The sequence below is a fragment of the Aidingimonas halophila genome (assembly GCF_900106955.1).
Lineage (GTDB): Bacteria > Pseudomonadota > Gammaproteobacteria > Pseudomonadales > Halomonadaceae > Aidingimonas > Aidingimonas halophila.
In genome coordinates, this window is the sequence record NZ_FNNI01000003.1 from 345089 (window position 1) to 400519 (window position 55431).

The 55431-nt window shown below is 58.7% G+C and carries 58 protein-coding genes and 1 pseudogene (2 of these 59 only partly in view); 29 read left to right on the top strand and 30 right to left on the bottom strand.

What is annotated here, in order from left to right; genetic code table 11:
- Nucleotides 1–587, bottom strand: partial view of an N-acyl-D-amino-acid deacylase family protein gene (locus tag BLW01_RS07570; protein ID WP_092568886.1) — the 5' portion only. The gene continues 913 nt to the left of window position 1, outside the view; only the first 587 of its 1500 coding nucleotides appear in the window; its start codon is at nt 585–587; its stop codon lies beyond the left edge, outside the window.
- A 23-nt stretch (nt 588–610) separates the two neighbouring features.
- Nucleotides 611–1474 (bottom strand): MurR/RpiR family transcriptional regulator, encoded by an 864-nt coding sequence (locus tag BLW01_RS07575; protein ID WP_092568887.1) that lies wholly within the window; start codon nt 1472–1474, stop codon nt 611–613.
- A gap of 103 nt (nt 1475–1577) precedes the next feature.
- On the opposite strand from BLW01_RS07575, the gene BLW01_RS07580 reads away from it, so the two are divergent.
- A complete protein-coding gene (locus tag BLW01_RS07580; RefSeq protein WP_092568888.1) occupies nt 1578–2792 on the top strand; it encodes an amino acid deaminase in 1215 nt (404 codons plus the stop codon).
- Between the two features lie 99 nt (nt 2793–2891).
- Here the strand turns inward: BLW01_RS07580 and serA are convergent, their stop codons facing one another.
- Complete coding sequence (serA, locus tag BLW01_RS07585; protein WP_092568889.1) at nt 2892–4142, bottom strand: phosphoglycerate dehydrogenase; 1251 nt, start codon at nt 4140–4142, stop codon at nt 2892–2894.
- Nucleotides 4143–4448: 306 nt separating this feature from the next.
- Here serA and BLW01_RS07590 point away from each other — a divergent pair, with 306 nt between their 5' ends.
- Genes BLW01_RS07590 through djlA form a run of 4 tightly spaced genes read left to right on the top strand, consistent with a single transcriptional unit; the run spans nt 4449 to nt 8330 of the window.
- Nucleotides 4449–4718, top strand: a complete 270-nt coding sequence (locus BLW01_RS07590) for an exodeoxyribonuclease VII small subunit (RefSeq protein ID WP_092568890.1) — start codon at nt 4449–4451, stop codon at nt 4716–4718.
- Nucleotides 4711–5598: a (2E,6E)-farnesyl diphosphate synthase gene (gene ispA / locus BLW01_RS07595; protein WP_092568891.1), complete on the top strand. Its 888-nt coding sequence runs from the start codon at nt 4711–4713 to the stop codon at nt 5596–5598. The genes BLW01_RS07590 and ispA overlap by 8 nt, the downstream gene beginning before the upstream one ends.
- A gap of 16 nt (nt 5599–5614) precedes the next feature.
- Entirely contained in the window at nt 5615–7546 is a 1932-nt protein-coding gene (gene dxs, locus BLW01_RS07600; protein WP_175529794.1) for a 1-deoxy-D-xylulose-5-phosphate synthase, read from the top strand.
- Between the two features lie 10 nt (nt 7547–7556).
- A complete protein-coding gene (gene djlA / locus BLW01_RS07605) occupies nt 7557–8330 on the top strand; it encodes a co-chaperone DjlA (protein WP_092568893.1) in 774 nt (257 codons plus the stop codon).
- 66 nt (nt 8331–8396) lie between these two features.
- On the opposite strand, the gene BLW01_RS07610 is transcribed toward djlA, so the two are convergent.
- Nucleotides 8397–8915, bottom strand: coding sequence for an Hcp family type VI secretion system effector (locus BLW01_RS07610; protein ID WP_092568894.1), 519 nt, complete (start codon nt 8913–8915; stop codon nt 8397–8399).
- Between the two features lie 209 nt (nt 8916–9124).
- Complete coding sequence (gene ribA / locus BLW01_RS07615; RefSeq protein WP_092568895.1) at nt 9125–9760, bottom strand: GTP cyclohydrolase II; 636 nt, start codon at nt 9758–9760, stop codon at nt 9125–9127.
- 148 nt (nt 9761–9908) lie between these two features.
- On the opposite strand from ribA, the gene hemE reads away from it, so the two are divergent.
- A complete protein-coding gene (gene hemE / locus BLW01_RS07620) occupies nt 9909–10979 on the top strand; it encodes a uroporphyrinogen decarboxylase (protein ID WP_092568896.1) in 1071 nt (356 codons plus the stop codon).
- Nucleotides 10976–11350: a VanZ family protein gene (locus BLW01_RS07625; protein ID WP_092568897.1), complete on the top strand. Its 375-nt coding sequence runs from the start codon at nt 10976–10978 to the stop codon at nt 11348–11350. Before hemE ends, BLW01_RS07625 begins: the two co-directional genes overlap by 4 nt.
- A 71-nt stretch (nt 11351–11421) precedes the next feature.
- On the opposite strand, the gene BLW01_RS07630 is transcribed toward BLW01_RS07625, so the two are convergent.
- Entirely contained in the window at nt 11422–11910 is a 489-nt protein-coding gene (locus BLW01_RS07630) for a hypothetical protein (protein ID WP_092568898.1), read from the bottom strand.
- A gap of 233 nt (nt 11911–12143) precedes the next feature.
- On the opposite strand from BLW01_RS07630, the gene BLW01_RS07635 reads away from it, so the two are divergent.
- The 3 genes from BLW01_RS07635 (at nt 12144) to BLW01_RS07645 (ending at nt 16664) form a co-directional block, all read left to right on the top strand.
- On the top strand, nt 12144–12563 hold the full coding sequence (locus BLW01_RS07635) for a host attachment protein (RefSeq protein WP_092568899.1): 420 nt from the start codon (nt 12144–12146) through the stop codon (nt 12561–12563).
- 107 nt (nt 12564–12670) lie between these two features.
- The gene (locus BLW01_RS07640; RefSeq protein WP_092568900.1) at nt 12671–14560 is read left to right on the top strand and encodes a methyl-accepting chemotaxis protein; all 1890 of its coding nucleotides are present in this window, start codon (nt 12671–12673) and stop codon (nt 14558–14560) included.
- A complete protein-coding gene (locus BLW01_RS07645) occupies nt 14550–16664 on the top strand; it encodes a methyl-accepting chemotaxis protein (protein ID WP_092568901.1) in 2115 nt (704 codons plus the stop codon). Before BLW01_RS07640 ends, BLW01_RS07645 begins: the two co-directional genes overlap by 11 nt.
- 26 nt (nt 16665–16690) lie before the next feature.
- Here BLW01_RS07645 and BLW01_RS07650 read toward each other — a convergent pair whose 3' ends face one another.
- Nucleotides 16691–17617, bottom strand: a complete 927-nt coding sequence (locus BLW01_RS07650) for a LysR family transcriptional regulator (protein WP_092568902.1) — start codon at nt 17615–17617, stop codon at nt 16691–16693.
- Between the two features lie 146 nt (nt 17618–17763).
- On the opposite strand from BLW01_RS07650, the gene BLW01_RS07655 reads away from it, so the two are divergent.
- The 6 genes from BLW01_RS07655 (at nt 17764) to gntR (ending at nt 23448) form a co-directional block, all read left to right on the top strand.
- A complete protein-coding gene (locus tag BLW01_RS07655; RefSeq protein WP_092568903.1) occupies nt 17764–18540 on the top strand; it encodes a ferredoxin--NADP reductase in 777 nt (258 codons plus the stop codon).
- A 290-nt stretch (nt 18541–18830) separates the two neighbouring features.
- Nucleotides 18831–19910, top strand: a complete 1080-nt coding sequence (locus tag BLW01_RS07660; RefSeq protein ID WP_092568904.1) for a TRAP transporter substrate-binding protein — start codon at nt 18831–18833, stop codon at nt 19908–19910.
- 87 nt (nt 19911–19997) lie between these two features.
- Nucleotides 19998–20561, top strand: a complete 564-nt coding sequence (locus BLW01_RS07665; RefSeq protein ID WP_092568905.1) for a TRAP transporter small permease — start codon at nt 19998–20000, stop codon at nt 20559–20561.
- 4 nt (nt 20562–20565) lie between these two features.
- Nucleotides 20566–21849, top strand: a complete 1284-nt coding sequence (locus BLW01_RS07670) for a TRAP transporter large permease (protein ID WP_092568906.1) — start codon at nt 20566–20568, stop codon at nt 21847–21849.
- Nucleotides 21850–21862: 13 nt separating this feature from the next.
- Nucleotides 21863–22384, top strand: coding sequence for a gluconokinase (locus BLW01_RS07675; RefSeq protein ID WP_092568907.1), 522 nt, complete (start codon nt 21863–21865; stop codon nt 22382–22384).
- A 68-nt stretch (nt 22385–22452) separates the two neighbouring features.
- Nucleotides 22453–23448: a gluconate operon transcriptional repressor GntR gene (gntR, locus tag BLW01_RS07680; protein WP_092569032.1), complete on the top strand. Its 996-nt coding sequence runs from the start codon at nt 22453–22455 to the stop codon at nt 23446–23448.
- Between the two features lie 66 nt (nt 23449–23514).
- Here gntR and glnK read toward each other — a convergent pair whose 3' ends face one another.
- The 3 genes from glnK to BLW01_RS07695 form a co-directional block, all read right to left on the bottom strand.
- Nucleotides 23515–23853: a P-II family nitrogen regulator gene (glnK, locus tag BLW01_RS07685; protein ID WP_092568908.1), complete on the bottom strand. Its 339-nt coding sequence runs from the start codon at nt 23851–23853 to the stop codon at nt 23515–23517.
- A gap of 191 nt (nt 23854–24044) precedes the next feature.
- Entirely contained in the window at nt 24045–25298 is a 1254-nt protein-coding gene (locus BLW01_RS07690; protein WP_092568909.1) for an ammonium transporter, read from the bottom strand.
- Nucleotides 25299–25408: 110 nt separating this feature from the next.
- Nucleotides 25409–25747 carry a P-II family nitrogen regulator gene (locus tag BLW01_RS07695; RefSeq protein ID WP_092568910.1) on the bottom strand — a complete coding sequence of 113 codons (339 nt, stop codon included), beginning with the start codon at nt 25745–25747 and terminating at the stop codon, nt 25409–25411.
- 292 nt (nt 25748–26039) lie between these two features.
- Between BLW01_RS07695 and BLW01_RS07700 the strand changes: the two genes are divergently transcribed.
- Both BLW01_RS07700 and BLW01_RS07705 read left to right on the top strand, forming a co-directional pair.
- On the top strand, nt 26040–26396 hold the full coding sequence (locus tag BLW01_RS07700; protein ID WP_092568911.1) for an accessory factor UbiK family protein: 357 nt from the start codon (nt 26040–26042) through the stop codon (nt 26394–26396).
- A 92-nt stretch (nt 26397–26488) separates the two neighbouring features.
- A complete protein-coding gene (locus tag BLW01_RS07705; protein WP_092568912.1) occupies nt 26489–27997 on the top strand; it encodes a YifB family Mg chelatase-like AAA ATPase in 1509 nt (502 codons plus the stop codon).
- A 21-nt stretch (nt 27998–28018) separates the two neighbouring features.
- Here BLW01_RS07705 and BLW01_RS07710 read toward each other — a convergent pair whose 3' ends face one another.
- Nucleotides 28019–28516, bottom strand: a complete 498-nt coding sequence (locus BLW01_RS07710) for a hypothetical protein (RefSeq protein ID WP_092568913.1) — start codon at nt 28514–28516, stop codon at nt 28019–28021.
- A complete protein-coding gene (locus BLW01_RS07715; RefSeq protein WP_092568914.1) occupies nt 28516–29523 on the bottom strand; it encodes an alpha/beta hydrolase in 1008 nt (335 codons plus the stop codon). The genes BLW01_RS07710 and BLW01_RS07715 overlap by 1 nt, the downstream gene beginning before the upstream one ends.
- Nucleotides 29524–29738: 215 nt before the next feature.
- On the opposite strand from BLW01_RS07715, the gene BLW01_RS07720 reads away from it, so the two are divergent.
- Both BLW01_RS07720 and BLW01_RS07725 read left to right on the top strand, forming a co-directional pair.
- Nucleotides 29739–31913 (top strand): malate synthase G, encoded by a 2175-nt coding sequence (locus BLW01_RS07720; RefSeq protein ID WP_092568915.1) that lies wholly within the window; start codon nt 29739–29741, stop codon nt 31911–31913.
- A gap of 149 nt (nt 31914–32062) precedes the next feature.
- Nucleotides 32063–32476 (top strand): PaaI family thioesterase, encoded by a 414-nt coding sequence (locus BLW01_RS07725; RefSeq protein ID WP_092568916.1) that lies wholly within the window; start codon nt 32063–32065, stop codon nt 32474–32476.
- On the opposite strand, the gene BLW01_RS07730 is transcribed toward BLW01_RS07725, so the two are convergent.
- Nucleotides 32452–32844: a DUF423 domain-containing protein gene (locus tag BLW01_RS07730; protein ID WP_092568917.1), complete on the bottom strand. Its 393-nt coding sequence runs from the start codon at nt 32842–32844 to the stop codon at nt 32452–32454. The genes BLW01_RS07725 and BLW01_RS07730 overlap by 25 nt on opposite strands.
- Nucleotides 32845–32995: 151 nt before the next feature.
- Between BLW01_RS07730 and BLW01_RS07735 the strand changes: the two genes are divergently transcribed.
- The 4 genes from BLW01_RS07735 (at nt 32996) to trmB (ending at nt 36325) form a co-directional block, all read left to right on the top strand.
- Entirely contained in the window at nt 32996–34477 is a 1482-nt protein-coding gene (locus tag BLW01_RS07735; protein WP_092568918.1) for an alanine/glycine:cation symporter family protein, read from the top strand.
- Nucleotides 34478–34544: 67 nt separating this feature from the next.
- Entirely contained in the window at nt 34545–34745 is a 201-nt protein-coding gene (thiS, locus tag BLW01_RS07740) for a sulfur carrier protein ThiS (protein WP_092568919.1), read from the top strand.
- An 18-nt stretch (nt 34746–34763) separates the two neighbouring features.
- The gene (locus BLW01_RS07745) at nt 34764–35561 is read left to right on the top strand and encodes a thiazole synthase (protein ID WP_092568920.1); all 798 of its coding nucleotides are present in this window, start codon (nt 34764–34766) and stop codon (nt 35559–35561) included.
- 38 nt (nt 35562–35599) lie between these two features.
- Complete coding sequence (gene trmB / locus BLW01_RS18685; RefSeq protein WP_092568921.1) at nt 35600–36325, top strand: tRNA (guanosine(46)-N7)-methyltransferase TrmB; 726 nt, start codon at nt 35600–35602, stop codon at nt 36323–36325.
- A gap of 10 nt (nt 36326–36335) precedes the next feature.
- Here trmB and BLW01_RS07755 read toward each other — a convergent pair.
- A pseudogene (locus BLW01_RS07755) lies at nt 36336–37193 on the bottom strand (DMT family transporter); the annotation flags it as partial.
- An 87-nt stretch (nt 37194–37280) separates the two neighbouring features.
- Here BLW01_RS07755 and BLW01_RS07760 point away from each other — a divergent pair.
- Nucleotides 37281–38189: a LysR family transcriptional regulator gene (locus tag BLW01_RS07760; RefSeq protein ID WP_092568923.1), complete on the top strand. Its 909-nt coding sequence runs from the start codon at nt 37281–37283 to the stop codon at nt 38187–38189.
- Between the two features lie 205 nt (nt 38190–38394).
- Here BLW01_RS07760 and BLW01_RS07765 read toward each other — a convergent pair whose 3' ends face one another.
- Nucleotides 38395–39309, bottom strand: a complete 915-nt coding sequence (locus tag BLW01_RS07765) for an AEC family transporter (protein ID WP_092568924.1) — start codon at nt 39307–39309, stop codon at nt 38395–38397.
- 111 nt (nt 39310–39420) lie between these two features.
- Between BLW01_RS07765 and BLW01_RS07770 the strand changes: the two genes are divergently transcribed.
- Together BLW01_RS07770 and BLW01_RS07775 are read left to right on the top strand one after the other, a co-directional pair.
- Nucleotides 39421–39930 carry a FixH family protein gene (locus tag BLW01_RS07770; protein ID WP_229806500.1) on the top strand — a complete coding sequence of 170 codons (510 nt, stop codon included), beginning with the start codon at nt 39421–39423 and terminating at the stop codon, nt 39928–39930.
- Nucleotides 39927–40535: an SCO family protein gene (locus tag BLW01_RS07775; RefSeq protein ID WP_092568925.1), complete on the top strand. Its 609-nt coding sequence runs from the start codon at nt 39927–39929 to the stop codon at nt 40533–40535. The genes BLW01_RS07770 and BLW01_RS07775 overlap by 4 nt, the downstream gene beginning before the upstream one ends.
- A 3-nt stretch (nt 40536–40538) precedes the next feature.
- Here BLW01_RS07775 and bamJ read toward each other — a convergent pair whose 3' ends face one another.
- The 6 genes from bamJ to BLW01_RS07805 form a co-directional block, all read right to left on the bottom strand.
- Nucleotides 40539–41225: a BamJ family beta-barrel-assembly machinery protein gene (gene bamJ, locus BLW01_RS07780; protein ID WP_092568926.1), complete on the bottom strand. Its 687-nt coding sequence runs from the start codon at nt 41223–41225 to the stop codon at nt 40539–40541.
- A 79-nt stretch (nt 41226–41304) separates the two neighbouring features.
- Nucleotides 41305–41742 carry a universal stress protein gene (locus tag BLW01_RS07785; protein ID WP_092568927.1) on the bottom strand — a complete coding sequence of 146 codons (438 nt, stop codon included), beginning with the start codon at nt 41740–41742 and terminating at the stop codon, nt 41305–41307.
- Between the two features lie 21 nt (nt 41743–41763).
- The gene (locus BLW01_RS07790; RefSeq protein WP_092568928.1) at nt 41764–43047 is read right to left on the bottom strand and encodes a TRAP transporter large permease; all 1284 of its coding nucleotides are present in this window, start codon (nt 43045–43047) and stop codon (nt 41764–41766) included.
- A 38-nt stretch (nt 43048–43085) separates the two neighbouring features.
- Nucleotides 43086–43664 (bottom strand): TRAP transporter small permease, encoded by a 579-nt coding sequence (locus BLW01_RS07795; RefSeq protein WP_092568929.1) that lies wholly within the window; start codon nt 43662–43664, stop codon nt 43086–43088.
- Between the two features lie 178 nt (nt 43665–43842).
- On the bottom strand, nt 43843–44859 hold the full coding sequence (locus BLW01_RS07800; protein WP_092568930.1) for a TRAP transporter substrate-binding protein: 1017 nt from the start codon (nt 44857–44859) through the stop codon (nt 43843–43845).
- Nucleotides 44860–44940: 81 nt separating this feature from the next.
- Complete coding sequence (locus BLW01_RS07805) at nt 44941–45492, bottom strand: TIGR02444 family protein (protein ID WP_175529795.1); 552 nt, start codon at nt 45490–45492, stop codon at nt 44941–44943.
- A 60-nt stretch (nt 45493–45552) separates the two neighbouring features.
- Here BLW01_RS07805 and BLW01_RS07810 point away from each other — a divergent pair, with 60 nt between their 5' ends.
- Nucleotides 45553–47478: an ABC-F family ATP-binding cassette domain-containing protein gene (locus BLW01_RS07810; RefSeq protein ID WP_092568932.1), complete on the top strand. Its 1926-nt coding sequence runs from the start codon at nt 45553–45555 to the stop codon at nt 47476–47478.
- Nucleotides 47479–47507: 29 nt separating this feature from the next.
- Here BLW01_RS07810 and dtd read toward each other — a convergent pair whose 3' ends face one another.
- The 8 genes from dtd to BLW01_RS07850 form a co-directional block, all read right to left on the bottom strand.
- A complete protein-coding gene (gene dtd / locus BLW01_RS07815; RefSeq protein ID WP_092568933.1) occupies nt 47508–47945 on the bottom strand; it encodes a D-aminoacyl-tRNA deacylase in 438 nt (145 codons plus the stop codon).
- Nucleotides 47946–48014: 69 nt separating this feature from the next.
- Nucleotides 48015–48860, bottom strand: coding sequence for a universal stress protein (locus BLW01_RS07820; protein WP_092568934.1), 846 nt, complete (start codon nt 48858–48860; stop codon nt 48015–48017).
- 99 nt (nt 48861–48959) lie between these two features.
- Nucleotides 48960–49772, bottom strand: coding sequence for a bifunctional hydroxymethylpyrimidine kinase/phosphomethylpyrimidine kinase (gene thiD, locus BLW01_RS07825; RefSeq protein ID WP_092568935.1), 813 nt, complete (start codon nt 49770–49772; stop codon nt 48960–48962).
- A 39-nt stretch (nt 49773–49811) separates the two neighbouring features.
- The gene (locus BLW01_RS07830; protein WP_229806501.1) at nt 49812–51215 is read right to left on the bottom strand and encodes a TRAP transporter large permease; all 1404 of its coding nucleotides are present in this window, start codon (nt 51213–51215) and stop codon (nt 49812–49814) included.
- Nucleotides 51208–51762 (bottom strand): TRAP transporter small permease subunit, encoded by a 555-nt coding sequence (locus BLW01_RS07835; protein ID WP_092568936.1) that lies wholly within the window; start codon nt 51760–51762, stop codon nt 51208–51210. The genes BLW01_RS07830 and BLW01_RS07835 overlap by 8 nt, the downstream gene beginning before the upstream one ends.
- Before the next feature lie 105 nt (nt 51763–51867).
- Nucleotides 51868–52680, bottom strand: coding sequence for an endonuclease/exonuclease/phosphatase family protein (locus BLW01_RS07840; protein ID WP_092568937.1), 813 nt, complete (start codon nt 52678–52680; stop codon nt 51868–51870).
- A gap of 4 nt (nt 52681–52684) precedes the next feature.
- On the bottom strand, nt 52685–53314 hold the full coding sequence (locus BLW01_RS07845) for a thiol:disulfide interchange protein DsbA/DsbL (protein WP_092568938.1): 630 nt from the start codon (nt 53312–53314) through the stop codon (nt 52685–52687).
- Between the two features lie 141 nt (nt 53315–53455).
- Nucleotides 53456–54067: a c-type cytochrome gene (locus BLW01_RS07850; RefSeq protein ID WP_092568939.1), complete on the bottom strand. Its 612-nt coding sequence runs from the start codon at nt 54065–54067 to the stop codon at nt 53456–53458.
- 276 nt (nt 54068–54343) lie between these two features.
- Between BLW01_RS07850 and yihA the strand changes: the two genes are divergently transcribed.
- On the top strand, nt 54344–54979 hold the full coding sequence (yihA, locus tag BLW01_RS07855) for a ribosome biogenesis GTP-binding protein YihA/YsxC (RefSeq protein ID WP_092568940.1): 636 nt from the start codon (nt 54344–54346) through the stop codon (nt 54977–54979).
- Here the strand turns inward: yihA and BLW01_RS07860 are convergent.
- Nucleotides 54956–55431, bottom strand: the 3' portion of a protein-coding gene (locus tag BLW01_RS07860; protein WP_092568941.1) for an HAD family hydrolase. Its footprint extends 259 nt past the window's final position; only the last 476 of its 735 coding nucleotides appear in the window; its start codon lies beyond the right edge, outside the window; the stop codon is at nt 54956–54958. The two genes, yihA and BLW01_RS07860, sit on opposite strands and share 24 nt — an antisense overlap.

Consider the following 55431-nt stretch of genomic DNA (forward strand, 5'->3'; position numbering starts at 1 on the left):
GTTGGTGCATGGAAGGCATTGCGGTAGGCCAAGCCCGAACTCATGCCCACGGCGCCCTCACCCAATGCTGTTTCCAACTGCTCGCGCATGGCGGCGATCTCGTCGTCGCTGGCGGGGCGGTCGAAGCGATCCATCACCTGGCTACGAAGACTCGTGTGCCCGATCAGGGCCGCCACGTTGACACTGGGCACCGCCGCGTCGATTGCCTGGGCGTACGCGGCAAAGGTGGGGTAACGAAAGTCTTCCGCGCGGCCGAGCAAATTCATGGGATCGGGTACGTCGTCTGTGAGCGTGACCGGGCTGGCGCTGATGCCACAGTTGCCGACCACCACCGTGGTCACGCCCTGAGAGAGCTTGGGCAGCATCTCCGGGGTGCGGATGACGTTGGTATCGTCGTGGGTATGCACGTCGATGAAGCCTGGGGTGAGTATCAGGCCCTTGGCTTCGATCACGTCGTGGGCACTGGTGTTTTCCAGTTCGCCCATGGCGACGATTCGTTCCCCCTGGATGGCGACATCGGCGGTGAAGGCATCACGCCCGCTGCCGTCGATGATTGTGGCGTGCTGTATCAGTAAATCGACGTACATGTCGACTCCTTGCGCAATATGGTTCAATCGCCCAGCGGCTGGCGATTATCGCCGCCGCGATGGGCATCGAGGGTAATCTTGAGTCGTCGCAGCTTGTCGCGGGTACGGTCGCGGTGCCGCAGCGCCAGGCCCAGCGCCAGCATGTCAATGGCGGCCATCATGGCGTAGCGCGATGATGACGGGAAATAGATGTAGTCGGTCTCGCGGGCCGCCAGCGGCAGCGTGATATGGGCGACCTTGGCCAGTGGCGAACCGGTGGCGGTAATCGCCAGTACGCGCGCGCCGTACTGGCGCGCCAGCTCGGCCGCTTCGACGATCTCCGGGGTGTAGCCGGTGATCGAGAGCGCGACGACGACATCGTCAGGCTCCAGGGTCGAGGCGACCATGCGAGGCAGGAGTGCTTGCGGATAGGCACTGATGGCGTAACCGAGCCGCACGAGCCGGAATTGCATCTCCTGTGCCATTACCGTGGAGCCACCGCCGGCACCGAAGACCAGGATCTGGCGGGCATCGTCGAGCATCGCCACCGCTCCCTCGACGTCGGCCTGTTCCATCAGTTCGCGGTTGAGCGAGAGCGTCTGCGCGGCGGTATCGTAGATGACGCTGAGGCCGTCCTCTTCGCTGGCCTCATGAATGAAACGGCGGCCGGCAGCCAGAGCCCGTGTGAGGCGCGTTTTCAAGTCGCGTACATTGCGGCAGCCCACCGCTCGCGCGAAACGCGTCACCGTGGCGTCACTTACCTCGGCGCGTTTGGCGATCTCGCCGATGCTTGCCTCGGTGACGAAGTCGATGTCGTCATGAATCAGCGAGGCAACCTTTTTTTCCGACTCGCGAAGGCTCGGCAAGCAGGCGGTGATATGCGACAGGATGTCGAATTCTTGACTCACGAGAGGTCCGTATCCGATGGCTGATGTGTGTGTTAATAACTAACATATTTTTATTTTATGTGTTAGTAAATACACTAGAAGTAGAAAACGTGAGGAAAATACGATGTCCGAACCCGCTCAATGGGAAATCGAAAAAGGTGTGCCGATCGTGCAGCCGGCGCATCTGCTGCATGACGTTCCGCTGCCGACGGCGGCGATCTTCGAGGCACCGCTGGCCTATAACCTGGCCTGGATGCAGCGTTTCGCGGACGCTCACGGCGCCAAGTTGGCCCCGCATGGCAAGACCACCATGGCACCGGCTCTGTTCAAGCGGCAGATCGAGGCGGGGGCTTGGGGCATAACGTTGGCGACGGCGGTGCAGAGTGTGGCGGCGCATGCTCACGGCATCGCGCGCGTGTTGATGGCCAATCAGTTGGTCGGGCGCCCCAACATGACGCTGGTAGCGGATGCCATCGAGCGCGGGCTCGAGTATTACTGCGTGGTGGATGACGTCGATAACGTGCGCGATCTAGGGGGGTACTTCGCCGAACGCGGCCTGACGCTCAATGTGCTGATCGAGCTGGGCATCGACGGCGGTCGTTGCGGATGTCGCAATGTCGAGCAGGTCGAGATGCTGGTCGCGGCGATCAGAGAAGAGCCCGCCCTGGCGCTGGCGGGCATCGAAGGGTACGAGGGCATGATCGCCGGCAGCAATGAAGTGGCTGCTGTGCGTGCCTACGGCGAACGGTTGGTTGAGACCGTGCGCACTTTGCATGCCAGTGGTGTGCTCCAGCGGGAGACGCCGATCGTCACCGCGTCAGGCTCCAAATGGTTCGATCTGATCGCCGAGGCATTCGACAAGGCGGAATTGCGTGAACACTACACCCCGGTGTTGCGGCCGGGATGCTACGTGGTCCACGATCACAAGCTCTATGCCGGGGCGATGAGCGATGTGAAGGCGCGCCACCCTCGACTCGAGGGTGAATTGCAGCCGGCGCTCGAGGTCTTCGCGCATGTGCAGTCACTACCCGAGCCAGGTTTGGCCATCGTCGCACTGGGTAAGCGCGATATCGGTCATGAGCCGGATCTCCCGCTCCCGCTGCGCCGTTATCCGCGGAGTGCGGAAAGATCGGTGTCGGTCGACGTCAGTGGCTGGCGGACGACGCATATCATGGACCAGCATACGTTCCTGGCGATCCCTCATAACGCTGATATCGCCGTGGGAGATGTGCTGGCCTTTGGGACGTCTCACCCCTGCCTGACCTTTGACAAGTGGCGCCGCATGTTGTGCGTCGATGAAACGCTGGAGGTGACGGAGGTGATAACGACGCACTTTTGAGTGGCGCAAGGCATGCGGCACGCAGAACGACGCGATGTCTTGAGGTCGCGACCCCTCGTATGAGGGGCCGTGCTATATCAGGGGCATTGCGCCGTGGCGTCACGCATTGAAGTTGCTCTCGGAGTAGAGCACGCGCAGCCGCAGGGTGTGATTGACCTGCTTGAGGGCTTCCAGGGCCTTGGGACCATAGGCCTTGTCGACATCGACGACCACATAGCCGACCTTCTCGTTGGTCTGAAGGTACTGGCCTGAAATGTTGATGCCGTTTTCCGACAGCACGCGGTTGATCTCGGACAGCACACCGGGGACGTTGTCGTGGATGTGCAACAGGCGGTGCTTGTCCGGATGCGCCGGCAGAGCCACTTCCGGGAAATTGACCGAGGTGATGGTCGTACCGTTGTCGGAGTAGGTAATCAGCTTCTCGGAGACTTCGACGCCGATGTTTTCCTGAGCCTCCAGGGTCGAGCCGCCGACATGGGGTGTCAGGATGACATTCTCGAGTCCACGCAGAGGACTGACGAACTCCTCGCCATTGCTCTTGGGTTCGACGGGGAAGACATCGATGGCTGCACCAAGCAGTTTGCCTTCCTTGAGCCCTTCGGCAAGGGCCTCGATATCCACCACCGTGCCGCGGGAAGCGTTGATGAGAATGCCGCCCTGCCTCATCAGAGCGATCTGCTCCTTGCCGATCATCCAGCGCGTGGAGGGGACGTCGGGGACATGCAGGCTGACGACATCGGATCGCGCGAGCAGCTCCTCCAGACTGCCGACCTGACGGGCATTGCCCATGCCCAGTTTGGTGACGACATCGTAATAGAGGACATCGAAGCCCATCGACTCGGCGAGTACCGATAATTGGGCACCGATATTGCCATAACCCACGATACCCAGAGTCTTGCCGCGCGCTTCATGTGAGTTCTTGGCGGATTTCAGCCAGCCGCCCTGGTGAGCCTGGGCACTCTTTTCGGGGATGCCGCGCAGCAACATGATCGACTCGGCCAATACCAGCTCCGCCACCGAGCGCGTGTTGGAGTAAGGGGCATTGAAAACCGGAATCCCGCGTTTCAGGGCAGCGTTCAGGTCGACCTGATTGGTACCGATACAGAAGCAACCCACGGCTGTCAGTTTCTCCGCCGCGTCGAAGACACGCTCGGTGAGCTGAGTGCGTGAACGGATTCCCAGGAAGTGGGCGTCACGGATCTTGTCGATCAGCGTCTCTTCATCCAGGGAGGTGGAGAGGTGTTCAATGTTGGTGTAGCCGGCGTTCAGGAAGTTGTCCACTGCGCTCTGGTGAATACCCTCGAGCAACAGGATCTTGATTTTGCTCTTGTCCAGGGACGTTTTGGCCATCGTTGCGTCAACCCTCTCGCGGCAAGCGCCGCGTTGATCTCTGAATCGATTGGAGTTCATGGATCCCGGTTGCTGTCTCATCAGGGACGCATTGGGCTGTCCGCGATGCCCGGGAATCGAAAACGGACTTATCCTAGCACAGTTGGCATGCTTACCGGGGGGAGTCTCCATGAAAATGCCATGAAGGGATTATGAAAAAGGCACATGATCGAATCCGGGGGCAGACGCCCCCAGGGGGATTGCGTGTATACTGGCGACTGACATGTCGGTAAGACATGCACGATGAGAGGATGAATGAGAGGCAATATGGCTGATCAGGATGCTGCACCCGACGAGTCCGTGACACCGCAGGACTTTGCCTCGACCCTCGAACGGCTCGAGACACTGGTCAATCGGCTTGAGTCAGGCGAATTGTCCCTGGAAGAGTCGCTATCCGCCTTCGAGCAGGGAGTACGCTTGACACGAGATGCTCAACGGCGACTCGATGAAGCCGAACTCAAGGTGCGTACGCTGGTCGAGCAGCCGGATGGTTCCCTGGGCGAGTCGGCCGATCAGGATCTTGGGGATAATGACTGACGTGGCATCGCTGGAACGCCGTCTGGCCGAGCATCGTACGCGCATCGAAGGCGTGCTCGAGGCTCTTTTTCATGATCGGAATGAGGTGTCGACCCGCTTGGAGGCGGCGATGCGTCATGGCGTGTTGGGTGGTGGCAAGCGCCTGCGTCCCATCCTGGTCTATGTCACGGGTAGAGCCCTGGGAGCCGCGCCTGATGCACTCGATGCACCGGCCGCCGCCGTGGAATTGATTCATGCCTATTCGCTGGTGCATGACGACCTGCCCGCCATGGATGATGACGACCTGCGCCGAGGCAATCCAACTGTCCACAAGGCCTTCGATGACGCTACGGCCATTCTGGCCGGGGATGCCTTGCAGACGCTGGCCTTTGAGGTGCTGGCGCGTTCTTCACATCCACGCTTGGGGGCGCTGGTGCGTAGCCTGACCGAGGCGTCTGGCCGTGATGGAATGGCTGCCGGTCAGGCGCTGGACCTAAATGCCGTGGGAGCCCAGCCGAGTGTCGATGCGTTGGTCGAGATGCATCGTCATAAAACCGGTGCGTTGATTCGTGCAGCCGTGCGGATGGGAGCCTTGACGGCGGTGGCCGAAACGGATGCCCGAGTCGCCGCGCTCGATCGGTATGCCGCGGCTATTGGTCTAGCATTCCAGATCCATGATGACATTCTCGATATTACCGGCGATACCGCGACGCTCGGCAAGACGTCCGGTGCCGATGCAGCCCGGGAGAAACCCACGTATCCTGCGTTACTCGGCCTCGATGCCTCACGTCGAAAAGCGAAGGGGCTGCTGGACGAAGCCCTGGAAGCGCTTGCTCCATTGGGCGAGAATGGCTCACCCTTGGCCGAACTGGCCCGATACATGATCGAGCGCGATCACTGACACGATTGATATCTTCATGAAACTGTTCGACGAAATTCCCGCCGAGCGACCGGCCACGCCTTTGCTTGACACGCTCGACACGCCGGCTGGGCTGCGCTCCATGAACCAGTCCCAATTGATGCAGGTTGCCGACGAACTGCGTGCCTACCTGCTCTATAGTGTCGGATGTAGCGGCGGGCACTTCGGTGCCGGATTGGGTGTGGTCGAGTTGACCGTGGCACTACACCACGCCCTGGATACACCCTATGACCGTCTCGTCTGGGATGTCGGTCATCAGGCCTATCCTCACAAGATTCTGACCGGACGACGCGAGGCGATGCTGAGCATCCGTCAGTATGGCGGCCTGGCGGCGTTTCCCCGCCGTGCCGAGTCGGAATACGATACCTTTGGCGTCGGCCATTCGAGCACCTCTGTGTCGGCGGCGCTGGGCATGGCGCTGGCAGCGCGTACCCGTCACGAGAAACGCCGTGTCTGTGCCGTGATCGGTGACGGTGCCATGTCGGCCGGGATGGCCTTCGAGGCACTGGCACACGCCGGTCATGTCGATGCCAATCTGCTGGTCGTCCTCAATGACAACGAGATGTCGATCTCGGAAAACGTCGGCGGCATGGCCAGTTATCTGGCCCGCATTCTTACCAGCAAGCCCTATACCCTGATGCGTGAGAACAGCAAGCGTGTCTTGTCGCATCTGCCCGGGGCGCTGGAGCTGGCCAAACGAACCGAAGAGCACATGAAGGGCATGGTCAGTCCGGCAACGCTGTTCGAGGAGATGGGATTCAATTACATCGGCCCCATCGATGGTCATGACTTGCCGGCGTTGGTGCATACATTGCGTAACATGCGGGATCTTGAGGGGCCGCAGTTTTTGCATATCAAGACCTGCAAGGGGCGTGGTTTTCAGCCGGCGGAATCCGATCCGATCGGCTACCATGCCATCACGAAGTTGGAAAAGCCGGCACCGGCGCCGCCTCCGAAAGTCGAGCCCAAGGCACCGAGTGAAGCGAAACCCGAGCCGGCCGCCAAACCGCGCAAATACTGCAATGTCTTCGGCGAGTGGATCTGTGACATGGCAGCCCGGGATGAGCGTCTGATCGGCATTACGCCGGCCATGCGTGAGGGCTCGGATCTAGTGCGGTTTTCCAAGGAGTATCCCGAGCGCTATTACGATGTCGCCATCGCCGAGCAGCATGCCGTGACGCTTGCTGCGGGACTCGCCTGCGAAGGCATGAAGCCGGTGGTGGCGATCTATTCGACCTTCCTTCAACGTGGTTATGATCAGTTGATTCATGACGTGGCGGTTCAGGGGCTCGATGTCATGTTTGCGCTGGACCGGGCAGGGGTGGTCGGCGAAGACGGCCCCACGCATCATGGGGCGCTGGACCTTTCCTTCGTACGCTGTATTCCGGGGTTGGTGGTAATGGCGCCGGCCGATGAAGCCGAGTGCCGGGCGATGTTGAGCGCCGTCTATCACCATCCCGGTCCGGCGGCCGTTCGTTATCCACGTGGTACAGGACCCGGTGTGGCAGTGCCGGAGCATCTGGAGGCCATCGATATCGGCAGGGCGCAGATCCGTCGCGAGGGGCAGCGAATCGCCCTGCTCGCTTTCGGTAGCCTGAATACGGCGGCCGCCGAGGTGGCTGAACGGCTCGATGCCTCGCACATCAACATGCGCACGGTCAAACCGCTCGATCGTGACGCCGTGCTGGCAGCGGCACGGGAGCATGACCTGCTGGTCACGCTGGAGGAAAACGTGGTGGCTGGTGGTGCAGGCAGTGGTGTCAACGAACTGTTGGCGGAAGCAGGTGAATTGTGTGCCGTACTCAATCTGGGATTGCCTGATGCATTCGTCGAGCACGGTAAACCGGCGGAGTTACTCCATGAATGTGGCCTCGATGCCGAAGGTATCGAGGCCTCCATCCGCCGACGTATCAATGCGCTGACCTCATAAGGATACTGGCATGCTGATCGCGATTCTGATTGGAGCGATGTTGGGCTACATGATCGGTCGCCTACCCGGGCTGCTGATCGGAGCCGTGCTGGGAGGGTGGATCGCACGCCGGTTCGTACGCGGTGTCGTAGTCAAACGACTCGCTCAATTGCAAACGCAATTCCTCGATTCAACCTTTGCCGTCATGGGCTGCCTGTGCAAGGCCGACGGTCAGGTGAGCGATGATGAGCTGCAGGTCGCCGAAGCGCTTTTCCAGCGGCTGCACTTGAGCTCCCAGCAGCAGGAACGGGCCCGGGCAGCTTTCGAACGTGGCAGGCGAGAGGACTTCGACCTGGACACTGAGCTGGCGACGGTACGGCGTATCGCCGGTAGCCAGCGAGCTCTGCTGCAGGTGTTCCTGCAGGTGCAACTCTCCGCCATTGCTGCCGATGGAGTATTGCATCCCGCCGAGCATGACATGTTGATGCGCATCGCGCGTGGTCTGGGCTGCTCCGAAGAGGAAATCGCGCAAATCGAGGCCATGTTGCGCGGGAGTACCAGTGAAGGCCGTCAGGCATCATCGGGGCAATCGCTACAGGATGCCTATAGCGTGCTGGGGGTCGATCCGGAATCGAGTGATGCAGAGATCAAGCGGGCCTACCGTAGGCTGATGAGTGAAAACCACCCCGATAAATTGGCAGGCAAGGGGTTGCCGGAAAGCATGCGGGAAATGGCGGAAGAGCGAACGCGTGAAATAAGCAACGCCTATGATGTCATCAAGGAAGCGCGTGCCGCTGAAGCGTAGTCAGTGCTTTTTTACCTTGAGTAGCAATCCCCTCCCCACGTGGTATGGGGAGGGGGTCAACGCTGGTTACGCTTCTTTCGGTGCGCGCCAGTCGTCGGACCCTGAGGTGCCGGCAACCGTGTGCTCCCAATCGATCTTGCGATAGGACAGTGCCACGTCCATCAATTGCGTGAACTCGGCCTTGGACGGATCCTGAGCATGCGGCATACGCAGATTGATGTCGACGATGGTGGCGTCAGTCAGGGTCGTGGTGAAGAAATGTTCCTGCTTGCCTTCCACCGAAGTGCGATACCACTTGAGTTCGACATTGGGCAGCATCTCACCGGAAGCGAGCGCGTTGTAAAGCAGGGGTACGGACTTGTTCAGGGCCACGGTGAAAATGAAAGGCTTGTGGGCCCGTTGACCGGAAGGCTGACCGGACTGGGGATCCGTGGGCACCGTGACCACGTGCTTGAATTCCTGGACCAGCATTTCGTCTTCATGGCCCTCGACGTAAATGTTGCCCACGGAATCCGGCGTGAAGGCGCCGGCCGTGATGTTGCCCTGGCTCTGGCCTTCGATGCTGATGTAACAAGGGGTTGGCATGTGTCTGCTCCTTGACGCTGTATGAGGAAAAAATGTCCTTGTGGACACCCTTGACAGGGCAGCGCGCATGCCATTTCCATGAAACGTCAATAAAAATAATAAGTTATTTACTTGGTATGCGAAATGGATCGTCAGCATAGGCAATTTTTTGCCTGAAAGCAGGCGACGAATCGCTTGCTGCGCGACGATTTGCTCAGGCAGATGAGGTATCAGCGCTTTCGCTCGATATCGATGTCGCTGGCTTGGGTAAAATCGTCCAGCGCCATCATGTGGCCGAGTTTGCCCGCCTTGGTGGAGAGGTATTGTTCGTTATGGGCATTGAGGCCGGTCGTGATGGGGAGCCGCTCGGCGATCGCAACACCGTCACGGGTCAATGCCTCTACCTTGCGCGGATTATTGGTCATCAGCTTGAGCGATGCGACGCCGAGATGTTCCAGCATCGGTACACAGAGGTCGTAGCGGCGCATGTCGGCCTCGAATCCCAAACGTTCGTTCGCTTCGACCGTATCGGCGCCTTCATCCTGGAGATGATAGGCGCGAATCTTGTTGAGCAGCCCGATACCCCGACCTTCCTGACGCAGATAGAGCAGTACGCCACGCCCTTCGTCGGCAATCCGCTTGAGGGCTTCCTGCAGTTGATAGCCACAATCGCAACGCATCGAGAACAGAGCGTCGCCGGTCAGGCATTCGGAATGTACGCGGCCGAGTACCGGCTGACCATCGGTGACATCTCCCAGCGTCAGAGCGATATGATCCTTGCCGGTGGCCTCGTCCTCGAAGCCGTGCATGGTGAAGGTGGCCCAGGGAGTGGGGAGCCGGGAAGCGGCGATGAATCGAATCGTCACGTGTTGACCTCAGCATAGCCGGACCGGCATACGTTGCCGGTTTCAAGGGGGCCTCCATTCTAGCAGGATCATGATGATGGCTCACGACCCGCGCCGAGGTTGATACGATTGGGTACAATATGAACACATTCGCAATCGAGAGCCCCTGATGGAACTCCGCAACGATAGATTGCTGCGAGCCCTGGCCGGCCAGCCAGTCGACCGGACCCCTGTCTGGATGATGCGTCAGGCGGGACGTTACCTCCCCGAATATCGTGCCACTCGGGAGCGTGCCGGTAGTTTCATGGACTTGTGCCGTGATGCCGATATGGCTTGTGAAGTCACCTTGCAGCCGCTGGAACGCTATCCACTTGATGGTGCCATTCTGTTTTCGGATATTCTGACCATTCCCGATGCCATGGGGCTGGGGCTGTATTTCGAAACCGGCGAAGGGCCGAAGTTCCGCAAGCCGGTACGTACCGCCGAAGCCGTATCGGCACTTGAGTTACCGGATGTAGAGCATGACCTGGACTATGTGATGAATGCCCTGCGCACCATTCGGACTGAATTGAATGGACGCGTGCCGTTGATCGGCTTTTCCGGTAGTCCCTGGACGTTGGCGACATACATGGTGGAGGGTGCGTCGAGCAAGGATTTTCGCCACGTCAAATCGATGCTTTATGGCAATCCCGATGCCATGCATCAGTTGCTCGACCTGCTGGCGCAGGCGGTGACCGATTATCTCAACGCGCAGATTCGTGCTGGTGCACAGGTCGTGCAGATCTTTGATACCTGGGGAGGCACGCTGACGACGCCGGCCTATCTGGAGTTTTCGCTCCGCTACATGGAACAGATCGTTGCCGGCCTGATCCGCGAACAAGAAGGGCGCCGGGTACCCGTCATCCTGTTTACCAAGAACGGCGGCCAATGGCTGGAACACATCGCCGACAGCGGTGCCGATGCGGTTGGGCTGGACTGGACGACGGAGCTGTCCGATGCACGTCGACGTATCGGTCATCAGGTTGCCCTGCAAGGGAACCTCGATCCCAATGTGTTGTTTGCTTCGCCAGCTGCGATTCGCGCCGAAGTGGCGCGTATTCTCGATAGCTTCGGTGAGGGGAGTGGCCATGTGTTCAACCTCGGGCACGGTATCAGTCAGTTCACCGACCCTACGCATGTCGACGCACTGATGGAGGCTTTGCACGAACTGAGTCCAACGTACCATCCAGTGTCGACATGATACGGGGATGGCTTGCACGCTGGCATGGCCGGCGCCGGTTGTGGGCGGTACTGGCATTGGCTGCCGCTGCCGTGATCGCGTTTGGCAGCCTGACGCCCGGGAAGGAAATGCCCGACACACTGCCTTGGGACAAGCTCAATCATTTCATCGGCTATGCCGGCCTGGCCGGCTTGTCGGGGCTGGCCGGGTGGCCGTTGCGCTGGGCGTTTGTGGTAGTGAGCTTGTATGGCATCGCTATCGAATTCGCCCAGCTTTGGGTGCCGGGGCGTCTGGGTGGTGACTGGCTGGATATCAGCGCGAATGTGCTGGGGGCCGCCAGTGCAACGGGACTCCTGCATCTAATACGCCGGAAGTGGTTGTGCCGACAATGACGGATCTCTGCCACGGACCAGGCGCGCTGACCTGAGCGTTGAATGATACTCGTCTATTGTCGGCTCGACCTCTACAAGCGCGGCTCATGGCGAGGCGTCGTCGATGACTCCTCACCAGCGACAATGTCGAGTGTCGGCTCTCCCCGCTGTTGTCGCGCGGATGACGAGGCGGGTCTGGCGTTGCCCAGCACCGTGTCCTCGCTGTCGACTGCGCGGGCGCTACTGGTCCATGCCATGTCGTCATCATGGATGGCCGGACGACGCTCGAAGGAGCGCGTAACGACGGCGTTGGGGGCAAAGCCGGCTCGCAATCCGGCCAGGTGATGAGGAAGAAGCCACAGTTCAGCCAGTAGCCTGACGCCGATCATGGCGAGCACTAGTATGCCTCCCCCCATGGCCAGGGCCGGCCAGGCGGTATGCCAGTCACTGCCATTCAGCCAGGGTGTGCGAGGTACCAGCCAGGCACTACCGGCAACCAGTAGCCCGAGCTGAACGATCAGATGGCAGCCGAGCAGCGTACGTCGCGCCAGTGGCCGACGCGGGAATAAAAACTGACGCATGATGTTACCTCCCGGTAGAGCGGTATCGACGGCTATGGTCGGTTGCGCCGGCATCCCTGCCGGTGACTGCATGCTACCCCAGAATGGCAATGGCTGCAGGTGTCGATATATGCCGACATGGCATCCCGTTCACTGCAGACGGTTTGACCGATGTGACTGTGCTTGCCAATCTCCAGAAGTGAGACATGTGCTGATTCAAGCTGGCAACGCAACGCTTCATGGAGAAAACGCTGATGACGACCTATATAGTGGTAGCGGATGCCGCCCGGGCCCGGATTTTCACGCGTGATGGTCTGAAGCTGACGGAACAGGATAGTCTGGTACATGCCGAGGGGCGCATGCATGAGGGCGACCTGATCACCGATGGGCGCGGTGATATGCACGAATCGACGGCGACATCGTCGGGTGGCGAGGAAGTGGCTCTGCACCACCATGCCGAACTGTTTGCCAAGCAAGTCGCCGAGCGCTTGTACCGAGCCCGTGTCGATAACAAGATGGCCAACTTGATTCTCGTGGCACCTCCTCAGTTCCTTGGTCTGATCCGGGATAAGCTCGATGCTGTCACCAGCAAGCTGATCCTGCACACCTTGTCGAAGGATCTCTCCAAGGCAGCGCTGGAGACCATTCAGAACGCCGTCAGAGAACTACGCTGACTCGTTTCATTTGACCCTCAAGCCTGGGCTGCCTCGGCCGATAGAAAGGGCACATCCGTGTGGTATCGACGCGGAAAACCCCCTTTCCTGTCAACGAGTGTGGCCCAATGTTGTCTTCTCTGAAGAACCGAATCCTGACTACCTGTGTGGTGATCATCGCGCTGGCATTGGCGATAAGCGGTCTGGCCAGCTATCTCACCGTCAAATCGCATAACGATGAGCAAGTGGCGGGCAATCTGAACGCCATCGCCCAAGGCAATGCTCAGGCGATCAATCAATGGTTTACCTCTAATACCACCATGCTGACATCAGTCGAAGAGGCTGTGCAGGATGACGACCCCATGGCGTCGTTGAAGCAACTAGCTCGGGCTGGCGACTTCATGTTGGCGTATGTCGGCTATCCGGAAGACGGTAGCACCGTGTTTTCGGATGAGTGGGAACCGCCGGAGGATTATGATCCGCGCGAACGCCCCTGGTATCAGCAGGCTGTCGATGCCGGAGAAGCGATCGTCACGAAACCCTACACGGATGCGAATACCGGACAACTCGTGGTGTCGTTCGCCCACCCTGTGTATGACGGTGATGAATTGGCTGCCGTGGTGGGAGCGGATGTCGTCATCGATGACATTGTCGCTGACATAGCCGAAATCGAACCGACGCCTTCGAGCTTTGCATTTCTCGTTGCTGATGACGGTACGCTGGTCGCCCATCCCGATGCGGATCTGAACCTGGAAAGCGCCACGGAACTGTCCGAGTCATTGGACGCGCCGTATCTGGCGGCCATGAGGCAGGCCGAGTCTCCGCGCTCGCTGTCTCTGCAAGGTACGGACAAGTTACTACGCAGTGCGCCAGTTCATGGTACCGACTGGCAGTTGGTGGTGGCGCTGGATGAAAAAGAGGCGACGGCCGGACTCCGAGCCATGCTGGGGACCTCGACCATCACGTTTGTCCTGGTGGCCTTAGGGGCGGCGCTGGTACTGGGCATCGTGCTCAAGATGGCGTTTCGTCGTCTGCAGAACGTACGCAATGCCATGATCGACATTTCCAGTGGCGACGGGGATCTCACCCAGCGTCTGCCTGAAGATGGCAAGGACGAGGTGTCTCAGATCGCTGCCGCTTTCAACCGTTTCGTCGCCAAGATGGAAGAGGTGTTGATTGGTATCCGTGACAGCAGCGAATCGGTCCGTGTGGCGGCGACCGAGATTGCCAGTGGCGGCCAGGATCTGTCACGGCGCACCGACGATGCGGCATCGAGCCTGCAGGAGACCTCGGCGTCCATGGAAGAGATCACCAGCACGGTGGAGAACACCGCAAGCTCGTCGCGTGAAGCCAATGACCTATCGCAGTCGGCTTCGGATGTCGCAGCGCGTGGTGGCGAAGTGGTCGACCGAGCGGTAGAGACCATGGATGAGGTTACGGCCTCGTCGCGGCAGATCGCCGACATCATCCAGACCATGGACAACATCGCCTTCCAGACCAATCTGCTGGCACTGAATGCCTCGGTGGAGGCGGCGCGTGCCGGTGAGCAGGGGCGCGGTTTCGCCGTGGTCGCCGGTGAGGTGCGTCAGCTGGCCAACCGCAGTGCCGAGGCGGCCAGCGAGATTCGCGGCTTGATCGACACCTCGGTATCACGTACCGAAGAAGGGGCGAAGCTGGTGCGTTCGGCCGGTGAGACGATGAAGGAGATCGTCGAGAGCATCAATCGGGTGACCGGTGTGCTGGGCGAGATTTCCTCGGCGGCGGGTGAACAGAGCGACGGTATCGGCCAGGTCAACGTGGCGGTGGCGGAGCTGGATCGGATGACCCAGCAGAATGCGGCGCTGGTCGAGGAATCGACCACGGCGGCCGAGCAACTCAAGGCGCAATCGGATCGTCTGGCTGAGGCAGTGGGCGCCTTTACCTTGTCGGCGTCATCTTCAGGAACACCCCGTCGCACCAACACGCTGCCTTCAACCCAGCAAACCACCCATCAAGAGTCGAGTGAACATGCAATTTAAGTCCCTGCGCTGGTTTGTCGTGGTCATGGCGGGTGCTTGTCTGCTATTGGTGGCAACGACCTTGGTGGTGTATGCCGTGTTCGTCACCGATCGCACCCAGCATACGGTAGCGTCACACACCGAGGAGCTCCTTGAAGGAGTCATCGATGAGCGTTTGACAGCATTGGTCTCGGATCAGGCCGGGCGTATTCAGCGTGAGTTGGAACAGGCGCTGTTGCTGGCTGAACAATTGGCCGATACCAATGCCCTGATGGGGGATCGGGATGGCGAGTCACAGTTCTCGTTGAGTCGTGGCGAGCTCTCCTATTTGGTGCGCAACACCGTGGAACAGAACCCCTCTTTGCTGGATGCCTTCATTGGTTGGGAACCGAACGCGTTCGGTGACGATGAGGCCTTCGAAGGGAGAGAGGCGCAGGGCTATGATGACTCTGGCCGCTTCATGCCCTGGTGGTACCGTGATGAGAACGGCGATATCGACGTGCTGCCATTGGGCGAGACCATGGAGAGTGAAGAGGTCCAACCCGGGGGCATGCGAGAAGGTGAATACTATCTCTGCCCACGGGAAACCAAGGCTCCCTGTGTCATTGACCCGGCTCCATACGACTACGGCGGTGAGACGTTGCTGGTGACTTCCTTCAATGTCCCGGTCATGGTCAATGATGAGTTCAAGGGTGTCGCTGGCGTCGATCTGTCACTCGACTTCATTCAGGAGCGGCTGGCGGCGGCGAACCAGGAGTTGTACGACGGTGCCGGCGAAATGGCCCTGGTCGCCTCGGAGGGCGGCCTCGTTGCGCACACAGGGAATGACGAGGCTCTGGGTGCGTCTGCTGATGAGGTGCTGGATGCATCGTCGTTGAGCCGTCTCCAAGAGGCCCGACAGAGTGGTGAGCCGGTCAGTATCAACGAAGCGGGTGTGCTCGAACGTTACCGCGCTTTCTCGATAGGCGATACTCAGCAGCGTTGGGTGCTGATGGTAACGCTACCGGAGCAGGCCGCACTGGCGGAGCTGGCCACGTTGCAGACACGACTCGATGAACAGCGCCGCACGGATATTCTCGGCATGATTGGTGTCGGCTTGCTGGTGACGATAGTGGGGTTGATCGCCATCTGGGGGGTTGGTTCGCGTATCGCCAAGCCTTTGCGCCTACTGGCGGGTCGCATGAGGGACATCGCCAGTGGCGATGGCGACTTGACGCAGCGCCTGCCTGTCAGAGGACGTGATGAAACGGCCGAGTTGGCGACTCAGTTCAATGCTTTCGCCGACAAGATCAATGACGTGCTGCTGGATGTCCGTGACAGCAGCGAATCGGTCCGTGTGGCGGCGACCGAGATTGCCAGTGGCGGCCAGGATCTGTCACGGCGCACCGACGATGCGGCATCGAGCCTGCAGGAGACCTCGGCGTCCATGGAAGAGATCACCAGCACGGTGGAGAACACCGCAAGCTCGTCGCGTGAAGCCAATGACCTATCGCAGTCGGCTTCGGATGTCGCAGCGCGTGGTGGCGAAGTGGTCGACCGAGCGGTAGAGACCATGGATGAGGTTACGGCCTCGTCGCGGCAGATCGCCGACATCATCCAGACCATGGACAACATCGCCTTCCAGACCAATCTGCTGGCACTGAATGCCTCGGTGGAGGCGGCGCGTGCCGGTGAGCAGGGGCGCGGTTTCGCCGTGGTCGCCGGTGAGGTGCGTCAGCTGGCCAACCGCAGTGCCGAGGCGGCCAGCGAGATTCGCGGCTTGATCGACACCTCGGTATCACGTACCGAAGAAGGGGCGAAGCTGGTGCGTTCGGCCGGTGAGACGATGAAGGAGATCGTCGAGAGCATCAATCGGGTGACCGGTGTGCTGGGCGAGATTTCCTCGGCGGCGGGTGAACAGAGCGACGGTATCGGCCAGGTCAACGTGGCGGTGGCGGAGCTGGATCGGATGACCCAGCAGAATGCGGCGCTGGTCGAGGAATCGACCACGGCGGCCGAACAACTCAAGGCGCAGTCCGACCATCTTGCCACGATCATAGCGGGTTTCACCCTTGCCGAGCGTGATACGAGGGATACGTCACGACAAGAAGCGCTTCCGGACACACGCTTGCCTGAACGCGTGTGAGTGCGGCTGATGCCGGACCGAGGGGATCATGGCACGTAGGGCAGCTCGATCTGGTCGCTACGTTCGATTCCCTCGGTCATTTGACGGCATAGACGCAGGAACTCGCGCATGCCCGTGGTGAGATACTTGTGGCGATGCCAGATAAAGCTGAACTGGCGCCGCAGATCGAGCTCCGGCGTCTCCAGCGGCATCAAACTGCCACGTCGAAAGGCATCACGTACCGCCAGCCGCGAGACGCAACCGATACCGATCCCGGACTCGACGGCTCGCTTGATGCCTTCCGTATGTTCCAATTCGAGCAGGATATTGAAACGACCGCGGCGATGGCGCATGGCATGTTCCAGGGTCAATCGGGTACCGGACCCCTTCTCCCGCATGATCCAGTCTTCCCGTAACAGGCGGTCCATATCGAGTGGACCCGCATTGGCAATGGGATGCTCGGGTGAGCAGAAAACCACCAATTCATCTTCAACCCAAGGTTGAAGTACGACATTCTCTTCCTGGCAATTGCCCTCGATTAGCCCCACATCCAGTTCATGCTGAACCACGCCCTCGATGATCAACTGAGTATTACGAACCTGAAGACGGACGCGGCTTTCCGGATACTGTTGCAGAAAATCGCTGATCAACAGCGTGGCCAGGTAGTTGCCGATGGTGAGTGTCGCCCCCACGTCCAGCGAACCGATCCCGCGTTGGCCGCGGAGCAGTTCCTCGATCTCTTCACCACGGTCCAGTAGGGCGACCGCCTTAGGTAATAACTGGAAGCCCAGTGCGTTGAGTTTCAAACGTTTACCGATGCGGTCGAGAAGCTGGCAGTCGAATTGACGCTCCAGTTCGGCCAGGGCCGTGCTGGCAGCCGACTGCGATAAGGCGAGCGCTCGAGCAGCACGGGAGACACTCTCGTATTGGGCAACGGCCACGAAAACCTCTAATTGTCGGAAGGTATAGCGCATGGTATCGGGCTTCAGAAAATGTATATCTATAGTATAGATAAGTGTTATCCATATAATCCATTTAACAGATATTTCTTAACGGCTTAGAATTGTCAAAAAGTTGAAGCTGCCGTATTTATTCGGTTCTGGAATATAAGGAGTCGGTTGTGAGTAAGTTTGCCCTGGAAGAAGTGCTGAGTGTCCATCACTGGAATGACACGCTGTTCAGCTTCCGCACGACGCGCGAGCGCAGTCTGCGTTTCAAGAATGGGCAGTTCGTGATGATCGGTCTCGAGGTAGAAGGCAAGCCTTTGGTACGAGCCTACTCCGTTGCAAGCCCCAATTACGAGGATCATCTGGAGTTTTTCAGCATCAAGGTTCCTGATGGGCCACTGACCTCACGGCTCCAGCATTTGAAGGTGGGCGATCAGGTCATGGTGAGCCGTAAGCCGACCGGCACCCTGGTGACAGACGATTTGTTGCCCGGGCGGAACCTGTTCATGCTGTCCACCGGTACTGGGTTGGCGCCTTTCCTGAGCTTGATTCAGGACCCGGAAGTGTACGAGCGTTTTGAAAAGGTGGTGTTGATCCATGGGGTTCGCACGGTAAGTGAACTGGCGTACGCCGATTTTATCCAGGACGACCTGCCGGCTCACGAGTATCTGGGTGACGAAATCCGCGAGAAGCTGGTGTATTACCCCACCGTGACCCGTGAGGAATTTCACACCCAGGGCCGGCTGACGGACCATATTCGCAGCGGCAAACTGTTCGAGGATACCGGCGTCCCGGTCATGGACCCCAAGCAAGACCGTGCCATGATCTGCGGTAGTCCGGCCATGCTCGATGAGTCCAGCGCCTTGCTTGATGATCTGGGCTTCAACATTTCGCCACGCATGGGGGAACCCGGTGATTATGTGATCGAGCGCGCTTTCGTCGAAAAATAGTCATGCCTGATATCGACTCCCGGAGATCTGCCGAACGCCGCCCTCGCCATTCATGTTGGCGAGGGCGGTTCCATTTCGGGGGCAGTGCCAGCAGTGATACGAAAGTCTCTTATACTAACGTATATATTTTGTCAATGGGATTTTGATTGACGCGGGTAACGTCTGAGCCTAATCTTTCCTGTGGCTGTTACCGGTAACATCGGTAGCAATCCGCAAGTTAATCAACAATATATTAGCAACCCCCAATAGTTGCCATCGACAATGAACAACGACCACGGGAGATAACCGCCATGTCTGCAATCTGGCGTACTTCGCTCACACTCGCTGGTGCCGCTTCGCTCACGATGGGTGTCGCCCAGGCCCAGGAGCCCGATCTTTCCGAGCCCCCTGAAATCGACGGTGAAGTCATCACTGAAGATCTGGGGAGTCATACATTGAGGCTGGGAATCGGTCTGGCGGAAAGTTCACCGCAGTACCTCTCCAGTCAGTACTTCGCCGATATTCTCGATGAACGTACCGAAGGTCGAATTTCCGTCGAGATCTTCCCCAACAGCCAGTTGGGCGATGACGTGCAAATGATGGAAATGCTGCAGACGGGGTCGCTGGATATGACCTATCCGTCGACTTCACCGGCCACCACCTATGTACCTGAACTGGCGGTTTTCGATCTGCCGTTCCTGTTCCCGACTCGCGAATCGGCCGTTGAGGTCATGAATAGCGATGTTGCTCAGGACATGCTGGACTCCTTCGAGGAGTCAGACATCAAGGCGCTGGCTTTTTCCGAGAACGGTTATCGTCAGTTGACCAATAGCGTACGTCCAGTCGAGTCACCTGAAGATGTCGCGGGTATCGATGTTGGTGGTCTGACGATCCGGACCATGGAAAACGACGTGCAGCTGTCGATTTGGGAAGCCCTGGGCGCCAACCCGACACCGATGGCGTTCGGCGAGGTCTTCTCGGCCATGGAGCAGGGAGTTATCGATGGTCAGGAAAACCCATGGAGCACCATCCTGACGTCCAACTTCTACGAAGTTCAGGACTATGGCTCCGAGACTCGGCACGTCTATACGCCCTTCATCCTGATGATGTCCATGCAGACTTGGGACCAGCTCGATCCTCAGTACCAGGAACTGGTACAGGAGGCGGCACGCAAGTCCGCGGAGTATGAGATTCAGCTGGCTACCGAGTATGATGACTGGTCACGCGAGCAGCTCGAAGAGCGCGGCATGGAAATCACCCGCCTGAATGATGAACAGGTTGCTGAATTCCAGGAAGCCGTGGAAGAAGTCTATGACGAGTGGGCGCCGGAGATCGGTGAAGATGTCGTAGAAGAGGTGCAGAGCATCGTTGCCGACGTTCAGGATGAATAACACCTGACCACTCTCTTCACACTTCACATCATGTCGTTGTTCGGGCAAGGGGGACGAGCCTCTTGCCCGAGATTGAATGGAGCCTCTATGGAGTCGAGCGATAAAGCGGTCGCTGAAGTGGCATCGCATGAAGATCCCAGGCGCGGTCCTCTGGAACTGGATATCGAAGGCAAGCGTGGGCCGGCACCTTTCCGCTACCTGACGATCATCATGGAGCATGTGATCGCTGCCATTCTGGTCGCGCTGATTGTGTCCGTCTCCAGTAATGTCGTTGCAAGATCGTTACTCAATAACTCGTTGCCCTGGGCTGATGAACTGGCCCGAATGCTTTTCATCTGGTTGATTTTTATCGGCGCGGCAGCGGCTTTCGCGCGCTATGAGCATGTCGCCGTCGATTTCATCGTGCAGAAGGCATCCCGCCGTGTGGCGTATACCATGTATTTCACCCAACACGTGATCATTACGGTCTTGATGGGATTCGTTCTTTATGGCGGAGGATTGATCCTGAGCCGGTCAACCGGGACTACCGCTATTCTTGGTGTGCCGTGGAATCTGATTAATGTTTCGATGCTTGTATGTGCTCTGTTCATCGCTGCACTGGCCATATGGCGTGCCTGGCAGAGTCTGAGCCTGATCCGTCGGAGGACCTGACAGCATGTTGTGGATTTTCCTTGGCATTCTCATTGCGTCGATCGTCCTGGGGCTGCCCATTGCCTTCGGGTTGGGTGTGGCCGCTGTGGTCATGGCGGTGCTTTCCGATATTACGTTATCGATTCTGGTTGAACAGTCGATTCGCGGTGTCAACAGTTTCCCTTTGTTGGCGATTCCCTTTTTCATCCTGGTCGGTGAAGTCATGAGTGCCGGTGGGATTGCTCGCCGCCTGATGGATCTGGCCGGCGCTCTGGTCGGTTTTATTCGCGGTGGACTCGGCCAGGTCGCCATAACCGGCTCGATGTTCTTCGGTGGCATCAGTGGTTCGGCGGTGGCCGATACTGCAGCGACGGGTGCCATGATGATTCCCTCGATGAAGCAGCAGGGCTATTCGGCATCGCATGCGACGGCGATCAATACCGTTTCTTCGGTCATCGGCATCATCATACCGCCGTCGATTCCTTTGATTCTCTACGGTATCGTCACCGAAACCTCGATCAGCCGACTCTTCATCGCGGGTATCGTCCCTGGCTTGTTGATCGGCGTGGCGCTGATGATCACGACCTTCATCATGTCCAGCATCGAGCATAGCGGTCAGACACGGCGCTTTCGTTGGGACGTTCTATGGCAGGCATTTCGGTCGGCGGCGCTGGCTCTGGTACTGCCCATCATCGTCATTGGTGGCATCATTACCGGCATCTTCACGGCAACGGAAGCGGCCGTGGCGGCGTTGCTCTATTCGCTGTTCATTTCCGTCGTGATTTACCGCGAGATTCATCCGCGTGAATTGTGGGGGATGTGTATTCGCACGGCGCGCCTGACGGGCATGGTGCTGCTATTGCTGGCGTTCGCCACTGTCATTGCCTGGTTCCTGACCATCAACATGGTGCCGCAGACGCTGGTGACCCAGGTGCAGGCATTGACGCAGGATCCATTCACCCTGTTGCTGATCGTTGCTGCGTTGTTGCTGGTGGTCGGGCTCGTGATGGACCTGACACCTGCCATGGTGATCATGGCGCCGATGCTGACACCGATCGTCGAAGCCGTCGGTGTTGATCCGGTCTATTTCGGCGTGCTGATGGCGTTCATTCTCGGGGTGGGTCTGTTGACGCCGCCGGTCGGAACCTGCCTGTACGTCGGTTGTGGTGTGGGGCGTGTATCCATGGAAGCTCTGGTACGGGCAATGCTGCCCTACTATGCCGCTTTGCTGGTGGTATTGGTTATTCTCATCGCCTTCCCGGATATCGTGACGTGGTTGCCTAACCTGGCTCAGGTCAGGGGTAGCTGATCAAGGAGGAAGTTTGGATACAACCACGCATCGTATTCTGGTCATGGGGGTCTCCGGTTCAGGCAAGACGCATATCGGAAAAATGCTGGCGTCCAGGCTGGAGGCGGAATTCATCGATGGCGACGATTATCATTCATCATCCAGTATCGCCAAGATGTCCCGTGGTCAGCCACTCAACGACGATGATCGACAAGAGTGGCTGGAGACGCTGGCCGGCCTGTTTGCCTCCTACCGTGAGCGCGGAGTCTCGGTCGTGATCGGTTGCTCGGCCTTGAAGCATCGCTACCGAGATATCCTGAGAACCGGGGATCCGTCGCTGGCGATCCTGTATTTGCGGGGAAGTCGCGACGTATTGTTGGAACGTCTGGGACAACGGTCGTCCCATTTCTTCAAGGGAAGCCGCATGCTCGATAGCCAGCTCGGTGATCTGGAACCGCCAGACGAGAGCGAGGCGCATGGGCTGGATATCGCACTACCGCCACAGCGGATCGTATCTGACTTTCTCCAATGGCTTATCGCTGCCCCGCGACCCTAACGAGTCGATAATGCGGTATGCCGGATGGCGTTACCTATAGACGCGACAGAAATCGTGGACCCGTCACCGTGAAAAAGAAACGTCCGACATTACAGGATATCGCTGACCGGGTCGGTGCGACGAAAATGACGGTCAGCCGATGTTTGCGTGACCCTTCCACGGTATCGGAAGGCTTACGTGAGCGGATATTTGCGGTCGCGGAGCAGATCGGTTACATCCCCAACCGGGCGCCTGATCTGTTATCCAAGGCGACCAGCCGATCGATAGGGCTGTTGGTCCCTTCACTGACCAATCAGGTATTCGCCGACGTCATCGTCGGCATCGAAACCGTGACCGAGCCGGCCGGTTACCATCTCATGTTGTCTCACTATGGTTATAGCGAGCAGTTGGAAGAGCGGAGTCTGGCGTCGCTGCTTTCCTATAATGTCGATGGCGTGATCCTGTCTGACCGTCGGCATACCCAGCGAAGTCGACGCATGCTCGAAACGGCGGGGATACCGGCGATCGAAATCATGGATACCTGCCTGCCTCCATTGTACCAGGCTGTCGGATTCGACAATGTCCAGGCTGCACACGACATGGTGGCGGAAATGATTCGTCGGGGACGGCGACATATACTCTATCTGGCAGTCAGGTTGGATGAACGTACACGTCAGCGTGAGGAGGGATATCGAGCCGCGATGGAGGCGCAGGGATTGACCCCGATCACGCTTCAAAGTACGCGACGATCTTCATACAGTGTCGGTGCTGAGCTGATGGCGCAGATACTGGCGGAATACCCGCAGGCTGATGGTATCTTTTGTACCAACGATGACGTGGCTGTCGGCGCGTATTTCGAATGCTTGCGCCGCCATGTGCTCGTGCCGGAACGCATGGCGATCGCTGGATTTCACGGACACGATGTCGGGCAGGTGATGGCACCGCGGCTGGCGAGTGTCGTCACGCCCCGGGAGGCGATCGGTTCGCGTGCGGCGGAAGAGTTGTTATCCCGGATTCGCGGGCAGCCAGTGAAAGAGGCAACGATCGATCTGGCTTATTGCATCGAAGTCGGAGGGACGCTCTGAGCACGTCCCTCTCCATGATGACAAGATACTGCTACGCTCCGGAAATGACCGCCGGCGGCCGCGTATCTAGACGGCATCCTTGTCGGTTTCGCCGGTGCGAATCCGGATAACCTGCTCAAGAGGGGAGATGAATATCTTGCCATCACCAATCTTTCCGGTATTGGCAACCTGAGTGATGGCATCTATGACCTGATGGGTCATGTCGTCATCCACGGCGACTTCGAGTTTCACCTTGGGTAGGAAGTCGACCACGTACTCGGCGCCACGATACAGCTCGGTATGCCCTTTCTGACGTCCAAAACCTTTGACTTCCGTGACCGTGATCCCTTGTACACCGATTTCGGAAAGTGATTCGCGGACATCATCCAATTTGAATGGCTTGATGATGGCTGTCACCAATTTCATGGTTGTCTCCTTGCGTTCGAAGGGTGAAGGCGGTGCCGCCGCATGCTGTCTAGTGTCACTCCCGACATTATGGAATATCCCACGTCATGATGGGACAGTAACTTACCAGCATACACCGTGGTGGCAGGGAAGAAAAAAAGGCCCCCAAACGGGGGCCAGGGGAGCACGCCAGCTCACTCGGTATATCGCCGTTATTTCTTGGTGGCGACGTTGAACTCGGGGTAGGCCTCCAGGCCACATTCGGCCAGGTCGACCCCTTCATATTCTTCCTCTTCGCTGACCCGGATACCCATGATGGCCTTGATGATCAACCAGACGACCAGGCTGGCAAGGAATACCCAGGCAAAGATGCCGATGATGCCGAGAAGCTGAGCACCGAACGAGGCATCACCATTGGACATGGGGACGACCAGAACGCCCCAGATACCTACCACGCCGTGGGCAGAAATGGCACCGACCGGGTCGTCGATCTTGAGCTTGTCCAGGACGACGATGGAGGCCACGACCAGCAGGCCACCTACGGCACCGATGATGGCAGCACCCAGTGCGGTGGGCGCCAGCGGTTCGGCGGTGATGGCTACCAGGCCGGCGATGGCGCCGTTGAGTGCCATGGTCAGGTCCGCCTTGCGGAACCACAGCTTGGCCAGGATCAGTGCGGCAATCACGCCACCGGCGGCCGCGGCATTGGTGTTGACGAAGACCTGGGCCACGTTGTTGGCAGAGGCGCCGTCAGAAAGCTTCAATTCCGAGCCGCCGTTGAAGCCGAACCAGCCCATCCACAGGATGAAGGTACCCAGCGTGGCCAGCGGCATGTTGGCGCCAGGGATGGCGTAGATGCTGCCATCTTTACCGTACTTGCCCTTGCGCGGCCCCAGGACCAGGACACCGGCGAGAGCCGCGGCGGCACCTGCCATATGCACGATACCGGAGCCGGCATAGTCGGAATAACCGGCTGCAGCCAGCCAACCGCCGCCCCAGGTCCAGTAGCCGGAGATCGGATAGATGACTCCGGTCATGATCACGGCAAAGGCGAGGAACGCCCACAGTTTCATCCGTTCGGCCACCGCCCCGGAAACGATCGACATTGCCGTGGCGACGAATACGACCTGGAAGAAGAAGTCAGAACGCAGTGAATAGTAGGGCGCATCATCATTACCACTGGTGATGGCGTCCACGGAGTTTTCGGTACCGATCAAGAAGCCCAGATTGGGCAGGAAGCCTCCACCGCTGCTGGAATACATCAGGTAATAGCCGAGCAGCAGGTACATGGTGCAGGCAATGGCGAACAGGGCAATGTTCTTGGTCAGAATCTCTGCCGTGTTCTTGGATCGGACCAGGCCTGCCTCGAGCATGGCGAAGCCGGCGGCCATCCACATGACCAGCACACCGCAAATCAAGAAATAAAAGGTATCGAGCGCGTATGTCAGCTCTGTCAGTTCGGACATTGAAATCTCTCCTGAGCCAGCGTCTATTCTCGGTATCCGCTTTGGCATTGAGGTTTGCAATCAGCCGTTGCAAACAGTTCCCGCGTTACTAGGGCATGGCGACATCGTGCTCAAACGGCATCGGCGCCACGTTCGCCGGTACGAATGCGAATGACATCTTCCAGAGGCGTGACGAATAGCTTGCCGTCGCCGATCTTGCCACTGTTGGCGGCAGTACGGATGGCATCCAATACGGTTTCGACGCGGTCGTCATCGACGGCGACCTCGACCTTGACCTTTGGCAGGAAGTCGACGACATACTCGGCGCCGCGATAGAGCTCGGTATGCCCTTTCTGTCGACCGAACCCCTTGACTTCGGTAACGGTGATCCCCTGTACGCCGTTGTCAGCGAGCGCTTCGCGGACATCGTCGAGCTTGAACGGTTTGATGATGGCGGTGATGAGTTTCATCCCGGACCCTCTTCGCAATTGAATGACTCGTGGCGTGCGTTAACGGCTTGCGCCTATGAAGCAGATTGCGTAAAGCGTGCCAGAAGCTAATCTTTTTTTATTTTTCAATTGCTTATGTAATGATATTTAGTGCTTTGCACCAGAAGGGATGCAGGGGAGAGCTGTGTATGCACTACAAGAGTGCGGTCGGTGCGCGGCAATGATCCCTTTTGGGGCAAGGGGAAAGGTGTGCGCGGCGCGGGGTTATTGCGTATTCTGTGCGAATAATGGCGTAAATGAGAGGGAGCCCATCATGACTCATAGCGATCCCATCAGCCGCTTGGCTCAGCAGATCGGGGAGCGGCTGCAAGGGGCTTCCCATGCCCCGGAAGAGATACAACGTAATGTGCAGAGCATGCTGCGTGGCGCCGTCGACCGATTGGAACTGGTATCGCGCGAGGATTTCGATATCCTGATGGATGTACTTCAACGCACACGCTCACGTGTCGAAACCCTGGAAAAGCAGGTTGCCGATCTGGAAGCGCGCCTGGATGGCGGTGAGCTCCCCGATCATGGGGCTCGTTCTGAACGGGACTCATTTGAAGAGGCCCCGGAAGAGGACGCGGGTGCCGGTGAAGTCTCGGCGGGCGGTGACGACACGACTTCCTGAACATATCGATAGCTTCGGGGTGACATCGACGAATTGAATCGTCATGGCTCACCCTGGATAACCAACCAGCCAAGTCAAGCGAGGGAACGCCAATGACGCTGGCGATTGTCAATACCCGGGCCAGCCTCGGCCTGGACGCCCCCGAAGTTCTGGTCGAGGTTCACCTGGCCAATGGGTTGCCCGGTCTGACCTTGGTCGGTCTGCCGGAAACCGCCGTCAAGGAAAGCCGGGAGCGGGTCCGCAGCGCCCTGGTCAATACGGGGTTCGATTTTCCCAATACCCGTCGCATCACCTTGAACCTGGCGCCTGCCGATCTGCCCAAGGAGGGCGGGCGTTTCGACCTGCCCATTGCCCTGGGCATTCTGGTGGCTTCCGGACAGGTCCCTGCCGAGGCGCTTGAACGATTGGAGTGCATCGGCGAGCTGGCGTTGGATGGCAAGTTGCGCTCCGTGCCCGGTGTGTTGCCCGTTGCCCTGGCTGCCAAGCAGGCAAGACGCCGTCTCATCGTCCCCAGGGCCAATGCCGATGAAGCGGCGCTGGCAGGTGATCTTGAGGTATTGCCTGCCGATCATCTGCTGGATGTCGTTTCACATCTGCTGGGACAGACGCGTATTCCGGCCCACCGTCGCGATGATCTGATCGTATTGCCGGATAGTAACAACGATCTGCAGGACGTGCGGGGGCAGCATCAGGCACGCCGTGCATTGGAAGTGGCAGCCGCTGGCGGTCATAACCTGCTTTTCGCCGGACCGCCCGGTACCGGCAAGACCATGTTGGCCAGCCGGTTGCCGAGCATTCTGCCACCCCTGATCGAGGACGAGGCGCTGGAGGTGGCCGCGATCCGTTCTGTGTGCGGTCTGCCCATCGATGAGCAGTGGGGCCAGCGGCCGTTTCGCGCTCCACACCACACGGCGAGTGCCGTGGCTCTGGTGGGTGGTGGCTCGAAACCCCGACCGGGCGAAATTTCGCTGGCCCATCAGGGGGTATTGTTTCTCGATGAGCTGCCGGAATTCAGTCGCAGCGTCCTCGAGGTGATGCGCGAACCGATGGAGTCGGGGGCGATATCTATCTCCCGGGCCAGTCATCAACGTCGCTATCCCGCACGCTTCCAGCTGGTGGCCGCAATGAATCCCTGTCCTTGCGGTCATCTGGGGGATCCGCGTCAGCGCTGTCAATGTACGGCGGCACAGATCCAGCGCTACCAGGCGCGATTATCGGGGCCGTTACTCGACCGTATCGATCTGCAGGTGGAAGTACCGGCACTTCCCCCTGACCAACTGACATCGACACACACGGCGGAGAACTCCGCGATCGTACGCCAACGTGTCGTCGATGCCCGCCGGCGTCAGGCCCGTCGCAGCACGCTGAATGCGCATCTTCCCGGGCGGGAACTGGAAGACGCCTGTCAGTTGGGGGCCACCGAGCGCACCTGGTTGGCCGATGTGCTGGAGCGCCTCAATCTCTCGGCAAGAGCGTATCATCGCGTATTACGCGTTGCCCTGACATTGGCGGATCTGGCGGGTGAAGAGCGGCCCGCCAAATCGCATCTCATGGAAGCGGTCGGTTATCGGCAACTGGATCGATTGCTCAAGTCAGGATGACAGTCGGCTGGCCTCCAGTGGTTACAGTGCTGTCGCATCGAAGGCGCCACTGAATTCACGTGACCATCGGGGGTCGCTTTCACCGGGGCGTTTGAGTTCGACCGTCAGACGGTACGGCAGCAATTCACGATCGGACAGTTTCAATGGCGGCCCATCAGCTTCGAGACGGCTTGCCAGCAACCATTGATTGTCAGGCAGCTCTGTCTCCGCCATGAGGGGCTGCCAGTTGAGTACTTGTGGGCCCTCCGACCGACCCAACAGAGCGCGAGTCAGTGTCTCGGTGAAGCGTTCCGTATCCAGACTCAGGGTGTTGTCGATGTCGGGCTCGGCGAGCAGCAGTACGATATCCTGGGTAGGACGCGACCAGACCGGGTCTTCAAGTACCGCCTCGGAGGCGCGTTCGCTCAAGCCGAGCAACGCCTGTCGCAGGTCGGTCGGCTGATCGGGACTCGTGGCGCAAGCCGACAGCCAGATCGACAGCAATCCGGCCAGACCCCATGGACGATATCGGCAAGACATCAGGTTACGATCCGAATTGTGTGATGTGGCGTTGAGGGCGTGGCTTCGATATCACCGAGATAGGTCTCGAGCTCATCGAAGAGCGCGCGCCGGATGGGAGCGGCTTCGTTGACCAGATGATGACGCGCTTCCGGGTGCCGGTGGAGGCGTGCATTGGGGAATTTGCGCTGTAGAACCTCGAGGTTCCATTGCCAGTCGACAGTAACATCCTGCTCTCCCTGCAGAATCAGTATGGGTAAAGAATGGGGTGACAGTGCCAGCAGGCGCGGCATCCAGCGTCGCATGGCACTGATCCAGGTGACATCCAGGTGGCTGGGCTGCAAGGGGTCGCCCTGGCGGAGGAATGTGGCAAAATCGGTGTCGGTCGAGTTGGCGCGGAACTTGCGGGGCAGCGTTCTGATGAATGGGCTGGCCAACCAGTGTAGCCAGCTCGATTGCGACCATCCCCAGGGGCGCACCAGTGGAGCCAATAGTGCCAAGCCGGACCAGCGGCTCGCATCTCCTTGGCTCAAGGTGTCGGTGGCCAAGATGGCGGCGCCAGTACTCTGGCCGATGCCGACCCAGGGCGTTGGCGCGAGATTACGTAGCTCGAGATGCGACTGCAGCGTCGCCAGGCAGTCGCCGTAGACAGCGAAATCCTTGATCGAAGCACGTGGGCCGCTGGACAGGCCATGGCCGGGTAGGTCCCAGAGAACGACCTGCCACCCTCGCGACAGCAGCAATTCCAGCAAATGGCGATACAAGCCGAGATGATCGAAGTAACCGTGCACCACGAAGGCCGTACCGCGGGGAGCGGGTGGCTGCCACACCTGGGTCCAGAGCCGAAACTCCCCGGCGTCGACGAAGCCGACATGGAGGCCGATCTCCTCTGCTAGAAGAGGGGCCAACTGGTAATGCACGAGGTAACGATCGAGCGACCTGACTAGCGTATCGTGGCCCGGCGCCATTTGTCCGAGTCCCGCCGATGTGATGTCCCCCAGCGATGTCAATTCCGTGAAATCGGTCATGCCTGTCTCCTATGCTTCCATGCTAACTTCCGGCGACATGTCAGACCAGATTCTATGCGCTGGAACTCAACTTTTAGTCGACTCATGAAGACCTTGGTGACATTTTTGGGTAGCATATGGAAGCGTTTTCCACAAATAGTGTTACCGATAGAAACACCATAACGATTCATTGACTGGCCTCTCATAGGCCGGTGACAGCGCATCAGGAGATTCCCATGACCGATCGTGTCACCCGCCACCGCCTTCAGGTGGCTTCAGAACTGGACCGTTTTCTCAACGAGAAAGTCCTGCCGGAAACCGGTATTGACGCCGACGCTTTCTGGGCGGGGGTGGATACCCTTTTTCATGATTTGACCCCAAAGAACCGTGAACTGCTCGCTGAGCGTGAGCGTCTTCAGGACGAACTGGATGCTTGGCATCGTGATCATCCCGGTCCGGTCAAGGACATGGCAGCCTATCGCGCCTTCCTCGAGCGTATCGGCTATCTGGTCAAGGCGCCGGACGAGGTCCGTGCCACGACGACCCATGTCGACGAGGAAATCGCCGTTCAGGCCGGCCCACAACTGGTCGTTCCGGTCAGTAATGCCCGTTATGCCCTGAATGCCGCGAACGCGCGCTGGGGTAGCCTGTATGATGCGCTCTACGGTACCGATGTCATCAGTGAGGAGGCGGGTGCCGAGAAGGGGGCCAGCTACAATCCGAAGCGCGGAGAGAAGGTCATTGCCTATGCTCGCGGGGTTCTGGATCAGGCCGCGCCGCTGGCCGATGGCTCCCATCACGACAGTGCCAGTTACTCGCTTCGTGATGGGCGTCTGGTGGTGACATTGGAAAGTGGCCAGGAAACCGGCTTGAAGTCCCCCGGCCAGTTGGTGGGCTACCTGGGCGATACTGATAGACCGACCTCGATCGTGCTGGTCAATCATGGATTGCACCTGGAAATCCAGTTCGATGAGACCCATCCGATCGGCAAGACGGATCCGGCACGTATCAAGGATGTCGTGATGGAAGCCGCCGTTACCACCATCATGGATTGCGAAGACTCGGTCGCGGCGGTGGATGCCGAAGACAAGGTGGGTGTCTATCGTAATTGGCTGGGATTGATGCGTGGGGATCTGGAAGAGCAGGTCGACAAAGGTGGCAAGACCGTTACACGCCGCTTGCATCCCGATCGCCAGTACGTCAGCCCTGATGGAGGTCAGTTGACCTTGCCGGGCCGCTCGCTGATGTTCGTGCGCAACGTCGGCCATTTGATGACCACCCCGGCGGTTCTTGATGCCGATGGCAATGAACTGCCTGAGGGTATCCTGGATGCGGTCGTCACCTCGCTGATTGCACTTCACGATCTCGGCAAGAAAGACGGCGAGGCATGCAACTCTCGCAGTGGCTCGATGTATATCGTCAAGCCGAAAATGCATGGTCCCAGGGAGGTCGCCTTTTCCAACGAACTGTTCTCACGGGTCGAGGATCTCCTGGGCATGGCCCGCGATACTCTCAAGATGGGGATCATGGATGAGGAACGGCGCACGACGGTCAATCTCAAGGCGTGCATCAACGAAGCCTCCTCCCGGGTGGTTTTCATCAATACCGGTTTCCTGGACCGTACCGGTGATGAGATGCACACCGCCATGGAAGCGGGACCGATGATTCGCAAGGGTGACATGAAAAGCGCCACCTGGATCGGCGCCTACGAACGCAACAATGTGCAGATCGGTCTTGCCTGCGGCTTGAGAGGCCGTGCCCAGATCGGCAAAGGCATGTGGGCAATGCCGGATCTGATGGCCAGCATGATCGAGCAGAAAGTCGGCCATCCCAAAGCCGGTGCCAATACCGCCTGGGTTCCTTCGCCGACGGCGGCGACGTTGCATGCCCTGCATTATCATCAGGTCGATGTGGACGCCGTACAGCGTGAACTGGAGCGCCAGGGGAAACCCGATCTGCTCGATGAGTTACTGACAGTACCTGTCGCGGAAAATCCTGAGTGGAGTGACGACGAGATCCAGCAGGAACTCGACAACAACTGCCAGGGAATTCTGGGCTACGTGGTGCGCTGGGTCGAGCACGGTATCGGTTGCTCCAAGGTCCCGGACATTCATGATGTGGCGTTGATGGAAGACCGGGCAACGTTACGCATCGCCAGCCAGTTACTGGCCAATTGGCTGCATCATGGGGTGGTGACGCCCGAACGGGTGCGCGAGACGCTGGAACGTATGGCCAAGGTGGTTGATGGGCAAAATGCTCATGATCCCGACTATACCCCCATGAGCCAGGACTTCGAAGCGTCCACGGCGTTCAAGGCCGCCAGCGACCTGATCTTCAAGGGACGGGTCCAACCGGCCGGTTATACTGAACCCCTGCTGCATCACTGGCGCGCTGTCCACAAGTCGAAGTAAGCGCGGTTTCGAGCGATAGGCACGACAATACGCCTCGACCGGAATGGGTCGGGGCGTATTTCGTTGATTTGCCGACTGTCGGTGGCGTTCGGCATGGTCTATCTTGAGTCGCAATACCGCAGGTTCGGACCCGTTGCCAGGAGTGATGCATGACCGTGATGACCGCTGCCGCCATCGAGGAGTTTCTCGACGAGGTCTTTCCCCATCGGCAAGGCACCATCGAAGGTGTCGATGACATGCGGGCAACCATGAGCCTGGCAATCGAGGATGAGCATCTGCGTCCCGGCGCCTGCGTTTCCGGACCGACATTGGTGGGACTGGCGGACGTCTGCCTCTATGTGGCGATTCTGGCACAGATCGGTCCCGAGCCCATGGCGGTGACCACGGATCTCAATTGTCACTTCCTGCATCGTGCCCGCGGCGATCGAGACCTGATTGCCAATGCGTATCTGGTCAAGCTCGGCGAGCGGCTGGCAGTGGGCGAAGTGGAACTGTACTCGGCCGGCGATGACACGCCGGTTGCGCTGGTGACGGCGACCTATAGCCTGCCTGATGGAGACTGAGCCTGCCAGGCACTCCAGCCCAGAGACAACCAACCTGCCATCAGTAATCCCCCTCCGAATGGTGTCACGGGGCCCAGCAGGGAAAGCTGAGCCAGGACCAGGCCATATATCGAGCCGGAAAAGCACACCGTACCTGCGGCCCATAACCCAAGTGTGAGCCCCTGTCCGCCGAGTGGCATGCTCTGACGCCAGGCCAGAACGCCCAAGGCGGCCAGAGTGTGCCAGGCTTGGTAGCGCACGGCGGTTTCGAAACTGTCGAGCATCTCGGGCGCCAACCGCTGCTCGAGTCCGTGAGCGCCGAAAGCACCGGCAACGACGGTGAGAAAACCGCTCAGGGCGACAACGAGCCAAGCAGCACGATACGACATGAATGAGAACTCCTGACTGACTATGCTGTGGGGATAGGCTGGGTCGACAGGATGCATGCGCACCACATTGCCGTTACCATGCTCGGCTTTCGGCACTGCCGCCCCAGCTTGTCATGTAGGCGTATCAAAACAATTCAGGGAGAAGAATGCCATGGAGCCACTAGTCTCGTTCGTCGAACCACTGCGTGACGGCTTGTACGCTGTCATGAACCCGGTCAGTGATTTCATCTGGAGCTATATCCTCGTTTATCTGCTGCTTGGCGCGGGCCTGGTGTTCACGATCATGACCCGGGGCATGCAGTTTCGGCTATTTGGTCACATGGCTCGCGTGACCGTGACGGCACGAGGCGCCGGCGAAGGTATCAGTGGTTTCCAGGCCTTTGCGACGTCCATGGCGGCGCGTGTGGGTACCGGCAATCTGGCAGGCGTCGCGTTGGCGTTATGGATCGGAGGCCCTGGCGCCATTTTCTGGATGTGGATCACGGCCCTGGTCGGCTTCGCCACGGCCTTCATTGAATCGACCCTGGCTCAGGTCTATAAGCATCGCAACGAGGATGGCGTGTTTCGTGGCGGACCGGCCTACTACATCGAACGCTGCCTGGGTTGGCGTTGGCTCGGTGCGCTGTTTGCCGTCTTCCTGATCATCGCGTACGGGTTGGCGTTCAATGTTGCGCAATCCAATACCATCGCTCAGGGCATGAATGGCGCATTCGATATCCCTAAGTGGGCGACCGGCTTGGTGATCGCCTTCCTGGCAGGGTTGGTGATTTATGGGGGGCTCAAGTCGGTGGCGCGCACGGCTGAAAAGATCGTGCCGGTCATGGCCATTGCCTATCTGCTGGTCTCGCTGTGGATCCTGGTGACCAATATTACCGCCGTCCCCGAGATGCTATCGTTGATCGTGATGAGCGCCTTCGGTTTCGGGCCCGCGATGGGCGGTGCGGCAGGCTATGCCATCAAGGCGGCGATGGAAAATGGTATCAAGCGCGGATTGTTCTCCAATGAGGCCGGCATGGGCTCCACGCCCAATGCGGCGGCTCAGGCGACCGTCAAGCACCCGGCGGCTCAGGGGTTGGTACAGTCGTTCGGGGTGTTCGTCGACACCTTGGTCATCTGTAGCTGCACGGCAGTCGTGATTCTGCTGTCAGGCGTTTATGAACGGTTGCTGTCGACAGCGCAGGGAGAGAGCATCGAAGGGATTCAGCTCACCCAGGATGCAATGGTCGATCACCTGGGTGGATTCGGCGAAATATTCATCGCCTTGGCTATCCTGTTCTTCGCCTTCACGTCGATTCTGGCCAACTTTTCATTTTCGGCGGTCAACATCGAGTACTTGTTTCGTCGTCACGCACGGCAAGCCGTGTCGGGTCTGAAGGTGAGCATCCTCGCGATGGTGTTGATCGGTTCGGTCGCGGAACTCGAGTTCGTCTGGAACTTTGCGGATCTGGCCATGGGGCTGATGGCAACAACCAACCTGTTCGCCATCCTGATCATGGCGCCGATCGCGATCACCGTACTCAAGGATTATGAGCGTCAACGTCGGAAGGGAGTCTACGAACCGGTATTCCAGCCGTCTGTGCTCAAGCGCCCCGAACTGGTCGATGACGATGTTTGGCCCGCAAAGGATGCCTGACCCCCGCATTTGGCGTTAAAATGATGGTCGGTGCCAGATCATGATGAGGATCTATCCGGAGGCTGCCATGCAGATTCAACTCAATGGTGAGACAACCTCGCTCGATGGCAATCCCACGATTCGTGATCTTGTCGAGTCGTTGGATCTGACCCGGCGACGTATTGCCGTCGAGGTCAACGAAGAGATCGTGCCGCGCAGCCAGCACAGTGCCAAGGCACTGGCCGACGGCGACCGTGTGGAAATCGTCCATGCCATTGGCGGCGGTTGACAGTTCAAAGGAGCCACCATGTCCGTTCAAGATGTCGATCGCCCCTTGATGATCGGAAATCGTAGTTTCCAGTCACGCCTGCTGGTAGGAACCGGTAAGTATCGTGACTACGATGAAACTGCGGCCGCGATCGAAGCCAGTGAGGCTGAAATCGTGACGTTTGCCGTACGACGCACCACTCTGGGTCAGAGCGCCGATGGGCCCGGTCTGCTCGATATCATTTCGCCCGAACGTTACACCCTGCTTCCCAATACCGCCGGCTGTTATACCGCCAAGGATGCCGTGCGTACCTGTCATCTGGCACGTGAACTGCTGGACGGTCATAACCTGGTCAAACTCGAAGTGCTCGGTGATTCCGAGACGTTGTATCCCAATGTGGTGGAAACACTGAAGGCCGCCGATGAGCTGTTGAGCCACGGGTTCGAAGTCATGGTCTATACCAGTGACGATCCCATTGTTGCCAAGGAGCTGGAACGACGTGGCTGTGCCGCCGTGATGCCGCTCGGCTCGTTGATCGGTTCCGGCCATGGCTTGCAGAACCCTTACAATTTGCGCTTGATCGCCGAACAGGCTGAAGTGCCTGTGCTGGTGGACGCTGGCATCGGCACGGCGTCGGATGCCGCCATGGCAATGGAACTGGGCTATGATGCCGTGCTGGTGAATTCGGCGATCGCCCATGCCCGACAACCCGTACTGATGGGGCAGGCCATGAAACAGGCCGTGACAGCCGGGCGTAACGCGTATCTGGCGGGGCGTATGCCACGTCGTCAGTCGGCTGATCCCTCTTCTCCGTTCGCCGGTCGTATCAACGACTGATCCTTCCGGTTTCTTGACAACACTGAGTTGCACACCGCATGACCGATATCTCCAATGACAGTACCGAGACAGCGTCGCCACGCCATCGACGTGGCATCAAGAGCTATGTGTTGCGGGCGGGCCGAATGACCGCAGCCCAGACACGGGGGCTCGACGAAGTCTGGCCTCGTCTCGGATTAACGTTGGAGGGGGAGAGGCCGGATCTGGACCGCGTATTCGGCCGTCAGGCTCCCCGTGTCGTCGAGATCGGCTTCGGTATGGGAGGGTCGCTGATCGAGCAGGCCGAATCCCATCCCGAGCTGGATTTTCTGGGGGTTGAGGTTCATGCACCGGGTGTCGGTAAACTGCTAGACGAAGCGGACAAGCGTGGGCTGACCAATGTTCGAGTCTATCGCGATGATGCGGTTCGCGTGCTGGAGGAGGGAATTGCACCTGAGACCATCGACGCACTGCAGTTGTTCTTCCCCGACCCCTGGCCGAAAAAGAAACACCACAAACGCAGAATCGTGCAACCGGCATTCATCGAACTGGTCCGAACCCGACTCAAACCCGGCGGCATTCTGCACATGGCGACTGACTGGGAAAACTATGCCGAGCACATGGCGGAAGTCATGCAGAACGCCTCGGGCTATCGCAATGTGGCGGACAAGGAGACGTTTCCTTTTGTGCCGCGTCCCGCGTTTCGCCCATTGACCAAGTTCGAGGCGCGTGGCGAGCGTCTCGGGCATGATGTCTGGGATCTGATTTACGCGCGTTGCGAATAGCCAGACCGACACCGACAATGGCGATTCCCATACCGGCGATCCCCTGCCCGCCAGGCATTTCACCGAACAAGGTTGCTGCCCAAACCAATGTCACCGGAGGTGTCAGATAGACCAGTGTCGATGTCAGGGTGACACCCAGACGACGCAGGCTGGTGACGAAGAAACCGTAGCCTCCCAGGCTCGATAGTACGATCAACCAGACGACGGCGGTCAGCGTCACGCCATCCAGTGACGGCGTGGTCAATCGACCGCCTCCCGCAATCAGGGTCGCCACCGTGAAAATGATCGTCGTGGCCCCCAGTTGACTGGCCAGGGTCCAGTCCAGTGGCAGCGACGTGGGGCGTCGGGCCGACAGCAAACTTCCCAGGGTCACGGAGACGACTGACGCCAGTGGCAATGCATAGGCCCACAAGGGTGTCTGGGTACCATTCCCGATATCATCAATGACACAGAACGTCACGCCGATCGTGGCGATTGCCATGCCGAGCCAGCCCTGTCGGGAAAGCCGCTCCCCCAGCCAGGGGCCTGCCAGAGCCGCAGCCAATAAAGGCTGAAGGGCAGCGATGAGTGCGGTGATGCCGGCACTGACACCGAACTCGATGGCCAACGTCACGCCCAATAGATAACCGCCCATCGTCAAGCTGCCAATCACGGCCTCATGAGCAATGTCCTGTGTCGATGCGGAGCGGCCACGTAGCCAGCACCAGGTGGTCACCAGTATGCAGGCCAGCAAGAAACGCCAGGCAAAAAGCCCCAATACCGGCATCGGCGATTCCATTGCCAGACGCGCACCGACGAATCCACTGCTCCAGCACACGACGAAACCTGCGGCGATAAGATATTGACCTGGGGACAGTCGATGAATCATGGCCTCGCTCCTGTTACTGATGGCGAGGCGATTGTGAATCGGTTACTGTTTTCAATGAATCGATATTTTTTGCATAGAGAGTCAAATATGGTTGAAGTCTCATCGGCAGCACTGGATATCGAGTTATTGCGCAGTTTTCAGGCAGTGGCCCAACAGGGGTCATTGGCCGGTGCGGCGACGCAACGCCACCGCACCGTGAGCGCCCTGAGCATGCAGATCAAGCGTTTGGAGAGGGTGCTGGATACTCGTTTGATGGTTCGTGGTGCGCGTGGGGTGAGTCTGACGCCGGCGGGTGAATCGTTGCTGCGGGAGGTCCGCGCACTATTACGCCAGCATGATGCGCTGATGGCCCGTTTCACGGGCCGGGGATTGAGTGGCAGGGTCCTTTTCGGTATGCCTGAAGACTATGCCAGTGCCATGGTGGGAGAGGTGCTGCCGGAATTCCTGGCGCAGCATCCCGATGTCTTGCTGGAGACGGTGACGGCGCCCAGCGGTGAGCTGGCACGATTGATCGAGGCGGGCGAGTTGGCGATGGCGATCATGCTGGACCGGCCGCACCGGTTGCAGGGTGGCGAGCCGTTGTGGAAAACGTCTCCCGTCTGGGTGGCAGGCCGTGAAGTGCGTATGAACGAGGTGGCTGACCAAGCGCTCCTCCTTGCCCTGCATACCGAGCAATGTCCATATCGTGCGCTCGCCCTGGAAGCCCTGGAGCGTTGTCAGCGTGCCTGGTATCCCGTTTTTACCAGTTCCAGCATTCACGCCGTGGAAACGGCAGTGGCATCCGGATTGGCCATTAGCGTACTCGATCGGGAACGGGTATCCACGGCCATGCGTATCCTGGGAGAGGCGGAAGGTCTACCGCCCTTGTCGAGCTGTGAAGCTGGGTTGTATTTCTCGAAACGCATCAATCGCGATTCCCGACAGGCGGTCGACGCCCTGGCAACCATGTTGCGGGACCGCTTGATAAAGCGGGGTCCTTGGCATGGTGACCGATAAAAAAACGGCGACTCGATGGAGCCGCCGTCAAGACCGTGACTAGCTTGATGAGGAGAAACCATAGCAGGGAACCTGACATTCTCTGTATGGCTTGCGGCGTTAGCTAAACGCCACGGTTGTTAAGATAATCATTCTCATTTGATTCGTCAAGCGTAACGAGAATTTTTTTTATTCAGATTTTATTCTCGATATCGTCCGTATGGTTTCATCCCGTCAACAGCAGCCAGATGGGCAGCGTGATCATGGCCAATAATGTCTGGCCGGTGATAAGCGCAGCCATCAAATCGGCATCACCACCAAGCTGGCGCGCGAGGATATAAGCCGACGTGGCAGTGGGAAGCGCGGCGAAAAGCAATGCCACGTCGCGGCTGACGGGGTCCAGTCGTAGCAGGAAGGTCAGGCCAAGCACCAGGGCGGGGGTCAGCACCAGTTTGATGAGGTTGGCGGTCCAGACACCGCGGTCCTGTCGCATCAGCGAGTGTGGTCTCAGCGCGACACCGACGGCCACCAAGCCCAGCGGCAAGGCAGCATCGCCAAGCAGATCGATGGCCCGGCCACTCCAGCCGGGGAGGCCAGTACCGGTCAGATTCAGGACAATTCCCAGTACACAGGCAAGAATCAATGGGTTGCGAATCAGCGCCAGCAGACTGCGCCCCAGGCCGGCGCGGCCGAGGGTGCCTGCGGCGATGAAGCTGGCGACACATAGGATATTGACGACGGGTACCATCAGTGCCACGGCGACGGCGGCAACGGTGGCGCCACTGCTGCCATGTATGGCCGCCGCACCGGCGACTCCGACATAGGTATTGAATCGCAGTGCGCCCTGGAAGACGGAAGTGAACGTTGCACCATCGAGCCCTAGCCAGTGTTGGCTTCGCCAAAGCAGGAGCGCGAATCCGATCATGACGCCGAGCAAGGCAATGGCAAGACGTCCGAGCGGCACATCGTCGACATTCGCGGTTGCCAGCGTCGAGACCAGCATGGCGGGAAACAGCAGGTAGTAGATGACACCTTCCATTCGCGGCCAGAAATCGCCACCTGGCCAACGTCGCCAGCCGAGTACCGCACCCAGTAGAATCAGCAGGAAAAGTGGGCCTAGCGCATCGTCGACGCCGGTCATGGAATCTCCTTGGTGTGAGTGTGTTGTCGGTTATCGGGTCGACCATCGTATTTTCGTCATTGCTGATAAGCTTATCGTCAAATGCTGTCATAAAGGAGGGGGTTCCCTGCCATGTCTCATTCCTTGCGAACGACGGACGATGACGCGCCCAGGTCGCCGCTGTTGAACTGGTTGATTGTCGTGACTCTGGTGACCGTGGTCGTCGCCGCTTGGTATCTTGTCGATTATTATATGCGGGGTAGCAGCGAACACATGACCTGGTATCCGCCCAAGACCCCTTGCAATCTGCATCAGGGAGCTTGTCGAGCGGCGCTGGGATTGCACGCCGAGATGACGTTCCGTATTGATGAGACAATCGAGATCTCGTCCCCTATGCCGATGACCGTGGAATTGGAGGGGGTGGAGGCAAGCGCCGTGACGGTGGAATTCGTCGGTCGGGACATGGCGGTTGGAGTCCACCGTGTTGAACTGGAAGAGCATGGCGATGGCGTGTTTCGCGGTGAGGGGCGGTTGCATGCGGGGACCGAGCATGTCGTACCCTGGCGTGCCCAGGTGATCGTCGAGACCGATGACGGGCAAAAAGGTAGCTGGTTCGATTTCGATATAACGAGGAAAACATGATTCAACGACGCCGCAAGAGTGTGTTGATCGTCCTGGCCATCGTGTTGATTGCCGTAGCTGCCGGGGGGTGGGGGTATCAACAATACCTTGCCGACGATGGTGAGCCGGAAGGTGGAGGTTTCACGCTGCCTTCGACCCGTGGTGAGTTCTCGCTGTCCGATATGGAAGAGGGCGAGATCGGAGTGATGTTCTTCGGTTTCACGAATTGCCCCGATGTCTGTCCGATGTCGCTATCGGTGATTCGACAGGCGTTACAGCGTCTGGAGGCGGACAGAGCCGACCGTATCGTACCCATCTTGGTCACTGTGGATCCGGAGCGCGATACGCTGGAACGTCTGGACGAGTACATCAGTGCGTTCGGTGATCGCTTTATCGGTGTTCGTCCCGGTGGCGAGGCGGAGTTGAACGACCTCGCCGATCGCTATGGTGTTTCCTGGCGGAAAGTCGACGTTCAGGATTCCGAGATGGAGTATACGGTCGACCATACAGCCTCGCTATTTCTGGTCGACCGCAATGGTGAGATACTCAGTGAGGTACTGTATTCTCCGGCCGCCAATCGCCTGATTGACACATTGGAAGAAGAGTTTGACGCGCAGGAGATCTGATGATCACTCCTCGATATCAAGCAGCTCGATCTTGAATGTCAGGGTTTCGTTGGGACCAATGGGGCCTTGCCCCTGAGCTCCATAGCCGAGCTCGGCAGGTATATAAACCATCCAGGTATCGCCGACGCTCATCATCTGAAGGGCTTCCTGCCACCCTTCGATGACCTGGTCGACACGAAAGCTGACCGGTTCATCGCGTTCATACGAGCTGTCGAATACCGTGCCATCCAGCAGTTTGCCTTCATAGTGGACTTCCACGGTGTCGTCAGCGGTAGGGCTGGCCCCGTCGCCTGATTCCATGACGCGATACTGCAAGCCGGACTCCGTGACCTCGACACCCTCTTTCTCGGCATTGTCCGCGAGAAAACGCTGGCCCTCTTCCTGGTTGGCCTGGGCCGCCTGATTGGCTTCGGACTGACGCTCGGCCATGGCCTCCTCCTGAAAACGGCTGAGCGTTGTGGCCATTTCCTCTTCACTCATGGCGAGAGCATTCTCGGCATAGACGTCCTCGATCGCCTGGGTGAATGCATCGATGTCGAGTTCATCGATATCCTGCAGGAGACTCTGTCCCAAGGTGACCCCCAGGCTATAACTGAGTTTTTCCTCGTCGCTTTGTAAGGCATCGGCGTTGGCCAGGGGCATCATGCCCAATGATGTGACAAGGCATACGGTGAAAGTGGGTGTTTTCATTCAAGCCCCTTTGGGTAATTTGGCATCGGACCTCGAACTCTAGCAGCGAGTCTTGCCTCGTGCACCGGTAATGTGGACGTCATACCACCAACGTGGGGCATTTCGCCGTCGAGGTGACCCGTTGTGACACACTGCCCAATAACGCCGCTTTATCCCCATTGGTGCCCTGTGACCCGATAACGATCAGGTCGACGCCACGTTTTTTGGCAAATCGAACGATCGTGCTGGAAGGGCGGCCACCCTTGACGAAAGCGCGAACCGAGGGGGAGCCCAACTCGATAGCGCGTGACTTGGCCTGTACGGCGATTTCGGTGGCGTAATCCTTGAGCGCATCATCCGGGATATCCAACTGGGCGGGTCGCACCATGGATAGCGATGCCTCCAGAAGGCTGTGATGCTTGAACACGCACAGGATGTAGAGTTCGGCGCCACAGAGCTTCTGTAATTCGACTGCCTTGTCCAGGGCAGCCAGGGCCCCTTTCGAGCCATCCACCGGCACCAGAATCTTATGAAACATGGCATCCTCCCTAAGAGCGGATCAGGCGTAGGCAAGATCGCGCAGGAACAAGGCAATCTGCGGGAACGTGATCAGCAGCGCAGCGGCCAGCACCAGCAACAAGACGAACGGGGGGGTACCACGAATGACTTCCATGTAGGGACGTTTGAAGATGGCGATGGCCGTGAAAATATCACATCCGAATGGGGGCGTGGCGGAGCCGATTGCTACCTGCAAGGTGATCAGGATGCCCACGAGCACAGGGTCCAGGCCGGTGGCTTCAATCGCAGGCGTAAAGATTGGTGTGAGTACGAGGATGACGACGATCGGGTCGACGAACATACAGGCAATGAAGAAAGCGATCGACAGGATGATCAACACGCCTGTCGGCCCGGCTTGATTGACCCCCACGGCTTCCAGGATGGCCTGCGGAATCTGGGCAAACGAAATGATCCACGAGAAGCCATTGCCGGCGGCGACGAGGATGAAGACCACTGCCGTGATGAGCCCGGTGGACTTGGCGATAGCGTAGATATCGGGGGCACTCAGGGAGCGGAAGACACCGAACTCCAGTATCAACGCATACATGACACAGGCGGCGGCTGCCTCGGTCGGGCTGAATATGCCGCCATAGATACCACCGACGATCAGGACGGGAAAGCCCAATGGCCATAAGGCCTGGCGTATGGCCGACAGGCGCTCGCCCCAACTGGATTTGGGTTCTGTCGGTACCTTGGCGAAGATGGCATAAATGACGCAATAAATCGAAAAGAGCAGAAGGATCAAAAGCCCCGGGCCGATACCGGCAATGAAAAGCTCGCCGATGGACGTGCCCGAGACGACGCCGTAAATGATCATGCCGATACTCGGCGGAATCAGAAAGGCGATATCACTGGAGTTGATGATCAATGCCAGTGTGAAGGGGTCCGAGTAGCCTGCCTTGAGTAGCCGAGGGCGAAGCGCGGAGCCCACCGCGACCACGGTCGCCTGGGTGGAGCCCGAGACGGCCCCGAAGAGTGTGCAGGAAGTGGCGGTACTGACCGCCAGACCGCCCTTGATGTGGCCGATAAACGCCATGACCATGTTGATCAGGCGTGACGCCGACTGGCCACGAGTCATGATGTCCGCCGCCAGTATGAACATGGGCACGGCAATCAACGAGGTCGGTCGAATACCGGCCATCATCTGTTGGACGAGGGTCCCCATGTTGTCGAACCCATTGAATGTCATGTAGAAGCCGATCGCCGCTGCGGTGATCAGCGGGATCATCATGGGGAAGCCCAGTAGGAGCAGGCCGATCATGGTGCCGATGATGATGGTGGTCATTCCGTGTGTCCTCTAAACCAGCCGCAGAGTTATCGGGGTTACACTTCCTTTTCGGTGTCCTTGTAACCATCCACGATTTCCGTGGATAGATAGACGTCACGGGATCTCATGTTCTTGATGGCCGTGAGGAGATACTGAATGCCGGTTACCAGGAAACCGATGGGGACCCAAAGGTAGATCAGAAAGATGGGGATGCTTAATGCCGGGAGCACCCGTCCCTTGCCATAGAGGTCGATCACGTAAAGTATCGAGTAATAACACAGGAAAAACATGATGACCGACGTGAACAATGTAATGACGATCATCAGTGCCCGACGTCCGCCTGTAGGGAGCATGTCGTAGAATGCCGACATGCGGATATGGCGGCCATGCCGAGCGGCATAGCCGATACCGGCAAACGTGATCAGAACGATCAGGATCCGGTTGATCTCCTCTGAAAAATAAATGCTGGAGCCCAGGATGAAGCGGCTGAGCACGTTGGCCATGGTATTGGTAGCCATCAATAGCACACCGGCTGCCAGCATGACGGACTCGATGCGACTGATGACAGTATCTATGGTGCCCAGAAAGCCGGGCAGGCTCGAGCGATAGTGTTTTTCCGAGTCATCTTCGGACATGGAGTGAGTCTCCTCGCGGTCATGACTTGCCGGTTGTATAAGGTAAAGGCTAATGGAAACCTGTCGACCGCCGTGGATGAATCGTCAACGTTTGTTGTACGTTCGAGCGAATGCGCCATGCAAAAAGGGGCAGTCAGTGCGACTGCCCCTTTGAGTCACGGCATTCAAACGATGACGATCAGTCTTCGGTGACCGCTTCCAGATCTGCCTTGAACTGTTCGAGCAGTTCCTCGCCTTTCTCGCCAGTCATCTCGAGGAACTCATCCTCGACTTGCGGCGCCCGTTCGCGGAAGGCTTCGATCTGCTCTTCATCCAGGCGCGTAACGGTGACTTCGTCGGAGTCTTCCTTGATCTTTTCCAGTGACTCTTCAGCCAGCCCTTGGATATGCTCGATAGTATGGTCATAGGCCGCATCGGTGGCGTCCTGAACCAGCTCCTTGTCTTCGTCGGACAAGCCTTCGTAGAAATCCTGGTTGGCCATCATGGCCGTCGTGAACCAGCCATGGCCGGTATACAGCAGGTGGGGTGAGACTTCGTAGAGCTCACCGGATTCGATCCAGAAGATGGGGTTCTCCTGGCCATCGATCGTGCCGGTCTGCAGCCCACCGTACACTTCGCCCCACGGCAGCGGTGTCGGCGTCGCGCCGAAGGCCCTGTACGTTTCCGCTAGCAATGGGTTGGTCATGGTACGGATCTTCTTGCCTTCAAGCTCTTCCGGAGAGCTGACTTGCTCATCCAGCGTGATCACCATCTCCCCTTCCGGATACATGCTCAGCAACTCGAGCCCTTGTTCGGCGTAGAGCTCGGGGAACATCTCGTTGATGGCCTTGCTCTCATCGAAGAACTCGATCACGGTCTCTTCATCGGTGGGAAGCAGGTAGGGGATGAAGAAGATCTGTGCTTCGGGGATCAATGAGCCGGTAAAGCCGGGCGACTGGTTGACGAACTGGAGAATGCCGTTTTGCGTTTGCTCCATGATGTCATCGGATTCGCCGAGTTCGCCGAAGCGGTATACCGTCACGGTGTGATCGGAGTTCTCCTCGACATACTCTTTGAAGGCATAGGCGAAGACGTCCTGAACATCGCCTTCATACTCCTCGTGGGCGTATTTCCATTCGGCAGCATTGGCCGCAGCGGACAAGCCGCACATCAATGCGCCCACACTGGCGAAGGTAAGCAGTTTTTGGCCTTTCATTGTTGTCTTCCCCTTAATTGTGTTGCGAGAACGTTCAGTCGCATCCGGCGACTGAAATACAGGAAAATCAGTACCCTTTACTCAATTGAGGCTAGCGCGGGATGGGGGGAGGGTCAAGACAGTGCTGGTCATTGACAATGTCATGAGTGCTTCTTCCAGTGACCTGGAGAGGCATTCCTTGGGGTGTGGCAACCATTGCGCCAGACGCCGGGATAGTGGCGGATCCTCTTGATGCAGAAGGCGTGTGCCGCCCCCATGTTCGGCAAGGTCCTGTAGAAGAAGCAGGGCTTCGCGTTCAGCAAGCAGTTCAGCATGCTTGAGCGCCTGTCTCAATTCCGCACGTGATGCCTGATTTTTCGTGGCCTCCTTGAGAGTACGGCGCCGATGCCGTAACGGGTGCGTCATATCTGCTTGCCACTGGCGGACTGCGGCCAGATGTCCCTCGATATCCTCCGTCGTGGTCAAGCCATGGCGGTTCAACCAGCATAGCCACAGTAATTCGCAGACATCGGTACCGCCCTCGTCCTGCAGAACCAGACAGCTTGCCTCGACGCCGTCGGAAGAATATAGCGCCAAGGCATATTCCCACAGAGGATGGGTCCGCAGTGACCGGGAGATTGCGGTAGAATTCACGAATTGTCGCCCCTTCGTCGACCCGACGGCGGTACTATACGCGCTAGATATGGAGTTGGCATGATCGCACTGCGCCATCTATCCCTGCAACGCGGCACGCTCAAGCTGTTCGAGAATGCCGAGCTGACCCTGCACGATGGCCACAAGGCGGGAATCGTCGGTCCCAATGGTGCAGGCAAGTCGAGTCTGTTCCAGTTACTCCTCGGTGAATTGGCGCCCGACAAGGGCGAGGTCGAGATGTCCGGGGGGCAGCGGATTGCCCATATGGACCAGGAGGTCGGGGTCCTGGACCGTGCCATCGTCGACTATGTCCTCGATGGCGATCACGAATTGCGTGAAACCGAGCGCGCGCTGGAGCAATCCCGGACGGAGGATGATGTCCATCGCGAGGCGCACCTGCATGGGCGGATCGAAGCGCTTGATGGGTACAGTGCCCGTGCCAGAGCGTCACAGCTGTTGGTGGGGCTTGGTTTTGAGCAAGCCGATCTCGAACGACCCTTGGCCGATTTCTCCGGTGGCTGGCGCATGCGTGTCAATCTGGCGCGAACGCTGTTCATGCCCTCCGACCTGTTATTGCTTGACGAACCGACCAACCACCTCGATCTCGATGCCCTGCTATGGCTGGAACAGTGGCTGATCCGCTATCCAGGAACCTTGCTGCTGATTTCTCACGATCGCGATTTCCTTGATGCAGTGTGTGACCACATCGTGCATTTCGATCATGGCCAACTGGTGACGTATCGCGGCAATTACACCCTTTTCGAACATACGCGCGCCGAAAAATTGGCTCAGCAGCAAGCAGAAGCGGCCAAGCAGCAGGCCCGTCGTGAAGAGATCGAGCGTTTCGTGGCGCGGTTTCGCTACAAAGCAACCAAGGCACGACAGGCGCAGAGTCGGTTGAAGATGCTGGAGCGCATGGAGACCATCGCCGTTGCGCATGTCGATTCCCCGTTTCACTTCTCCCTGCCGGCGGCGGACAAGACCTCCAATCCTTTGCTGGTGCTGGATGAGGCCAATCTTGGCTACCGCAGTGAAACAGGCGTCCATGTGCAGTTGGAGCAAGTCCGGCTCAGCCTTATGCCTGGCCAGCGCATTGGACTGCTGGGACCGAACGGGGCGGGCAAGTCGACCCTGATCAAGTCGTTGACGGGGGAGTTGCCTTTGCTGTCCGGCCAGCGCATCCCGGGTGAGAATCTGGTGATTGGCTATTTTGCCCAACACCAGATCGAAGGGCTGGACCTCTCCGCGACTCCCTTCCTGCATGTACAGCGACTCTCGCCTGGCGAGAGCGACCAGTCGATCCGCAATTTTCTGGGCGGATTCGGTTTTCACGGCGATGATGTATTCGGTGAGGTCGGCCGGTTTTCGGGCGGGGAAAAAGCCCGCTTGGCACTGGCGCTGGTGGCTTGGCAGAAGCCCAACCTGTTGCTGTTGGATGAGCCGACCAACCATCTGGACCTGGAGATGCGTGAGGCGTTGACGGAAGCATTGGCCAGTTTCGAGGGAACGGTCATCGTCGTGTCCCACGATCGACATCTCCTGCGTGCGACGGTCGACGAATTCTGGCGTGTCGCCGACCACCGGGTCACACCGTTCGATGGCGATCTCGAGGATTACCGTATCTGGCTCAAGGCCCGGCTGGAGGCAACTCGCCGCGAGACGCGTGATGAAAAACGTGAGGCGGCGCCACCGCGTGTCGACCGCAAGGCTGAGCGCCGTGCTGCTGCTGAACGTCGCGATAGGCTCCGTCCTCTGAAGCGCGAGCGTGACCGAATTGAAAAGCGCATGTCCGATATCGAGGCGTCGCTTGGTGAAGTGGAAGCCCAGTTGGCGGATGCCGAACTTTACACTGATAGTGCGCGCAAGGAAGAGCTCACCGAGGCACTGACACGTCAGGGGGAGCTCCAGAGTCAGCTCGATACTCTGGAACAGCAGTGGTTGGCCGCCGAAGAAGAGCTGGAACAGCTGGAACGGACATTGAGGTAAGGCAGATCGTCCATACAGCGCGTTTGCCGCTAGGTTTCCAGAAGAAACGTCACCGGCCCGTCATTGACCAGCGAGACCTGCATATCGGCGCCGTATTCACCAAACGCAACATTCGGCCATGCCTCCATGGCGAGTGCCGACAGATAAGTGAATAGTCGCTCACCGGCATCGGGCGGTGCGGCGCTGGAAAAACTGGGGCGCAATCCTTTCCGTGTATCAGCGGCCAGGGTGAATTGTGAAACCAGTAACAGACCGCCTTCCACCTGCTGGAGGTTCCGGTTCATCCGGCCTGCGTCGTCACTGAAGATCCGGTAGTGAAGCAGCCTGTGCAGCAGCCTCTCGGCATGCGATTCGTCATCTGCTTTCTCGACGCCGATCAGTGCCAATATTCCATGATCAATGGCTCCGACGGTGTCGCCGTGGACCTCGACGCTGGCCCGTTCGACGCGCTGGATCAATGCCTTCATCGCTTATCCATCTACCATGACAGGAAAAAATGGCAGCGTAACACGCTGGATGGGATAGGGGAGGGGCATCTACCAGGCGCGACACACCATGATGTCGCAGTGAGGTTCGGAAAGCAGCTGTTCGGTCAACTGGCTCTGGCGTCCCTTCTGTCCGCGGCAGCCGAGGGCCAGCAGATCGGGCGGCTGCTGACGCAGACGACCCATCAGGACGTCGAGTGGATCACCCTGCTCGAGTTCGAGCTCCAGTTCAGGGACGGCGTCCAGTTCGGCCATCAGCCGTTCGATTTCGTTTTCCAGCTGCATTCGCAGGCGTTCCACCTGTCGGTCCCGCCAGCGGGCATAATCGCTGTCGGAGCCGAGCTCGCGTTCACCGGGCAGATCCCAGGCGTGCAGTAATGTCAACCGGGCATCGGGAAAGCGCTTGAGCGTCTCACGCAATGTGTGACGGCAGGTCAGGGAAAAATCGATGGGCACGAGAATGTCATTCCAGTCCTGTGTCGCCAGATGACTGACCGAGAGAACCGGGCATGGTGCGCCACGCAATACCCTGGCCAAGGTGGTGCCGGCGACCAGGTCGGGTTGTCCCCGCTTGCGGTGGGCGCCGAGAACGATCATATCGGCATCACGTTCGTGAGCCTCGCGAATGATCTCGGCATAGGGAGCGCCAGCGACGGTCTGAGTCAAGCAAGGCGGGGCGGGAAGCGCATAGTCCTCACGGATATCTGTCATCAATGACTGCATTTCCTCGACGACCGCTTGCTCAAGATCCCGTAATGCCAGCTTGGGAAGATGGGGATCGAGAACATGGATGATATCCAGGCGCAGCCCGTTCTCATGCGCGAGCCGAATCGCGCGTGCATAGGCAGAACGGTTTTCTTCCGACAGATCGCAGGCGAACAACAGGGTGCGGGTCATGATGATTTCTCTCCCTTCAACACGGAGCCGCTGAGACCACCAAGCACTGTTCAGCATGGTGCCAGTTGGCGAGACCCGCAAGTCTGCATAGACGTGCAATTACCACCATGCATGGAAATGATGCACGGGCCCGTGCCCTTTGCCGATATGGAGGCGTTCACTGGCTTGCAGTGCATCGCAGAGCCAGCGTTTGGCGGCCTCGACGGCCGAGGGAAGATCGTTTCCGCGCGCCAGATAGGCGGTAATGGCCGAGGAGAGCGAGCATCCGGTACCGTGGAGATTATTGGTCGGAACCCGAGGCATATCCAGCCACTGTTGCGGAGTATTTCCCCCCAACAGGTCCGGGCAGCGGTCCTCCTGCAGGTGGCCTCCCTTGAGCAGCACGTTCTCGGCACCCAGACGGATCAACTGAGGCAGAAGTGCCTCCATGGCCTGGCGATCCCGTGGCGTGTCGCTTTCCAGAAGCACGGCTGCCTCAGGGAGATTGGGGGTGATGAGGTCGGCCAGCGGGACCAGAAGTTCCCGCACCGCCTGAATGCCTACATCATCGACCAGCACGTCGCCACTTTTCGCGACCATGACAGGATCCAGCACGATCCAGCGCGGCCGTCGTTTCTCGAGTGTTTCGCGGATCGTCACGGCAACCTCACGGCTGGCTACCATACCGATCTTGACGCCAGCAAGCGGTACGTCTTCCATCAAGGTGTCGAGCTGGGCGGCGATGAAATCGGTGGGAATGGGGTGAACGCCAGTGACACCGCATGTATTCTGCGCCGTGAGGGCCGTGATGACACTTGTGCCATACGTCCCCAGGGCGGAAAAGGTCTTGAGGTCGGCCTGAATGCCGGCACCGCCGCTCGGATCAGAGCCGGCGATGGTCAGTACATTGGCGATTGCTTGGGATGATGTCATCTTGATCCTTGCGCGATATCGGCACTGATGTGTCGTGGTCTATAGTATCGAAGGGAGCCAGGTGGCGAGCTGTGGAAAGCCGGCCAAGGCGCCGAGCATGGCCAGTTGCAGCACGATGAAGGGGATCACGCCGCGGTAAATGGCCGATGTGGGAATATGGTCCGGCGTGACCCCACGAAGATAGAAAAGAGCAAACCCAAATGGCGGCGTCAGAAATGAGGTTTGTAGATTGACGGCGATCATGATGCCCAGCCAGACGGGATCCAGCCCCATGGCCAGCAACGCCGGGCCGATGATGGGCACCACGACAAAGGTGATCTCGATAAAATCGAGGATGAAGCCGAGTAAAAAGATCACCACCATGGTGATCAAGGTGGCGCCCAGCACGCCGCCAGGCATGGCATCGAACAACTCGGAAACCAGTTCTTCACCGCCGTAAGCGCGGAAAACCAGGGAAAACAACGTGGCGCCGATCAGGATGAGGAATACCATACTGGTAACACGCGCTGTGCTATGCAAGACGTCGCGAAACGTGGCCAGGTCGAGCTGGCGTTTGACCAATGCCAGCACCAGCGCACCGAAAGCCCCTACTGAAGAGGCTTCGGTCGGTGTGGCCAGCCCCCCGAGAATCGAGCCCAGCACCGCTATGATCAATATTACCGGTGGCAACAACCCCTTGAACAGCAATGGCCAAAGCCGACCCGTATGGCCGAGGTCACGCATCAACGTTTCCCGGTCACTCAATGGGGCGAGAGCCGGTCGTCGCCAGGCAACGATCAGTAGATAGATGGCATAAAGAACCACCAGGAGTAAGCCGGGAACAAGGGCGCCCATGAACAGGTCACCGACAGATACCGTTTCCGGGCTGAAAATCCCCATCGCCAATTGCGCTTCCTGATACGCATTGGAGAGGACATCACCGAGAAGAATCAGTGCAATCGATGGAGGAATGATCTGGCCCAGGGTGCCCGTCGCACAGATAGTCCCCGTCGCCAGCGCGGGGTCGTAACCCCGTTTCATCATGGTGGGTAGCGACAGCAGTCCCATGGTCACGACCGTGGCACCGACAATGCCTGTGGAGGCGGCCATGAGCATACCGACCAGCGTGACGGCAATCCCGAGCCCGCCGCGAAGATTGCCGAACAGCAGCGTCATGGCATCGAGCAGGGTCTCTGCTACCCGCGACTTCTCGAGTAGCACTCCCATTAGGATGAATAGCGGTACGGCCAGGAGCGTCTGGTTGGTCATGATCCCGTAGAGCCGGTTGGGCATCGCGGCCATTAAGCTCGGCTCAAAAGGCACGCCGATATTCAGGCTTTCAAGCCCGAGACCCAAGCCGGCGAATGCCAGCGCCGTGCCGGCCAGCGACAGTGCCACGGGGTAACCAAGCATCAAAACGGCGCAGACGGTGGCGAAAAGAATCAAGGGCATGAATTCAAGCACTGTTGTGGTTCTCCTTGTCCGTATCGATGCTTGGCATGCGGCCGCGCAGCATCATGACCTGACGTATCATCTGGGCGATGCCCTGGAGTGACAGCAGCACGACCATGACCAGAATCAGGCTTTTCAGAAGGAAAACAACGGGAATGCCGCTATCAGGCGAGCGTTCCAGAATGGCCCAGCTCTTGGCGACATAGCCCAGGCTCGAGGCGGCGATGAAGATCAGTACCGGAAACAGGAGTAGCAGTGTGCCCAACAGGTCGATCCAGGCGCGCCCTCGCATGGACAGACGCCGATAGAAGATGTCCACCCGTACATGACCGTCATGCTTGAGGGTGTAGCTTGCAGCCAGCATGAAGACGACAGCATGCAGAAACATGACGGACTCTTGAGCAACGATACTGTTGATATTGAAGGCGTAGCGCAGTATGACGATGGCGAACTGCACCAGCATCATGATCAACAGCAGCCAGGATACGGCGCGTCCCAAGCACTCGGTGAACGTGTCCAGCCGGGACAGCAGGGCAGAGTGTCGCATCGTGCGTTCCATGACGTGATTCAATGTCTTATTGGGGTAATAGGGTGCGCATCATCGCCGATCACGAAACGTTCGTCATCCCTTTGCAGGGAAATCGATCCAGTAGAGGCGATCGGCTCAGAACGCGTGAGAGGTGGCCAGCCAAGGGTGACAAGCTTCGGGGAGACGGATGTTGACGGCGATGGGGAGATGGTCGGAAAACAGTTGGTCCAGGACCTGGATGTCATCGGCCACCAGGGATTCCGAGAGCAGGATGTGGTCCAGTGCGCGTCGGGGTTGCCAGGAAGGGTAGCTTAATGCCGGGCGAACCGGATGCAGTGGCAGCGATGCACAGAAACGCGGGTGAGCATGCAGTTGCTCGGGCGTGCAGTTGAGGTCGCCCATGACCACGACATGTTTCAGCGGTTGAATGATTTCGCTGAGATAATCGAGCTGGCGAATGCGGCCCTTGTGGCTAAGCGCCAAGTGAGCGACGAACAGGTGCAAGGCCTCATCGCCATCACCATACCGCGCATGGATGGCCCCGCGGCCGGGGAGCGTGCCTGGCAGGCTGTGCTCCTCCACGCGTGTGGGGCGTAACCGGGACAGGAGTCCGTTGCTATGTTGGGCCACCCGGCCGAGGTTGCGGTTGAGTTGTTGGAAGTGGTGAGGAAAGCCCGCCCGTCTTGCCAGATAATCCACCTGGTTGACGTTGCCGGAGCGAAAGCTGCCGCCATCGACTTCCTGCAACCCGACGATATCGAATGGTTCGAGCACCTCGCTGACCAGATCGAGTCGACCGAGCCGTCTTGGATGAGGCAGGAGGTGCTGCCAGCTACGGGTGACATAGTGATGGTAGGCCGAGGTCTGGATGCCGACTTGCAGATTGAACGTTAGCAGGCGCAGATGGTCGTGCGAACGCGACGGTACGGCGGCCTCGGCCCGGGTCATGTGTCTACTCGCTCCGTTCCTCACGAACCTTGTCGACCAGCTCACCGGCAATCTCGGGCATGGCGTCCAGCCCTCCGGCGCTGGAGGGAGTGATGACGTAGCGACCATCGATGACCAGCGCAGGTACACCCGTCAGTTCATAGGCGCGCATACGGGCATGAGCGCGGTTGACCTGACTTTTGACATCGAACGAGTTCAATGCATTACGGGCGTCTTCCTCGCTGACTCCGTAATCGCTGAAGAAGTCAGCAAGATCATCTTCACTGGTCAGTGAGCGCCCCTCTTCATGAATGGCCGTAAAGAAGTCATCGTGCAAGTCATCGAGAATGCCCAACTCCCGGGCGGCGTAAAAGGCGGCCGCGTGTTGGTTCCAGTCGCCTCCCATCGTGGCCGGCGTGCGTGTGAACACGACATCGTCGGGTTGCTCAGCGACCCACTCGTTGAGCGGCTCTTCGAGGTTGTAACAATGTGGGCAGCCGTACCAGAAGGCTTCCGTTACCTCGATCTGGTCATCGTCGACCGATGTTTCGACGGCTTCGTCGAGCTCGGTATAATCCTCTCCCTCAACCAGATCGGCAGTTACCGGGGAGGACAAGCTGATTCCCATCAAGGCAATCATCAATGGCTTGAACATGCAGAACTCTCCTTGAAAACACTAAACGACCGTCTGCCCACACCTATTGTCTGCCGTAAACCAAGCGAAGACAGGTAGCACTCCGCCCCTTTGAGCCTGTAAATCGCCTCGGGTTCCCCAACCAAGCGGTAGTGGATGAGGTCAATGCAAGCCGAACAGATAGTTGGCGACAGCCTCCATGTCCTCTTCACTCATTTTGGAAGCAATATCCCTCATGATGCCGTTGTCGTCGTTGCTACGTTCACCCGAGGCAAAGTCTTGTAGCGTCGAGACCGTATAGCCGGGCTGCTGACCGGATAGCGCCGGATAGCCGGCACTATTGATGCCGTCCCCGGTGGGGCCATGACAAGCCGTGCAGGCAGGTAGACCTTGTGAGGCATCGCCGGCACGATACAGCTCTTCGCCGCGTTCGAGCAATTCAGCATCGTCCTTCGCCTCGCCAATATTGGGCTCCATCTCGGCATAATAGGCGGCGACGTCCCAGGCATCCTGTTCGGAATAGTCGTCGACCTGTCCGGCCATCTCGGGAACTTCGCGTTCACCATCCCGGATATCAAGAATCTGCTCGGCCACGTAGGCGGTTTTTTGGCCAGCCAAGCTGGGAAAGTCACCGGATGAGCTGATGCCATTCTCTCCATGGCAGGAGGCACATTCCTGTGCCAGTTCCTCGCCGTTGGAAGGGTCTCCCTCTTGGGCATGGGCGACGCCCAGGGCGCTAAGGGTAATTGCCAGGCTTGCCAGTAACTGTCTCATCGCTAGTCCATTGTGCTGTTGGTTGTTAGATATTGTCGTGATGGCCTCTCGCGGTATCGGTTCCACCTGCTTGGCCGGTAGCTGTCGTGCTTGCTGCGGGAGTCGAGTCACCGCAAAGGGGGTGATACACTTTGCGTTTCCCCGTCAACTGCTTGTGCACCAACAAGCGGATTCGAATGTGGCGATTATAACGAATCCGCTCGGTAACGCGAAGTCAAGCCCGGCGGTGCCGTTTGTGCCTGCTCCTGTGAGCTTTTCCAGATAGCGAGTTGTCCCATGTCACGCCTCAATTATCAAACCGCCGCCTTTCTCACCAGCGCACCCACGCTGGCGCAGTGTCCCCCCGATACAGGCGTTGAAGTGGCTTTCGCCGGCCGCTCCAATGCCGGTAAGTCCAGTGCCATCAACGCCTTGACGGGACAGAAAGCGTTGGCACGTACATCGAAGACCCCGGGACGCACGCAATTGATCAATTTTTTCACCCTGCAGAACGAAAGCGATCAGCGGTTGGTGGACCTACCCGGGTATGGCTATGCCAAAGTGCCGGAGGCGGTCAAACAGGAATGGCAGCACCACTTGGCTGACTATTTGCACCGCCGCACATCGCTACAGGGGCTGATGCTCATCATGGACGTACGACACCCCTTAAGTGAATTCGACCAAATGATGTTGGGGTGGGCTGATGACCGAGACATGCCGGTCCATATTCTTTTGACCAAGGCGGACAAACTCAAGAGCGGCGCCGCCAAGCAAGCCCTGCAACAGGTACGTGATCGTTTGCGAGAATGGGAGGATCTGGTCAGTCTGCAGCTGTTTTCGGCACTCAAGCGTCAGGGGATCGATCAGGCGCGTCAGCAGCTCGATGAGTGGCTGCACGATCGCGTGCCGTCATGCAGCGAGCCGAGCCAATAATCCAGGTAGCTCATTGACATGGGCCAGGCGGTGGACCCTTGCAGGCAACGAATCTGTCGTACTGCCCAGGGGGGCGATCCAGGCCACTTGCATGCCCAGCTGATGCGCCGGCAGTACATCCTCCTTCCAGGAATCGCCGATGTGCATGGCCGTGTCGGGCGTGCTGCCGAGCCGGTCCAGAGCAAACAGGAAGGGGGCTGGTTCCGGTTTGGGCATGTGCATTTCTCCCGCCGAAACGATGATGTCGAAGTGAGCGTCGAGCGAAAGGCGTTTCAGGTCGGCATTACCATTAGTGATCGCCCCTAAGCGATAACGTTGAGTGAGCGTTTTCAGTAGCGACTCCACGCCTTCAAACGGGCGCAACTGATGTCGTAGCTCCAGTAGCCGTTCGATGGCAGCGTCGCTCCAGTGGCGAGCGTCCTGGGACGAAAGCCCGTAATCGATGAGGCTGT

Bases quoted from the DNA above. Each gene is read 5' to 3' on its own strand.
- BLW01_RS07580 (WP_092568888.1), top strand. From the start codon at position 1,578: ATGTCCGAACCCGCTCAATGGGAAATCGAAAAAGGTGTGCCGATCGTG.
- serA (WP_092568889.1), bottom strand. From the start codon at position 4,142: ATGGCCAAAACGTCCCTGGACAAGAGCAAAATCAAGATCCTGTTGCTC.
- BLW01_RS07590 (WP_092568890.1), top strand. From the start codon at position 4,449: ATGGCTGATCAGGATGCTGCACCCGACGAGTCCGTGACACCGCAGGAC.
- ispA (WP_092568891.1), top strand. From the start codon at position 4,711: ATGACTGACGTGGCATCGCTGGAACGCCGTCTGGCCGAGCATCGTACG.
- dxs (WP_175529794.1), top strand. From the start codon at position 5,615: ATGAAACTGTTCGACGAAATTCCCGCCGAGCGACCGGCCACGCCTTTG.
- djlA (WP_092568893.1), top strand. From the start codon at position 7,557: ATGCTGATCGCGATTCTGATTGGAGCGATGTTGGGCTACATGATCGGT.
- BLW01_RS07610 (WP_092568894.1), bottom strand. From the start codon at position 8,915: ATGCCAACCCCTTGTTACATCAGCATCGAAGGCCAGAGCCAGGGCAAC.
- hemE (WP_092568896.1), top strand. From the start codon at position 9,909: ATGGAACTCCGCAACGATAGATTGCTGCGAGCCCTGGCCGGCCAGCCA.
- BLW01_RS07625 (WP_092568897.1), top strand. From the start codon at position 10,976: ATGATACGGGGATGGCTTGCACGCTGGCATGGCCGGCGCCGGTTGTGG.
- BLW01_RS07630 (WP_092568898.1), bottom strand. From the start codon at position 11,910: ATGCGTCAGTTTTTATTCCCGCGTCGGCCACTGGCGCGACGTACGCTG.
- BLW01_RS07635 (WP_092568899.1), top strand. From the start codon at position 12,144: ATGACGACCTATATAGTGGTAGCGGATGCCGCCCGGGCCCGGATTTTC.
- BLW01_RS07640 (WP_092568900.1), top strand. From the start codon at position 12,671: ATGTTGTCTTCTCTGAAGAACCGAATCCTGACTACCTGTGTGGTGATC.
- BLW01_RS07645 (WP_092568901.1), top strand. From the start codon at position 14,550: ATGCAATTTAAGTCCCTGCGCTGGTTTGTCGTGGTCATGGCGGGTGCT.
- BLW01_RS07650 (WP_092568902.1), bottom strand. From the start codon at position 17,617: ATGCGCTATACCTTCCGACAATTAGAGGTTTTCGTGGCCGTTGCCCAA.
- BLW01_RS07660 (WP_092568904.1), top strand. From the start codon at position 18,831: ATGTCTGCAATCTGGCGTACTTCGCTCACACTCGCTGGTGCCGCTTCG.
- BLW01_RS07665 (WP_092568905.1), top strand. From the start codon at position 19,998: ATGGAGTCGAGCGATAAAGCGGTCGCTGAAGTGGCATCGCATGAAGAT.
- BLW01_RS07670 (WP_092568906.1), top strand. From the start codon at position 20,566: ATGTTGTGGATTTTCCTTGGCATTCTCATTGCGTCGATCGTCCTGGGG.
- glnK (WP_092568908.1), bottom strand. From the start codon at position 23,853: ATGAAATTGGTGACAGCCATCATCAAGCCATTCAAATTGGATGATGTC.
- BLW01_RS07690 (WP_092568909.1), bottom strand. From the start codon at position 25,298: ATGTCCGAACTGACAGAGCTGACATACGCGCTCGATACCTTTTATTTC.
- BLW01_RS07695 (WP_092568910.1), bottom strand. From the start codon at position 25,747: ATGAAACTCATCACCGCCATCATCAAACCGTTCAAGCTCGACGATGTC.
- BLW01_RS07700 (WP_092568911.1), top strand. From the start codon at position 26,040: ATGACTCATAGCGATCCCATCAGCCGCTTGGCTCAGCAGATCGGGGAG.
- BLW01_RS07705 (WP_092568912.1), top strand. From the start codon at position 26,489: ATGACGCTGGCGATTGTCAATACCCGGGCCAGCCTCGGCCTGGACGCC.
- BLW01_RS07710 (WP_092568913.1), bottom strand. From the start codon at position 28,516: ATGTCTTGCCGATATCGTCCATGGGGTCTGGCCGGATTGCTGTCGATC.
- BLW01_RS07715 (WP_092568914.1), bottom strand. From the start codon at position 29,523: ATGACCGATTTCACGGAATTGACATCGCTGGGGGACATCACATCGGCG.
- BLW01_RS07720 (WP_092568915.1), top strand. From the start codon at position 29,739: ATGACCGATCGTGTCACCCGCCACCGCCTTCAGGTGGCTTCAGAACTG.
- BLW01_RS07725 (WP_092568916.1), top strand. From the start codon at position 32,063: ATGACCGTGATGACCGCTGCCGCCATCGAGGAGTTTCTCGACGAGGTC.
- BLW01_RS07730 (WP_092568917.1), bottom strand. From the start codon at position 32,844: ATGTCGTATCGTGCTGCTTGGCTCGTTGTCGCCCTGAGCGGTTTTCTC.
- BLW01_RS07735 (WP_092568918.1), top strand. From the start codon at position 32,996: ATGGAGCCACTAGTCTCGTTCGTCGAACCACTGCGTGACGGCTTGTAC.
- thiS (WP_092568919.1), top strand. From the start codon at position 34,545: ATGCAGATTCAACTCAATGGTGAGACAACCTCGCTCGATGGCAATCCC.
- BLW01_RS07745 (WP_092568920.1), top strand. From the start codon at position 34,764: ATGTCCGTTCAAGATGTCGATCGCCCCTTGATGATCGGAAATCGTAGT.
- trmB (WP_092568921.1), top strand. From the start codon at position 35,600: ATGACCGATATCTCCAATGACAGTACCGAGACAGCGTCGCCACGCCAT.
- BLW01_RS07760 (WP_092568923.1), top strand. From the start codon at position 37,281: ATGGTTGAAGTCTCATCGGCAGCACTGGATATCGAGTTATTGCGCAGT.
- BLW01_RS07765 (WP_092568924.1), bottom strand. From the start codon at position 39,309: ATGACCGGCGTCGACGATGCGCTAGGCCCACTTTTCCTGCTGATTCTA.
- BLW01_RS07770 (WP_229806500.1), top strand. From the start codon at position 39,421: ATGTCTCATTCCTTGCGAACGACGGACGATGACGCGCCCAGGTCGCCG.
- BLW01_RS07775 (WP_092568925.1), top strand. From the start codon at position 39,927: ATGATTCAACGACGCCGCAAGAGTGTGTTGATCGTCCTGGCCATCGTG.
- bamJ (WP_092568926.1), bottom strand. From the start codon at position 41,225: ATGAAAACACCCACTTTCACCGTATGCCTTGTCACATCATTGGGCATG.
- BLW01_RS07785 (WP_092568927.1), bottom strand. From the start codon at position 41,742: ATGTTTCATAAGATTCTGGTGCCGGTGGATGGCTCGAAAGGGGCCCTG.
- BLW01_RS07790 (WP_092568928.1), bottom strand. From the start codon at position 43,047: ATGACCACCATCATCATCGGCACCATGATCGGCCTGCTCCTACTGGGC.
- BLW01_RS07795 (WP_092568929.1), bottom strand. From the start codon at position 43,664: ATGTCCGAAGATGACTCGGAAAAACACTATCGCTCGAGCCTGCCCGGC.
- BLW01_RS07800 (WP_092568930.1), bottom strand. From the start codon at position 44,859: ATGAAAGGCCAAAAACTGCTTACCTTCGCCAGTGTGGGCGCATTGATG.
- BLW01_RS07810 (WP_092568932.1), top strand. From the start codon at position 45,553: ATGATCGCACTGCGCCATCTATCCCTGCAACGCGGCACGCTCAAGCTG.
- dtd (WP_092568933.1), bottom strand. From the start codon at position 47,945: ATGAAGGCATTGATCCAGCGCGTCGAACGGGCCAGCGTCGAGGTCCAC.
- BLW01_RS07820 (WP_092568934.1), bottom strand. From the start codon at position 48,860: ATGACCCGCACCCTGTTGTTCGCCTGCGATCTGTCGGAAGAAAACCGT.
- thiD (WP_092568935.1), bottom strand. From the start codon at position 49,772: ATGACATCATCCCAAGCAATCGCCAATGTACTGACCATCGCCGGCTCT.
- BLW01_RS07835 (WP_092568936.1), bottom strand. From the start codon at position 51,762: ATGGAACGCACGATGCGACACTCTGCCCTGCTGTCCCGGCTGGACACG.
- BLW01_RS07840 (WP_092568937.1), bottom strand. From the start codon at position 52,680: ATGACCCGGGCCGAGGCCGCCGTACCGTCGCGTTCGCACGACCATCTG.
- BLW01_RS07845 (WP_092568938.1), bottom strand. From the start codon at position 53,314: ATGTTCAAGCCATTGATGATTGCCTTGATGGGAATCAGCTTGTCCTCC.
- BLW01_RS07850 (WP_092568939.1), bottom strand. From the start codon at position 54,067: ATGAGACAGTTACTGGCAAGCCTGGCAATTACCCTTAGCGCCCTGGGC.
- yihA (WP_092568940.1), top strand. From the start codon at position 54,344: ATGTCACGCCTCAATTATCAAACCGCCGCCTTTCTCACCAGCGCACCC.